Below are 57,671 nucleotides of genomic sequence, written 5' to 3'. Positions count from 1 at the left end.
TACGCTGGTGGGCACGGATCCTGAACTGGCGCTCAGCCTGCAGGCGGATCAAGCCGTGCCTTACCGCTCGGTGGCGCAAGTCATTGCGCATATCCAGCGCTCCGGTGTCAGCAAGCTGTCGGTGCTGACCGAGCCGGCCAGCTAGCGGAGCCACGGCATGACCATGATCAGGGAGCGCGCCCGGGCGACAGGCGGGCGCAAGGTGCTGGCGGCAGCGTCGCTGGCGGCTGCTGTCGGCGCCGCTGGCTGGTTCGCGGCAGGCGGCAGCCAGCCGCGGGGCATGTCCGGCGCGGGCGAAAACAGCCGCGCCGGAGCTGCATTACAAGATACCGCGCAAAAGGGGAATAAAGCCCGGGGAGCGGAAGAGGGAGGGCGCAAGGGTGGTCCCGGTGCGGGCGGGCCGCCGCTGGTGCGGCTGGCTGCCGCGCAGCAGCAGGACGTGGCAGTGGAAATCCAGGCCAACGGCACGGTGGTGCCGCTGTCCACCGTGGAAATCCGCCCGCAAGTGAGCCGGGTGGTGCGCCAGGTACATGTACAGGAAGGACAGAACGTGGCTGCCGGCGCGTTATTGTTTACGCTCGATAACCGCGCCGAACAGGCGGCACTGGACCAGGCGCAGGCGCGTCTGGTGCGCAGTGAAGCCGCGCTGGCCGATGCCGAACGCCAGGCCGCCCGTTCGCGCGAACTGGCGGCGCAAAAATTCATTTCAGTCAGTGCGGCGGACAGCTCGCAGGCGCAAGCGGAAACCGCGCGCGCCCAGGTCCAGGCGGACCGCGCGTCCTTGCGCTCCGCGCAGGTGGATTTGGCGCATACGGTATTGCGGGCGCCGTCGTCCGGCCGCATCGGCGCCATCAATGTTTATCCGGGCAGCATGGCGCAATTGTCCGCGCCGCTGGCCACCATCACGCAAATGCATCCGATTGCGGTCAGTTTCGCCGTGCCGGAAAGCGGCTTGCCGGGTTTGCTCGACGGGCAAAAAGCCGGCGGCGCGCGCGTAAACGCCACGGTGCCGCCTACCGGGCCGGGGCAGGATGCGCACAGCTATGCGGGACGGCTGAGCTTTATCGACAGCGCGGTGGATGCCCAGGCGGGCACGATCCGCGTGAAAGCGCAATTTGCCAACCATGGTTCGCAATTGTGGCCGGGACAGTTCGTGCAGGCGAAAGTCACGCTCGATACGTTAAAGGCTGCCGTGGTGGTGCCGCTGGCGGCCATCATCACCAGCGGCAACGGCGCGCGCGTGTTCACGGTCGATGGCGACCAGCAGGCGCAGCCGCGTCCCGTCAAAGTACTGCATGCATTTGGCGGCAATGCTGCCGTCGCGGGCATCGCGGCGGGCGAGCAAGTGATTGTCGAGGGCAAGCAGAACTTGCGGCCGGGGGCGAAGGTCCGTATCGACAAGGGGAGCGCGCCGGCGCTGGCCGCGCTGGGAGGTCCGGTATGAATTTGCCGGAATTGTGTATCCGCCGCCCGGCCATGGTGATTGTGCTGGCGTTGGCGCTGGCGGCGGCCGGCATCCTCGCCATCCTGAAATTGCCGGTGGCTGCGCTGCCCAGCTATAACACGCCTGTCATCAACGTCAACGCGGACCTGGCAGGCGCCAGTCCGGAAACCATGGCGTCATCCGTGGCGCTGCCGCTGGAAAAGCAGTTTTCCACGATTGCGAGCCTGAACCTGATCACGTCGTCCAGCGGCTCTGGCGCCACGTCGCTGACGCTGGAATTCGATCCATCGGTCGACATCAATGTGGCGGCGCTTGACGTGCAGGCGGCGCTGCTGCGGGCGCAGCGTGCGCTGCCGCCGGAAGTGACGGAATTGCCTTCCTACCGCAAGAGCAACCCGGCCGATGGCCCCACGTTGTTCATCGTGCTGAATGCGCCTTCGCTGAGCCTTGCTGAACTCAACGATTACGCGGAAAACCTGATTGCGCCGTCGATTGCCACATTGGACGGCGTCGCGCAAGTGAACGTGAACGGCCAGAAGCGCTTTGCCGTGCGGGTCAGGGCGCAGCTGGACAAGCTCAATGCGCGCAACATGACGCTCGATGAACTGGCGGCCGCCATTCGTGCAGCCAACGCGAATTCACCGCTGGGCGTGATCGAGGGGCCGCAGCAATTGCTGACCATCCAGGCCGACAGCAAGTTGATGCGGGCGGCGCAATTCGGCGAATTGATTGTCGCCACGCGCAATGGCTTGCCGGTGCGGCTGAAGGAAGTGGCGAGCGTCGAAGACAGTTACCTGTCCGTGCGCAGCACCGCCAGCTACAACGGCGCACAATCGGTCGTGCTGCAAGTGCAGCGGCAGCCCAACGCGAATACGGTGGCCGTGGTGGATGCCGTGCGCAAGCTCCTGCCTCGCTTGCAGGCGCAATTGCCTTCGTCGATTTCCGTCACCTTGTCGGGCGACAGTTCGCTGTCGATCCGCGAAGCGATCCATGATGTCAACGTGACGCTGGCATTGACGGTGGCGCTGGTCGTAATGGTGATCTTCCTGTTCCTGCGGCGTGTGGCCGCTACGGTGATTCCCGCAGTGACGTTGCCGCTGTCGCTGCTGGGCGCAATGATCCTGTTTCAGTGGTGCGGCTATAGCTTGAACAATGTATCGCTGCTGGGGATCACGCTGGCGGTGGGGCTGGTGGTCGATGACGCCATCGTGGTACTGGAAAATATCGTGCACCACACGGAGCAGGGTGCGTCGCCCATGAAGGCGGCGCTGGTGGGCGCGCGTGAAATGGGCTTTACCATTGTGTCGATTTCCATTTCGCTGGTGGCGGTATTCATCCCGATTTTCTTCATGCCGGGTGTGATTGGCTTGCTGTTCCGGGAGTTTGCCGTCGTCGTGTCGCTGGCGGTGCTGGTGTCGGCGGCCGTGTCGCTGACCGTGGTGCCGATGCTGGCCAGCCGTTTGCTGCCCCGGCATGCGGAGGCGGGCGTGGTTTCCGGCGGCTGGCCTGGACGCGTGTTCGAAGCGGGATTTGCGTGGCTGACTGAATTCTACCGTGTGTCACTGGACTGGAGTTTGCGGCACCGGGTGGCGGTGCTGGGCGGGGCGCTGGCCAGCGTGGCGCTGACGGTGGTGCTGTACCAGGATATGCCCAAGGGCTTTTTCCCGGATGAAGACTTGGGGCGCATTCGTGTGACGACGGAAGCGGCGGAAGATGTGTCGCCGGCGGCGTTGCTGGCATTGCAGTCGCAGGTGGCGGAGCGCTTCCGCAACCATCCTGCCGTGCAGGGCGTGCTGTCGTTCACGGGGCCGGGCGGTCCGGGGGGCGGCAATACGGCGTCCAGTGGCCGCATGATTTTGACGTTGAAGCCGCGCGGCGAGCGGGGACCGATGCAGGAAGTGGTGGCGGCGCTGCGCAGGGAAGCGCGCGCAGTGCCGGGTATTGCTGTGTATTTGAACCCGATGCAGAACTTGCAGATTGGCGGCCGCAGCAGCAAGAGCCGCTACCAGTACACGCTGCAAAGCGTGAGTCCTGACGGGCTGGAAGCGTGGGCGGAGAAAATCCAGCAGGCCATGCGTGGCGATCCGATGTTCCGCGACGTGGCCAGCGACAGCCAGAGCCGGGGTTTGCAAGCGAGTCTGCGCATTGACCGCGACAAGGCGGAGGGGCTGGGTGTCCGCATGTCGGACGTGCGCAGCGCGCTGTACCTGGCGTTCGGCGAGCGGCAGGTATCGACCATTTATGCGCCCAGCGCCAGCTATGCGGTGTTGATGGAGGCACTGGACAAGGAATACCAGGATGCGCTGGGCAAGGTCTCCGTGCGGGGCGCCAATGGCGCGCTGGTGCAGCTGTCGTCGATCGCCACGGTGGAGCGGACGGCCGGCCTGCTGGCGGTGAATCACCAGGGACAGCTGCAGGCGATCACGCTGTCGTTCAACCTGGCGCCGGGTGTGGCGCTGGGGGATGCGACGGCGAGAATTTCCGCGATTGGGCAGCAAGTGCAATTGCCGCCATCGGTCATCACTCGCTATGGCGGCGAGGCGGCGACGTTCCAGGAAACGCAGGGCAGCCAGCTGGTGCTGGTGTTTGTCGCGCTGGCCGTGATTTATGTATTGCTGGTGGTGCTGTATGAAAGCTGGATCCACCCGGTGACGATTTTGGCGGGGTTGCCGTCGGCGGTGGTGGGGGCGTTCATTTCGTTGAAACTGTGCGGGATGGAGCTGACCCTGATTGCCACGATCGGCATTTTGATGCTGATCGGGATCGTCAAGAAAAACGCCATCATGATGATCGACTTTGCCCTGCATGCACAGCGCGCGCAGCGGGCGCCACCGGCGCAAGCGATACGGCAGGCATGCCTGCAGCGCTTCCGGCCCATCATGATGACGACGCTGGCGGCGTTGATGGGCGCAGTACCGCTGGCGTTCGGCCTGGGGGCGGGCGCGGAATTGCGGCAGCCGCTGGGTGTGGCCGTGGCAGGAGGGCTGCTGTTTTCGCAGGTGGTAACGCTGTACATCACGCCGGTGATATACCTGGCGCTGGACCGCTACAGTGGCACGGGCCCGCTGACGGATGCGGATGTGGCGGCGCAAACGGGAGCCGCCTTGCCAGCGCTGCCCGTGCTGGTCGCCGAACGCGACGCCGCCTGAACTTCAATGGGGTCAGACGCTTCAATGGGGTCAGACGTGCATTGATGCACGCTTCAATGGGGTCAGACGTGCATTGATGCATATTCCAGCCAGGGTCAGACGTGCATTCGTGCAGACTTTTCACTCTGTGAACGGCTGCAGGAGCCGTCTGAAAAATTACGGCAGGCGAACTCATGGGTAAATGCCGCCAGCAGCGACGCCGGATATGGCCTGATGGTACGGGCATATGACGAGAATTCACCAGCAATGAATGCACGAACGCACGTCTGACCCCAGCCTGGATATGCACGAATGCACGTCTGACCCCATGGGGGGTTACGGTTTCTGGCTGCGCTTGTGCTGGCTCTGGTATTTTTGGTAGTACGTCTCCAGTTCCGCTTCAATCAACGCCTGGCCGGAATTGACCATGAAGTCGCGGAAGGCGGCGGCAATGCGAGGCAGTGGCTGGTCGGCCAGGTGCATCACGTGCCAGTCGCCTTCCAGCGGGCTTTCCTTCATCGGCAAGATGTCGATCAGGCCCGCCTTGAATTCCAGCGCGCACGCGTGCACGGACACGAAGCCCACACCGAGTCCCGCCGCCACCATGCTCTTGATTGCCTCGTTACTGGACACTTCAGAACTGATGTGCAGCGTATGCCCGTGTTCCTTGAACAGCCGTTCCACGGCAGTGCGCGTACCCGATCCCCGTTCCCGCACCAGCAGGTTCGATTTCACGATGTCTTCCAATGTCACGCGCTTTTTTTTCATCAGCGGATGCCTGGGATTTGCCACAAACGCCATCGGGTGGTGCGCAAAGCGGGACGCGTTGATGCGCAGTTCGCGCGGCGGCGTGCCCATGATGGCCAGGTCCACTTCCTTGCGCGACAGCAGACCGATAATTTCACTGCGGTTGCCCGCCCGTAAATTCATGCGCACGTTGGGACGCTCCAGCGTGAATTTCACCAGCATCGATGGCAGCAAGTGCTCTGCAGTAAACACAGCGCCGATGCGCAGCGTACCAGTGCTGACACCCTGCAATTCACCCAGTTCATCGCCTGCCTGATCCCACAGCTGCAAAATGCGTTCGGCAAAATTGCGCATGACTTCACCCGCGGCAGTCAGCTGGATATTGCGCCCCACCTTGCGCGTCAGCGCGGTCCCGGCCAGCTCATCGAGCGCCCGCAACTGCGCGGAAATCGCCGGCTGCGTGACGTGCATTTCTTCTGCCGCGCGTGAAACACTTTCATGGCGGGCCACTAAAACCAGCGCTTCGAGCTGGCGGAAACTTGCGTGATACATAAATAAAACCTTATCAATCGCTGAAAATAAGTAATTTCTCTTTTCCTTTTGCGGCCACTATATTAACACCCAGAAGCACTGCCAAAGTAAGCAGAAACATGCACCCGGCAGAAGTAATCAGGGCAGTAAACAAGCGGAGGAAACATCATGCAAACCATCGTAATCGTAGGCGGAGGCGCAGGCGGCCTCGAATTGGCAACCCGGCTCGGGGACACCATGGGCCGCAAGGGCCGCGCGAAGATCATCCTGGTCGATCGTTCCCCAACCCACTTCTGGAAACCACTGCTGCACACGGTGGCGTCGGGCAAGCGCGATCCGCAAGTGTTCCAGATCGAATACTCGGCGCAGGCCGCCGAACATGGCTTCCAGTTCATCCATGCGGAAATGCGCTCGGTGGACCGCGCAAGCCGCACCCTGGAGCTGGCCCCGTGCATGCGTGATGACGGCATCGCGCCGCCAGCGCGCACGCTGGAATACAGCACGCTGGTGCTGGCGCTGGGCGCCGTGACGAATTTCTATGGCGTGCCTGGCGCCGCCGGCCACGTCTGCACCTTGGACCACGTGGGCGATGCGAAAGGTTTCTACCGCCGCTTCCTGGGGGCCTGCGTACGGGCCAGCCAGGGCGGCGGCGAAAAAGTCAACGTGATGATCGTCGGCGGCGGCGCCACCGGCGTGGAACTGGCGGCGGAACTGGCGCACAGTGCCCGCGCGCTGGCCAGGTACAAAGTGCACACGCTGGATCCGGCGCGCGACGTGCGCATCAGCATCCTGGAGCGGGGCAGCCGCATCTTGCCGCACCTGCCGCCAGAAATGTCGGCCCGCGCCGAGAAATACCTGGCGTCGCGCGGCATCGAAGTGTGCACCGGGGCGGCTGTCACCAGCGTGGAAGCGGACACCATACACGTGGACGGCGTGCCGCGTCCCGCAACGATGACGTTGTGGGCGGCCGGTGTCGAAGGCCCGGCCATCAGCAAGACGTTCGGCCTGTCGCTGGGCCGCATGCGCCAGATCATGGTCAATGCATCGCTGCAATCGGTCGACGACCCCAACGTATTTGCCATCGGCGACTGCGCCAGCTTCGTATGCCCGGTCAAAGGCGCCGCGCCGCCACGGGCACAAGTGGCGCACCAGCAAGCCGTGTTCCTGGCAGGTGCGCTGGCCCGGCGCGAAGGCGCGCCATTGCCGGAATTCCGCTACCGCGATTATGGTTCGCTGGTATCGCTGGGTCCTGTCGCTGCCGTCGGCGTGCTGTTTGGCGGTTCCGTGGCGCGCCAGCTGCCCGTCAGCGGCGCGACGGCGAATCTGCTGTACGGCATGATGTACCAGAAGCACTTGATGGCGCTGCATGGCGTGGTCAGGGCGGCTGCCGTCATGCTGGTGGACTGGCTGCGCAAGCGCATCACGCCATCGGTAAAGTTGCACTAAAAGGTAAAGGGGCGGCCAGCCGCAAGGTTGGCCGCCCTTTAAAAATAATTCATCCAAACCGGTTTAAATGGCGGTTGTAGCGCTATCATTGCGCCTATGACTTCCACTATTGCTTCCCGTCCCCGCGTTTTTACCCTGGCCTGGCCCCTGTTGATCGAATTGTCGCTGGCAGTGGCGATCGGCGTGGCCGGCACCGCCATGGCGGCGCGCGTGTCCGATACGGCCGGCGCCGCATTTGCCGTGACGATCCAGATATCGCAAACACTGTTCCTGCTGTTCCGCATCATCGGTTCCGGCATCGGCGTGGTGATCACGCAAAACCTGGGCGGCGGGCGGCGCGACGTGGCCGACAAGGTGGCGCTGGCCATGGTGGGCGCCAGCACGTGGCTGGGCGTGGCGGCGGCCGGGCTGGCGTTTGCCGGGGCCGGGCCATTGCTGCGGGCGCTGAATGCGCCGGACGCCGTGCTGCCGCTGGCCGTGCCCATGCTGCAAGTGCTGGCGCCCGCGCTGCTGTTCGACGCGTGGAATGCGGCGATGGCCGGCGTCATGCGCGCCCACTTGCGCATGCGCGATTCGCTGCTGGTGCTGGCCGCCATGCATGGCACGCACCTGCTGCTGGCGTTCCCGCTGATGTATGGCTGGGGACCGTTGCCGGAACTGGGCTTGCCCGGCTATGCGCTGGCGCTGCTGCTGAGCCGCGCACTGGGCCTGGCGCTGCATATGGCCTTATGGCAGCGCAGACTGGGCATCCGCCCCCGGTGGGACGACTGGTGGCGCTTGCAGCGCGGCCCGCTGGCGGACGTGCTGCACATCGGTATTCCCGCCGCTGCGGAAAATATCGCGTGGCGGCTGTCCTTCATGGCCAGCATGGCCGTGGCGGGCAGCATGGGCGAGCGGGCGCTGGCCACGATGGCGTATGTGCAGCAAATTGGCGGGGTTGTCATTATGTGCAGCATGGCGGTGGCGCTGGCCGTGGAAATCCTTGTCGGCCACTTGATCGGCGCAGGCCAGCTGCGCGACGCGCATGGCCTGGTGCGGGCATCGCTGGCGCGCGGGCTGGTCACCAGCGGCGCCGTGTCGGCCGGCATGGCGCTGGCAGGCCCGTGGCTGCTGGGCCGCTTCACGCAAGATGTGGACATCATCCGGCAAGGCTCGCTGCTGCTGTGGCTGACCGTGGCGCTGGAAGTGGGGCGCACGTTCAACCTGGTGGTCATCAATGCACTGCGCGCGGCAGGCGACGTGCGCTACCCCGTGATGGCGGGCGCCGCGTCGATGGCGGTGGTCTTGGCGGGCGGCAGCTGGCTGCTGGGCATGCATTTCGGCCTGGGATTGACGGGGCTGTGGCTGGCGTATGCGGCGGACGAATGGATCCGCGGCTTGCTGATGTGGCGGCGCTGGGCCATGCAGGCGTGGGTGCCCCATGCGCGGGCGGCGCGGCGGCGCTTGCGCATGCAATGAGGATGTAATGACAATTTGATGAACTTTTCGTGATTTTCCGTGACATTTTTTAGCCGAAAACAAGGCACAATAGCGGTTTTGCCCCATGGGGCGGCGTCAGGGGTGGTCATGGCACAGAAATGGATGAGTTGGACGGTGAAAGGCGGCGCGCTGCTGGCGGCGCTGGCGTTTGCCGCCGCCGGCGCATCGCTGAGCGGCTGCTCGCGCGCCGAACGGTGGCAGGAACAGGTACGCCTGCAGTCGGGCCAGGTCATCGTGGTTGACCGCCGCAGCACGGATGAGGGTACGGCGATCCGCTTTGCGCTGCCGTCGCAGCCCGGCAAAACCTATGAATGGCGCACCGCCCATGACCGTGGCCAGGGCCGGCATGAAAACCCGCTGGTGCTGGATGTGGAAAATGGCGTGCCGGTGGTCTATACGGTGGTTGCCACGTCGCCGGGCTGCCGCCTGTTCACCCGCTATGCGTTTCGCGATGGCGGCTGGTCCGAGCAAGTGTTGCCCGACAAGTTCAAGGGCAAGGACATGAACTTGTTCGTGCTGAGCGGCCTCGATATCGGCGACATGGTGACGTTGGAGCAAAAGCGCCGCGAAAATGCCGCCGTATCTTATTCCCGTTCGTTCCGTTTCATCGGCCCCGGCAACCAGGCTTGCGGTTTGTGAGACCCGGCATAGCCTGACTATACAATTTCGCGCAGCCATCGTGCATAATCTGTCCGGATAGCATGTAAACTTTCCGGAGAACGCGCGTGGGCAGACTCAACAACAAAACAACCACCATTCCGGCAGCTGCGGTGTCGTTGGCAACGGCTTTCTTGCTGACTGCATGCGGCGGCGGGGGAGGCGGCGGCGGCACGGCGGCGGCGACGCCTCCTGTTGTGACGCCACCGGTGTCCGGCGACGGTGCGCTGAACGACCCGGTGGTCTATTCCGGCAATCCTGCGGCATCGCTGGCCAGCGCCACGGAAAGCGCGGCCATCGTGAAAAGTTCGATGGTGCTGAATGGCCAGACCATTGCATACACGGCCACCACGGGCCACCTGACGGCAACGGATGCGCGCACGGGCAGGGCGGCGTCATTCTTTTATGTGGCCTATACGGCCGACGGCAAGGCGCCCGGTTCGCGCCCCGTCACGTTCTTCTATAACGGCGGCCCCGGTTCCGCGTCGATGTGGCTGCACCTGGGTTCCTTCGCGCCCAAGCGCATTCCCACGCAAATTCCATCGAACACCATCCTTAGCGCCAATACAGCGCTGGTGGACAATGCGGAAAGCTTGCTGGACGTGTCCGACCTGGTGTTTGTCGATGCCGTGGGCACCGGCTATTCGCAGGCGATTTCTCCGGCCCGCAACCGCGACTTCTGGGGCGTCGATGCCGATGCGGCGGGCTTCCGCGATTTCGTGCAGCGCTATGTGGCGGCGAATAACCGCCAGCAATCGCCGACAGTGCTGTTTGGCGAATCGTATGGCGCGCCGCGCACCGGCATCCTGGCCAACCTGCTGGAAACAGCCGGCACCCGCGTCAGCGGCGTCGTGCTGCATTCGGCCATCATGGATTACAACAGCAATTGCAGCGTCATCAACATCCGCAGCTGCGAAGGTTATATCCCGACGTATGCGGCGACCGGCAATTACTACAAGCTGGCCAGTCCGGCGCCTGCCGACGTGCCCAGCTTCCTGCAGGAAGTGCGGGGCTACAGCTCGACCACGTACCGCGATGCGGTTGGCCGCTGGCTGTCGTCCAATACGCTGCCGCCGGCGACCGTCTCCCAGCAATTGTTCAAGTACACGGGCGTGCCGGCGTCGCGCTGGCAAGCCAATTTGAATTACGGGCCGGATTTGTTTGCCAAGGAACTGCTGCCGGGCCAGCTGCTGGGGCGCTACGATGCGCGCGTGTCGGGCCCGAATGGTTCCGCATTGACGGCCGATGGCGATCCGTCGCTGACAGTAGTGAACAATGCGGTTACCACGGCGATCCGCACGTACATGAGCGGCACGCTGAAATACAGTGCGGCCAGTACCTACGGCACATTCATCGACATCATCGATACGTGGAATTTCAAGCATGATGGCAAGGAAGTGCCGGATACGATTCCGGACCTGGCAGCCGCCATCAACCTGAACCCGGCCATGAAAGTGCTGGCGCAAAGCGGCTACCATGACCTGGCGACGCCGTTTTACCAGACTGAACTTGATCTGGCGCGGCTGGGCGCCAATCCGAATATTTCGATCCGCAATTACGCGAGCGGCCATATGATTTACCTGGACGATGCCGCGCGCCGCGCGCAGAAAGCGGACCTGGTGCAGTTCTACAGCAGCCTGGCGGGGAAATAATGAACAAACTGATTTTTACGATCATGCTGGCGTTTTCCGCGGCTTCCGCAGCCGCGCAGGCCCCGGCGCCGAAGTGCGCCGACCCGTGCGTCCCGCAGCATTTGCGCCACGCGCCAGCCACGCCGGCGCCGTCGGGCGCAGCACTGCAGCAGCAAGCCGTGGCCAAGCTGCGCCAGCGGTTCAATGAAGCGGACCTCGATGCCAGCGGCGCGCTGACAGAGGAAGAGGCGCGCAAGGCGGGCCTGGGCTGGGTCGCCAACCATTTCGCGGATATCGATACGGCCCACCGCGGCAAAGTCACGTTCGACGATGTGCGCAGCTACATAGGCAAACGCAGAAGGCAGGCGCTGGGACCATCGGCGCCCGAATAAAACCGCGCACGCAACGGGGCATTGCTGCGCCGCAGAGATATCGCCGCTACAATGAAGCCGACACTGTTGTCGTTTGTAGAGGAGTGAATATCGTGCAGCCCCGTCCATTCATCACCCCACGGCATTTCGATGATCCCGCCGCCGCGCTGGCCCACGTCCAGCATTTGTATGAAGATTCCATCGGGTATTTGCGCGAGTCGCTGCAGCGCTTTGTTGCAGGTGAAAATCCGCCGGAACACGTGCGGGCTTGCTATCCCTATGTGCGCATCAATACGGAAACCGTGGCGCGTGCGCCGTCGCGCCTGTCGTTTGGCTTCGTCGCGGGTCCCGGCGCCTTTGAAACCACGCTGACGCGCCCTGATTTATTTTCACGCTACTACCACGAACAATTCCGCCTGCTGTTGAAGAACCATGGCCAGCAGCTGGAAGTGGGCATGAGTTCGCAGCCGATACCGATCCACTTTTCATTTGCTGAACACGACCACATCGAAGGCAGCATGGGGCCCGAGCGGCGCTTGCTGATGCGCGACGTGTTCGATTTGCCGAACCTGGCGGCCATGGATGACGGCATTGCCAATGGCACGCATGAAGTGCCGTTTGGCGAAGCGCAGCCGCTGTCGCTGTTCACGGCGCCCCGCGTCGACTATTCGCTGCAGCGCTTGCGCCATTACACGGGCACGTCGCCGTCGCACTTCCAGAAGTTTGTGCTGTTCACCAATTACCAGTTCTATGTCGATGAATTCATCCGCACGGGACAGGCGCTGATGCAGACGCCGGCGTCGGGCGCAGACGACTACATCGCGTTTATTGAGCCGGGCAATATCGTCACGCGCCGTGCGGGCACGCCAGCGCATCCGGATGACCTGCTCGGCGTGGCGCCGCCACGCTTGCCGCAAATGCCCGCTTACCACCTGGTGCGCAGCGATGGCACCGGCATCACGATGGTCAATATCGGCGTGGGCCCGGCCAATGCGAAAACCATCACCGACCATATCGCCGTGCTGCGTCCCCACGCGTGGCTGATGCTGGGCCATTGCGCCGGCTTGCGCAATTCGCAGCAGCTGGGCGACTACGTGCTGGCCCACGGCTACGTGCGGGAAGACCATGTGCTCGATGAAGACTTGCCCTTGTGGGTGCCGATCCCGCCGCTGGCGGAAGTGCAGGTGGCCATTGAAAAGGCCGTGGCCGACGTGACGCAATTGTCTGGCCTGGAATTGAAGCGCGTGATGCGTACGGGGACCGTGGCCAGCACGGATAACCGCAACTGGGAATTGCTGCCGCAGCGCACGCCGGAGCGCCGCTTCAGCCAGAGCCGCGCCGTGGCGCTGGACATGGAAAGCGCGACCATTGCCGCCAATGGCTTCCGCTTCCGCGTGCCGTACGGAACCCTGCTGTGCGTCAGCGACAAGCCCATGCATGGTGAATTGAAGTTGCCGGGCATGGCTAACCAGTTTTACCGCGACCGGGTCGACCAGCATTTGCAGATCGGCATACGGACGGTGGAGCTGCTCAGGGGGCTCGGCGTGGACCGCCTGCACAGCCGCAAGCTACGCAGCTTTGCCGAGGTGGCGTTCCAGTAAATGGCGCGGCGCAAGGTGCAAGACCTTTAGAAAATCTTCATGGAGCGCGGGTTATATTGATAGCACCGCACAACAAGGAGATTTTCATGCGCTACATTGCCCTGGCTGCCGCCCTGTTCACGTTATCGGCCGGCGCCGCTACCGGCCGGCCCGGCTTTGGCGAATTGCCTGGTGAAAGCAGCCAGGCGTATGACGCCAACCGTTCCGGCCAGGTGGTCGGCATGATAGAAAGCGAAGATGGGCGCCGCCGCGCCGTGCTGTTTGAGTACGGCAAGGTGACGGAGCTGGGAACCCTGGGCGGCTCCGACAGCGAAGCGCGCGCCATCAACGCGGCCGGCATGATCACGGGCGCCGCGCAAAACAGGGAAGGCCGCTGGCGCGCGTTCGTCTATGAAACCAGGAAAGGCATGACGGATTTGGGCACGCTGGGCGGCGGTGGCGCGTCCGCCGTTGCCATCAATGCGTCGGGCCAGGTGGTGGGCCATTCGGATTTGCCGAACGGCGACTTCCACGCGTTCGTCACGGAAGACGGCGTCATGAAAGACCTGGGCACCCTGGGCGGCAAGACCAGCTTCGCAGCCGGCATCAATACAGCCGGCGCCGTGGTGGGGACGGCGCAAAACCCCGAAGGCTTCCGCCGCGCATTTGTCGCCCCGGCAGGCAAAGCCATGCAGGAAGTGCCGGGCCTGGGAGGCCGCATCAGCATGGCCACGGCCATCAACGATGCGGGACTGGTGGCCGGCGCCGCGGAAACGCCGGAAAAACGCTGGCATGCGTTCATCTGGGATGGCACGCGCACCATCGACATCGGCGCGCTGCTGCCGAAAGGCGTCAACAGTTTTGCCACCAGCATCAATGCGGCCGGCCACGTGGCAGGGACCGTGACGTCGGAAGGCTTCCAGCCGCTGACGTTCGTATACAAGGATGGCAAACTGTCCGTGCATCCCCGTGAAGCGGGCCTGTATTTGACCAATAAGATCAATGACAGCGGTCTCGTAGTCGGTTCCAGGTTCACCGGCAAGCGGCTGGCCGCTTATGCGGTCGATGAAACGGCGCCTGTAAAGACGACCAGCCTGGTGGATTGGGCGATACGCGTCGGCATTGCCATTGGCGTAGTGGTCACGGCGTGGCGCATACGGCGCCGCACCAATGGGCCGATGTTCCCGTTGTCGCAAGTGAAAGTCATTGCCATCCGGTTCACGCGCTAGTACCGGTAGCGCGCCGTCGATTGATTGAGCGCCTTGGCCAGCCACAGGTGGCAAGTGATTGCCGAAGATAATGGACCGGTGACTGCGGGCAGGTTGATCAGTGCTGCGCCGTGCACGGCGGCACGGCGATGTCCGTCTTGTGCGCCATGGCTTGCCAGTCACGGTTGCAAGGCAGGGTGGCCAGCGCTTCGTTGATGGCGGCCAGTAATTCCGGCCGGTCGCGGGCGACAAAAATGTGGCGCGAAAAACGGTTCGGCCCCGGTGTGCGCACATACGACAGCTTGCCGGCAAATTCCGCCTGCGATGACATGTTCTGGAACATGAAGCGGTTCACTTGCGTGAAATCGATCCGCCCCGCCAGCAGTTTGCGCATGTTCGAATATTCGTCATTGGCCAGGTCGAGCTGGATCACGCCATCCGCCACCATGGTTTCCAGCCCCATATAGCGGTAGCCGCGCACCGTGCCATAGCGCTTGCCTTTTAAGTCCGACAGCAGGTGGATGGGCGGCGGTTTGGCGCCGGCAAACACCAGCACGTTGTAATCGTCAAAAACCGGCGTGCTCCACAGGTAGCGCGAGCGGCCATCGTCATCGATGAAGCTGGGCGCCAGCAGCAAGCCGACGGCGTCGAAATGCGGCGGCGCATCGAGGTGCGCGCGCAGCAGGCGCATGCGGGGCAAATGCTGCAGCTCGAACCGGTAGCGGCCCTTTAATTGCTGGTTCAAGTGCTTGACCAGCACGTCGCACAAGCCGCTGCCGTCAGGATAGACGAACGGCGCGTAGCGGTACGTGTTGATAGCCGTCAGTGCAATTTCTTCCGCGCGGACGCTGGCCAGCAGCAGGGCAGGCAGGAGGTACAGGGCGGCAAACAAATGTTTCAGGCGCGGAGTCATGGAAAAGGCTGGTTGGAATTTCCTCGCATCAGTATATGCCAGGAAATTTTTTACGTGCGACCTCACGCACGGATCGCCAGCAGGTAGCACGCCAGCGATGCCAGCGCGGCAGCCAGCAGCACCAGCAGTAAATTCGCCGGCGAACTTGCTTGCGCCAGCGCCACCACGGCCAGCGGTCCCGCTGCGCGCGACAGCAGCGATGGTCCCGCCAGCGCGCCGGAAATGGCGCCATAGTGGCGGCGCCCAAACAGCGTTTGCGGGATCGTACCCCGGACAATGGTGAGGATGCCGTTGCTCATGCCATACAACAGGCAAAATGCCGCGGCCGCCCAGCCATGGCGGCCAAACAGCAGCAGCGCCACCAGTGCGGCAGGCAGGGCGCCAAACGTGATCTTGCCAACGGTTTGCGGTTTTGCACGGCGGCCCACGGTCATTTCCCCGATCCGGCCCGCCACTTGCATGGGACCCACCAGCGCGGCCAGTGCGACCGCTACGCCGGCCGCATGGCCATATGTTTGCAGCAGTGGAATCAAGTGCACGGACAGCGCGGCAAAAATAAAGCTGTTGGCTGAAAACGCAAAACCCAGTTTCCAGAACGCGGGATGGCGCACGGCTTCGGCCAGCGTGTGATCGCGCGGGCCGTCCTGCGCCGCGGCAGCGCCGGTAGCGGGCGCCGCGGCCGGCAAGCGTTCGCCCTTTTGCAGCAGCAAATGCAGCGGCAGGCACACGAGCCAGTGCGCGACGCCATAAATGAGCCACGTGTCGCGCCAGCCGGACGCGCCCAGCAAATGCTGTGTCAGCGGCCACGATACGGTACTGGCAAAACCACCGAATAATGTCAAAGTTGAAATCGCTTGCCGGCTTTGCATACCGAATTCGCGATTAATAGTGGCAAACGCCGCTTCGTACATGGTCATCGCCATGGCCAGGCCCAGCACGGTCCACGCGGCGTAATAAGCGGCAACCGTGTGCACCTGGCTGAGCGCGGCAAACCCGGCGCCGCACAGCAGCGACCCTGCACCCATGACCCACCGCCCGCCGTGCTTGTCGATCAGCATGCCGACCGGCGTTGCGGCGGCGCCGGACACCAGCAAGCTCCACGAAAAGGCGCCAATCACGGTTTCACTGCGCCAACCCAGGTCGCGGGCCATGGCAGGCGCAAGGATGGCGATGGCGTAATACAGCGCCCCCCACGACATAATTTGAGTACAAGCAAGGATCGCGAGGTTGATGCGGCGGAAATGCATGACTTGTTGTGAAATGACAAAGCGTGAAGTGTATATTGTTATTGCTTTCCCGCTGTTATGGCATAGCATGGAACTGCATTAAATTTCCACGCGGAATGAGGGCGGCTATGCTGAAAAAGATTCCTGTCACAGACTTAAAGCTTGGCATGTATATCGAGAAGGTCGTTGGTTCCTGGCTGGCTTCCCCCTTTTGGCAAAAGCACATCTTGCTGGAGCGGCTGGAAGATTTGCAGCGCGTACAGGCCAGTTCGGTCAAGGAAGTGTGGATCGATGTCAGCAAGTCCCGCATTATCGCGCACCAGGGTGTGGCGGCCGGACAGGACGAGGACGAGGATGAGGATGACGGCGCGGAGGAAGAGGCCGTAGGCGCCGTGCCGGACAGCACCGCCTCTGCCGCCGCGCCCGCGCCTGCAGTTGCGCAGCGCGCTCCACGCATTCCGCGTGCACCGTTGAGCTCGATTGCGCCCGTCAGCTTGGACCGTGAACTCAAGCAAGCGAGTGTGCTGATAAAAAAATCGCGCGACGCCGTGCATTCGATGTTCACGGAAGCACGCATGGGCAAGGCGGTGGCGGTGGAAGACGCTATGCCGCTGGTGGAAGAAATTTCCGAATCCGTCATGCGCAATGCGGGCGCCATGATAGGCTTGGCTCGCCTGAAAACCGCCGACGATTACACCTATATGCATTCTGTGGCCGTGTGCGCGCTGATGATCGCACTGGGCAAGCAGCTGAAATTGGATGATGAACAAATCCGCCAGGCAGGGCTGGCGGGCTTGCTGCACGATATAGGCAAAATGGCTGTGCCGCCGCCTATCCTCAACAAGCCCGGCAAGCTGACGGATGAAGAGTTTAATGCTGTAAAGCAACACCCGTCCCAAGGCCACCAAATGCTGCTGGAGACGCCCGGCATGCCGGACGCCGCGCTCGACGTGTGCCTGCACCACCACGAAAAAATCGATGGCACCGGCTATCCGGAAGGGTTGAAAGGCGGGCAGATCAGTGTATTTGCGCGCATGGGGGCAATTTGCGACGTGTATGACGCTATCACGTCGAACCGGCCATATAAACAGGGCTGGTGTCCGGCGGAATCGCTGCGCCGCATGGCGGAGTGGAGCAAAGGACATTTCGATGAGCACATGTTTGCTGCGTTCATCAAATGCATCGGCATTTATCCGGTCGGCACGCTGGTGCGGCTGAAATCCGAACGGCTGGGCGTGGTGGTGGAGCAGGCAAGCGGCCAGTCGCTGATCAAGCCGAAAGTGCGCGTGTTTTACTCGGCGCGGGCGCGCAGCTACGTGCGGCCGGAATTGGTTGACCTGGCGTCGGCTGCCGTCACCGACAGCATTGTCGCGCGCGAGGATGCGGCCGCGTGGGACTTGAAAGACATCGACAGGTATTGGTCTGGCGCAACAGAATTTGCATAATTTGTTGCCATTGTTGTGATTGGGTCACAGTTGCATGGCTGCAGCGCTCGCTCGCCTGCCATCCGCATTGCCGCCATTTTCCCTTGCTCCACCGATACCCATACGGTAAGGTTCGCGGTTGTCGTACAACCGTGTCCATATATGAAGCCCCTCCGTGATATCAAAAACGATATCAAAAAGCGTGAAAAATTGATTGGATTGAATTCGTTCCCGACAATTAATATGGTTTCCACGCAGACGGGTCAGGCAAGGCCCGGGATTGATAACTAAAAAGGTATTGGAGACTAAATGGAACGGATACAAGGCCAAATTGCGGCTGCGCATCAGCCTTTCATGTTGAAAGTGGCGGTCGCATCGCTGCTGGCGGCTGGCGTCATGAGCAGTGCGTCGGTGTGGGCGCAGGACGCCGGCACGGTGGTGGTAACGGGCGTGCGCAAGGCCGCCCAGAGCGCGCAAACCATCAAGCAAAATTCCGAGCAAGTGATGGATTCCATTGTTGCCGACGACATTGGTAAATTCCCTGACAAAAATGTGGCGGAAATCCTGGGCCGCGTACCGGGCACGCAAATCATCCGCGACAACGGTGAAGCCGGCCAGGTCATCATCCGTGGCCTGGGCGGCATCGTGACCACCTTGAACGGCCGTGAAATGTTCACGGCCGCCGGCCGCAGCCTGTTCCTGGCCGACGTACCGGTCGCCATGCTGCAGCGCGTGGACGTCTATAAATCGCAGGCTGCCGACATGAATGAAGGCGGCGTGGCCGGTGTCATCGACGTGCGCACCAACCGTCCATTTGATTTCAAAGGCGAGCAGGTGGCGCTGACCGCCCGTGCCGAGCACCGCGGCCTGGCCGGCCATACGGACCCGAACCTGTCCGGCATGTGGTCGAACCGCTGGAAAAGCGCGGAATATGGCGACTTCGGCATCCTGGGCGGCATTTCGTACCAGCGCGGCCGTTATCACGACGAAACCGCGTGGGTCGCGCCGCCGATCAAGTGGCCGCTGTATAACAATATGCAAGGCGCCGATTCCATGGGCCGGGTGATGACGCAGGGCGACCGCAAACGCTGGGCCGGCAATTTCTCCGCACAATGGCGTCCGAATTCGGACCTGGAACTGTATGCGGAAGGCTTCAGCACCAAGATCAACCACGATTCGTCCAGCGTGTTCTTCGTCGGCGTGCTGCCATGGTTCCAGGCTGGTTCCACCGTCACCACGCAGCAGGGCAGCAATTACCTGGATTCGATCAGCAAGAATGGCGCGGACGGCCTGTTTACCTTAAGTTCGACCCAGGCCCGCCGCGATGAATCGATCGGCCACCAGGGTGCGATCGGCGGCCGCTACAACATTACGCCGACCGTGCGCTTTACAACGGAACTGGCCCGCACCCTGAGCCGCTACACGCAGGAAAACCCGATCCTCGATACTGTGCTGCCAGGCCCGCTGAATATCAAAGGCGCCATCCGCGATGGCGGCGGCTACCTGGAATACCCGGGCACCGACATGACCAGCCCGAACAAATGGGTGACCGACGTGTTCTGGGATAACCACAATGCATCGTCCGGCCGTTCGACCGACTGGCGCGGCGACGTGATCTGGGAACCGGAAAGCGATGGCATCCTGAAGGAACTGTCCAGTGGCGTGCGCCTGGCCAAGCGGTTTGCCACGTACGTGCATGAAAAGGACAACTTCAACAAGGTGGCTGCCATTCCGGTCACCTCGCTGCCCAGCGGTTTGAATTGCGTGACTGAAGCGACGGGCGGCAATTACGGCATGAACCAGTTTTACGCGCCATGCCGCGACTACCTGTTGGACAACACGGCGGCGCTGCGCACGGCGCTGGGCCTGAAAGGCCGAACGGCGGATGACCCGCTGTCGTACTATTCGGACGTGGAAACCACGACGGCCCTGTACTTGAAGGCGAAGTTTGGCGTGGACGTGGGCCCGGTACCGGTCGATGGCGCGGTGGGTGTGCGCTGGGTACAAACCAAGCAGGAAGTCGATGGCTACAGCCAGGTCACGTCGGCCACGGGCGCTTCCACCATCATCCCGGCGCACAGCGACAGCACCACCAGCGATGTCTTGCCAAGCGCTTCCCTGCGCGCCAAATGGATGCCCAACCTGCAATCGCGCCTGGTGGCCGGTAAAGCCATCCAGCGCGCCAACTTCGGCGACTACAATCCGGGCCTGATCCTGCACGATTCGACGGCCACGACTTTGGCGACGGGCAGCGCGGGCAACCCGAACTTGCGCCCGACGCAGAGCAAGAACGTGGACTTGTCGCTGGAATGGTACTTTGCGCCCGCCAGCTCGCTGACTGCGACCTTGTTTGAGCACCGCTTCACCGACTATGAAATGTGGCGCCAGCGTAACGAGACCATCAATGGCAAGACTTACCTGGTCAACCGTCCATACAACGTGGGCAAGGCGAACCTGAAAGGCTCCGAGTTCTCGTACCAGCAATTCTTCACGATGCTGCCGGGCTGGATGAGCGGCTTGGGTGTGCAAGCCAACGTGACGTTCATGCATGGCGGCGTGCAAAACGAAGACGGCGCCAGCACCACGCCGGACTTCCCCGGCATGTCGAAGAAGGCGTACAACGTTGTCGGCCTGTATGAATACGACAAGCTGTCGGCCCGCCTGGCGTACAGCTGGCGCGACAAGTTCGTGGCCGAGTACAACTACCGCGGCTGCTGCGATTTGATCGTTGACCCGATCAAGTTCCTCGATGCGTCGGTATCGTACAAGCTGACCAAGGACGTGACGGTCAGCGTGGATGCGAATAACCTGCTGAACTTCGCATACCACGATTACCATGGCACTGCCGCCGCGCCGCGCGACGTGCGCCGCTATGACCGTACGGTCGGGGTGTCGCTGCGCTGGAAGATGTAAGTTGTAACCTGTAGTAAGGCCATGCCGCCGGTGTCAGAGGCGGCGGCATGGCTGGCAGCACAGCCGGCGCCGCATCGGGGTGGCGCCGGCCGTTTCACGTATTGGGAACCGCACAATGCATACGCAAAAATTAAGCACGCTGGAAAAGATCGGCTTCGGTGCAGGCGACATGGCGCTGAACGTGGTGATTTCGTCGATGATGTTGATCATCACGTTTTATTACACCGATATTTTCGGCCTGAAGCCATTGGACATGGCCACGCTGTTCCTGGTGGTGAAATTCGTCGGCGCGATGGCCGACCTGGTCATGGGCCAGATCACGGACCGCGTGACGACGCGCTGGGGCCGTTACCGCCCGTATTTCCTGCTGCTGGCCGTCCCTTACGGCATCAGCGTCTTCTTTGTTTTTACGACGCCATCGTGGGGTTACGACGCCAAGCTGCTGTGGGCGTATTCGACGTACATCCTGATGACCTTGATGACGGCCGGCGTCGGCATTCCGTATATTTCACTGCCCAGCAGCCTGACGTCCGATCCGCAAGAACGCTTGTCGGCCAATGGCTACCGCCTGTTCTTTGCCAAGATTGCCGGCTTCCTCGTCACCATCGTGGTGCCGATCCTGGCCAACCAGTGGGGCGGCAGCGACAAGTCCGCCGGCTACCAGATGGCGATGGCCGTGATGGCCGTCATCGGCATTGCGCTGTTCCTGTTCTGCTTTGCCACCACCACCGAGCGCGTGCCGCACGTGGTGCAAAAACAGTCGCTGTGGCAGCAATTGCAAGTGTTGCTGCGCAATGACCAGTGGCTGATCCTGTGCGGCGTGTGCGTGACGGGCACCATCGGCTACGTGCTGCGCGGTTCGGTCGCCATGTATTACGCCAAGTATTACCTGGGCGGCAATACCGCCGCTGTTTCTGCCTTCATGTCGCTGGGCGTGGCGGCTGCCATCCTGTCGATGATCGCGTCGACGTGGATCACCAAGTTCTATTGCAAGGTCAAATTGTTCCGCTACTCGCAAATCGTGGTGGCGGCGCTGTCGGTGGCGATTTATGTGTTCGTCAAGCCGGGCGACATGGTACTGGCTTCCGTGCTGTACTTTACGTTGTCGTTCGTCGTGGATTTGCACGCGCCCGTGTTCTGGTCCGCTATTGCTGAGACCATTGATTATGGCCAGTTGAAAACCGGTAAGCGCGTCTCCGGCTTTGCGTTTGGCGGCATTTCCGTGTGCCAAAAAGCAGGCATGGGCATTGCGGGCTGGCTGGTGGGCGTGCTGTTTGCGTATTTTGATTACCAGCCGAACCAGGAGCAGACTGCGGCCGCGCTCAACGGTATCGCGCTGATGCTGTCTGTGTTACCCGGCTTCTTCCACTTCCTGATGGGCGCATTGATGTTCCGTTACCGCATCAGCGATGACTATTACACGGAAGTGAAGACGCAAATGCAAAGCCATGGCTTAGTTGGCAATCATGTGGCAGGTTGAATTTTTGGAAATGGAGAACCTTGTGGCTGAGATTTTGAAGCCCTTGATCGAGCAGCGCGCCGATCCCTATATCATCAAGCACGCGGACGGCTACTACTACTTCACGGCATCCGTGCCGCAGTATGACCGCATTGAATTGCGCCGTTCGAAAACCATCGCCGGCCTGGCCGGCGCGGACAAGGTCAGCGTGTGGCGCAAGCCGGACGTGGGTCCTTACAGTGAACTGGTGTGGGCGCCGGAACTGCATTACAACCAGGGTGCGTGGTATGTGTACTTCGCCGCCGCGCCGAGCCGCGAAATCAAACACAAGCTGTTCCAGCACCGCATGTATGCGATCCGCAATGTGCATCCCAATCCGCTGGAAGGCGAGTGGGAATTCATGGGCCAGGTCGATACCGGCATCGACACGTTTTGCCTGGACGCCACCACGTTTACGCACCATGGCCAGCTGTATTACCTGTGGGCGCAAAAGGATGTGGCAATCGAAGGCAATTCGAACCTGTACATCGCGCCGATGAAAACGCCGTGGGAAATCGGAGGCAAGCCGGTCATGCTGTCGAAGCCGGAGTTCGACTGGGAAATCCGCGGCTTCTGGGTCAACGAAGGCCCGTCCGTCCTGAAGCGCAACGGCAAGATTTTCATCAGCTACTCTGCTAGCGCTACCGACGAGAATTACGCGATGGGTTTGCTGTGGGCCGATGAAAACGCGGACTTGCTGGACCCGGCGTCGTGGAACAAATCAGCGACGCCGGTATTGCAGACTTGCTTTGAACACGGGGTCTATGGCCCGGGCCACAACAGCTTTACTTATGGCGACGATGACGAAGTGCTGCTGGTGTACCACGCCCGCACGTATACGGAAATCATCGGCGACCCGTTGTGGAATCCGGACCGCCATACGTATGTGAAACCGCTGCGCTGGGATGCGCAGGGTATGCCGGTGTTTGGCCGGCCATCGGTGGCGTAATGAAGCCGCTCCATATTTCTGAAGCCCCGTTCGGCACGACGCTGACGGGCATCCCCGTCCATCTGTTCACGATGGTGAATGGCAATGGCATGACCGTGAAAGTCACCAATTACGGCGGCATCATCACGGAACTGCACGTGCCGGACCGCGACGGCAAATTGGCCGATGTCACGCACGGCTTTGACAGCGTGACGCCGTATGAAGGCGACGTGCCGTATTTCGGCGCGCTGATCGGCCGCTATGGCAACCGCATTGCGCACGGCAAGTTTTCCATCGATGGCCAGCAATACCAGCTGGACATCAACAATGGCGTCAACCATTTGCACGGCGGCTCGCAAGGCTTCCACAAGCAGGTGTGGAAAGCCAAGCCCTTTATGCGCGCCGATGAAGTGGGCGTGACCTTGCAATACACCAGCCTGGATGGCGAAATGGGGTATCCGGGCAAGCTGCAGGTGGAAGTCGAATACCAGCTGAACAACGCCAATGAACTCAGGGTGCTGTACCGCGCGGTCACGGACAAGCCGACGGTGGTGAACTTGACGCAGCACGCGTATTTCAATTTGTCCGGCGAAGGCGACATCCTTGACCACCAGCTGCAAATTTGCGCCGACCGCTATACGCCGGTTGATACGGGTTTGATTCCTGCCGGGCAGCCCGCAACGGTGGCGGGTACGCCATTTGACTTCCGCAAGCCGCAAGCCATCGGCTCGCGCATTCACGCCGATGACGAGCAGTTGCGCCGCGGCTTGGGCTATGACCATAACCTCGTGTTGAATAAGCCGGTGGCCGGCTTGCTGGCGCTGGCCGCCACGTTGCGCGATCCAAAGTCCGGCCGCGTGCTGGAACTGTACACGCGCGAGCCGGGCTTGCAGTTCTACAGCGGGAACTTCCTCGACGGTTCGCTGCAAGGCAAGGGGCGTACGTATGCATACCGCAGTGGCCTGTGCCTGGAGCCGCAGCATTTCCCCGATTCTCCGAACCGGGCTGATTTCCCCTCGACTGTTCTGCGGCCGGGGGAAACTTACACAACGGAGTCGCTCTACCGGTTCTCGGCAGTGTGACCATTGTGTTTGAGTTGTAGTAGTACGTTCTTCTGTGTGATGTCTTTGGGGCCGGGACGGGCGACTATCCCGGCCGTTTTTTATGCGGGCGCGGTGAACAGCATGTCGTAAGCGTCGTCGGTTTCGCCGATGACGACAAACCCCAGCCGTTCATACAGGTGCAGCGCCGGATTGACTTTGAAGACGCTGAGTTTGATGGAAGCGCCGTATGCCATGGCTTGCGCCATCAATGCGTGCAGCAACAGGCTACCCAGTCCTTTGCCTTGTTCGCGCGGCGCCACTTGAATTTGAATCAGATCCCACACTGGCGGGCTGCGCACCACCTTCAGCAACCCGACTGGTTCGCCTGCCAGTTCAACAATTTCCGCCCACTCGAACTGGTAGAGAATGCGCTGCCTATGCAATTCATCGGAAGGCGTTTTACCTGCTGCAAGCATGGGTGTATCCATGCATTGATGGCGTAGCTCCATCAAAAACGGCAAGTCGGCGTCATTGGCCTTGCGTAGTACCGGAGTGGGTTTTTTGCCGATCAAGCCAAAACTCTCGTCGGGAAATCCCACCCGGACTGCCTGGTAGATGAGCCTGCCGACTGTTTCGTAACCCGCCCCTTCGTCCGGGACGAATTTCAGTAATGGCGGCGGCGTCCGTTTTGCCATGCTTTCCAATAACGGTGTCGCATCAACGGCGGCAAGCGTGACGCCTTCAATCGTCACGGTCTGGTCGGCATGGAAGTGGATCGTGAGCGTATCCCGGACTGGCATGGACATGTAGCAGTATCTCCTGCAGGAAAGAATATGCTGATTGTATGCTGTTATCACCTTTACAATCAATGGGTGAGTTTCTTGAGACGCCATCCGGCGGCTGCGGTAATCCTCTGGTGCCACAGGCCCGCACTCGCGCCAACTTCGTGCCATATAATCGCGGCATGCTGATTGATCACTTTTTCATTTGCGTGCAGCCCGGTGCACCCGAAGCGGCCGCGCTGGCCGATTTTGGCCTGGTGGAAGGCTCCGCCAACCGCCATCCGGGCCAGGGCACGGCCAACCGGCGCTTTTTCTTTGCCAACGCATTCCTGGAATTGCTGTGGCTGGACGATGCGGCCGAAGCGCAAAGCGAAGCCACCCGTCCCACCAAGCTGTTTGAGCGGCTGTCAGGGGAGGGCGCGTCGCCGTTCGGTATATGCTTCCGCCCGGCGCCTGGCGATGACAGCCCGCTGCCCTTTGCCAGCTGGCGCTACCAGCCGGCGTACTTCCCGCCCGGTATCGCGTGCGACATCGCGCTGGCGCCGCTGTCGGAACCCATGTGGTTTCACCTCACGCCGGGCGGCAGGCCGGATGCATTGCCGCCGGAACGCGCGCAGCCGCTGGCGCACCGCGTACCGCTGCGGGAAGTCACGGCCGTGACAGTGATCCAGCCCCGCAGCCTGCCATCGCTGGCGTTGCCCGTCCGCTTTGCGCAAGGCGATACCGACTTGCTGGAAATCGAATTCGACGGCGGGATGCTAGGCAAGGTGCATGACTTCCGTCCCACGCTGCCGCTTGTCTTCAAATATTGAAACTATGATGAAAAACCGTTCCCAGGGTGGCCTGGTCTATTCCACGGAAACCGGCCGCATGTGCCCTGAATGCGGCAAGCCTGCCGCCGCCTGCGTGTGCAAAGCCAATGCGAAAGCCGTGCCGCGCGGCGATGGCAATGTGCGGGTTTCGCTGCAAACCAAGGGCCGGGGCGGCAAGGCTGTCACGCTGGTCAAAGGCGTGGCGCTTGACGACGCGGCGCTGGCGGCATTGGGCAAGCAGTTGCGCTCGGCCTGCGGCGCGGGCGGCACCGTCAAGGACGGCGTCATTGAAGTGCAAGGGGATCACCGGGAATTATTGATCGCGGCGCTGGTGAAACTGGGACATAAAGCGAAAGCGGGGTAACGGATGCGCGCCATGTGGTGCAGGTTGGGATGGGGGCTACTCGGCAGTGTGTTGCATGTGGCGGCCCAGGCGGCGTTTGAGCTGCCCGATCATTTGACGGGAACCTGGGGGACGGGCGCGTCGCTGTACGACGGGACCGGACCGCAAGGCGACCTGTATTTGATGGCGGACGGGCAAGGTGTGATGGCGGGTTCCGGTCCGGCTCCCGTACGCGTGGATGGCAAAGACGATGGCAAGCTTGCGGTGCGCGCCGTGATTGGTTTCGCGGTCCGCAGCACGTGGCAAGACGATGTGCTGACTATCAAGCCGTATACGGACGACCCGGTGCAGGCGGCAAAGTTGGAGCGCGTTCAGGCGCACTTTACCTGCACCTATGATCCGGCCGTGCCGTCGCTGGCATGTACCACGTATCCTACCCATGAATTATTCGTGTTCAAGCGCCGCAGCGCCGACGTGCCCGCTGAGATAGTGCGGATGCTGGGCGCTCCGCGTTAATCGGCAACCTACTTGGTGTGTTGCGTTCGCGACAGTTGGTATTTGTCGTGGGCGCCAAGGCGTGGGAGGATAGCGATATCAAAGTCATCCGGGAGAAACCATGAAACGCCACCGTGCCGCCGTGTTCCTGCTTGCCGGTGTCTTGCTCAGCCTGCCTGTGGCTGCCGCCGTCAGCACGCTGAAATTCAGGATTGCCGCGGAGCCGGATGAGATGGCCAGTATCACGTGCGTGGAAGCCACGGGCGGCGCCTGTACGGTGGCGACGGGGATGCAGGAAGACCCGCATCCCGCCATGCACCGGATCGCCATCGGCGGCACCATTGAATTGAAAAACCCGGGCGGACGGCTGCATTACTGCGTGACTGTCAAGGAACAGCTTGAATGGCCGTCCTGCCTCAGTGGCACGAATACGGGGCCGCTGAACATCCCCCGCACCGTCAATAAGATCCTGTGGGACTGATAGCACTATTGCGTGGCCCTGAAAGAGCGCACTGAATGGCCGTCGTGCCTGGACGGCGCCAATGCCGGCGTGCCGGGTACGCCGCGCACAGTCAATAAACTGCTGCTGGTTTAACCAGCCGCCATCAACCATGCCATGGCGCCCTTGCGGCGCCTTGTCTTTTTCCTGTAGCGATACTGTTTTTAATATCGATTTCGATTTTTAATTCATTGGAAACATATCGATAGCCCCTTTAGTATGCCTACATCGCAACCGCCAGAGCGGGACAATTACAGGAGAATTTTGCATGTCGGAGACTAAGAAAAAAGTAGCCCTGCGCTCTGCCGAGTGGTTCGGCACGCAGGACAAAAACGGTTTCATGTACCGCAGCTGGATGAAAAACCAGGGCATCCCTGACCATGAATTTCAGGGCAAGCCTATCATCGGCATTTGCAATACGTGGTCCGAACTGACTCCGTGCAATGCGCATTTCCGCAAGCTGGCCGAGCACGTCAAGCGCGGCATCCTGGAGGCGGGCGGCTTCCCCGTTGAATTCCCCGTGTTTTCGAATGGCGAATCGAATTTGCGTCCCACCGCCATGCTGACCCGTAACCTGGCGTCGATGGACGTGGAAGAGTCGATCCGCGGCAATCCGATGGACGCCGTCGTGCTGCTGGTCGGCTGCGACAAGACCACACCGGCCCTGCTGATGGGCGCTGCCAGCTGCGATATCCCTGCCATCGTCGTATCGGGCGGCCCTATGCTGAACGGCAAACTCAATGGCAAGAGCATTGGCTCCGGCACCGCTGTCTGGCAGCTGCACGAGCAAGTCAAAGCCGGTGAAATCTCCATGCATGATTTCCTTGCAGCCGAAGCAGGCCACTCGCGTTCCGCCGGCACCTGCAACACGATGGGCACCGCGTCCACCATGGCGTGCATGGCGGAAGCGCTGGGTACGGCGCTGCCGCACAATGCCGCGATTCCCGCTGTCGATGCGCGCCGCTATGTGCTGGCCCACATGTCCGGCATGCGCATCGTGGACATGGTGTGGGAAGACTTGCGCCTGTCGAAGATCCTGACCAAGGAAGCATTTGAAAACGCGATCCGCGTGAATGCCGCGATCGGCGGCTCGACCAACGCAGTGATCCACTTGAAAGCCATCGCCGGCCGCATCGGCGTGCCTTTGGCCCTGGAAGACTGGACCCGCATTGGCAAAGGGACGCCGACCGTGGTGGACTTGCTGCCGTCGGGCCGCTTCCTGATGGAAGAGTTTTACTATGCGGGCGGCTTGCCGGCCGTGATCCGCCGCCTCGGCGAAGCGGATCTGGTCAAGCACAAAAATGCGCTGACCGTGAACGGCAAATCGCTGTGGGAAAACTGCAAGGACGCGCCGATCTACGATGAGGAAGTGATCCGTCCGATCGACAAGCCGCTGCTGGCCGATGGCGGCATCTGTATCTTGCGCGGCAACCTGGCTCCGCGCGGCGCCGTGCTGAAGCCTTCGGCCGCCACGCCGGAATTGATGCAGCACCGCGGCAAGGCTGTCGTGTTTGAAAACTTCGAGCACTACAAGGAACGCATCCTCGATCCAGACCTGGACGTCACCAAGGATTCCGTGCTGGTCATGAAAAATTGCGGCCCGAAAGGCTATCCGGGCATGGCGGAAGTAGGCAACATGGGCCTGCCGCCGAAACTGCTGGCGCAGGGCGTCAAGGACATGGTGCGTATTTCCGATGCGCGCATGAGCGGCACGGCATATGGCACGGTGGTGCTGCACGTGGCGCCGGAAGCCATGGCAGGCGGCCCGCTGGGCATCGTGCGCGACGGCGATATCGTGGAACTCGATTGCGCCAACGGCAAACTGAACCTGGAAATCTCCGACGAAGAAATGGCGCAGCGCCTGGCTGCCCGCGCTCAGCAGCCAGATGACAGCGCCAAGTCCGGCTACCAGCAACTGTACATCAACCACGTGCTGCAAGCCGATGAAGGCTGCGACTTCGACTTCCTGGTCGGCATGCGCGGCTCCAAGGTTCCGAAACATTCGCACTAATTAAGGACACATTCATGTTGCTCGTACAGTTCAAGAATCAACACGGAGAACGCCGCGTGGGCCTGCTGGAGCAGGACACCATCCGCGAACTCGAAGGCTTTACCACGACGTATGCACTGGCGCAGGCAGCCATCCGCGGCAAGACCGGCCTGGCGGAACTGGCCCAGTCCCGCGCCGGCGCGCAAACCCATTCGTATCAGGAAGTGCTGGCAGGCGGCCGTTTGCTGACGCCCCTGGATCATGAAGATAGCGCTCACACCTATGTGTGCGGCACCGGCCTGACCCACCTGGGCAGCGCCGGCACGCGCGACGCCATGCATAAGAAAATCGGCGGCGACGTGGAAACCCTGAGCGATTCCATGAAGATGTTCCGCATGGGCGTGGAAGGCGGCAAGCCTGCTTCGGGCACGCCGGGCGTGCAGCCGGAGTGGTTCTATAAAGGCGATGGCTCCATCGTGGCGGCCAATGGCGAAGCGTTGAAAATGCCGGACTTCGCACTGGATGGCGGCGAAGAGCCTGAAATCGCGGGCTTGTACGTGATTGGCGACGATGGACAGCCTTACCGCGTTGGTTTCGCGATCGGCAATGAATTCTCCGACCATGTGACGGAGCGCCAGAATTACCTGTACCTGGCCCACTCGAAGCTGCGCGTGTGCGGCCTGGGCCCGGCGCTGCTGGTGGGCGAATTGCCGCAGCACGTCTCCGGCACGTCCCGCATCCTGGACAAGGAAGGGAAAGTACGTTGGGAAAAAGCGTTCGTCAGCGGCGAGCAAAACATGTCGCACACCATCGAGAACCTCGAATACCACCATTTCAAATATGGCTTGTTCAACCGTCCGGGCGACGTGCACATTCATTTCTTCGGCACGGCAACGCTGAGCGTGGCGGACAACATCAGCGTGCAGGCGGGCGAGAGCTTTGAGGTGGAGGCGCCGGTCTTTGGCCCGGCGCTGCGTAACAAGCTGGAAGTCGTTGCAACCTCGTATGCGAAAGTGAAAGCACTGTGACCTCAGTTACCACCATTACCGGACAAGCCCTCATCAACGGCAATGCCGTGCAAGGCAACGGCGGTTCGTTCCAGGCGTTCGACCCATCGCTGCGCCAGCATATCGAGCCATCGTTCCACATGGTCGACCTGGAACAAATCAATGAAGCGTGCGCGCTGGCCGGCGCAGCTTTCGATACGTTCCGCGCACTGGCGGACGCCAAGCGTGCGGATTTCCTGGAAACCATCGCCGCGGAAATCATGGCGCTGGGCGACGCGCTGATCGAACGCGCGATGGCGGAATCGGGCTTGCCACGTGTACGCCTGGAAGGGGAACGTGGCCGCACGTGCAACCAGTTGAAACTGTTCGCGGACTTGCTGCGTGAAGGTTCGTGGCGCGATGCCCGCATCGATACGGCGCTGCCGCAGCGCACGCCGCCGCGCCCGGACCTGCGCATGCGCATGATTCCGGTCGGCCCCGTCGCCGTGTTCGCGGCCAGTAACTTCCCGCTGGCGTTTTCCGTGGCGGGCGGCGATACGGCGTCCGCGCTGGCAGCCGGCTGTCCGGTCGTGCTGAAAGCCCACTCGGCGCACCCCGGCACGTCGGAACTGGTGGCGCGCGCCATCGTCAAGGCGGTAGAGCAGTGTGGTTTGCCAGCCGGCGTGTTTGCGCTGCTGACGGGCACGGGCAATGGCATCGGCCAGACCCTGGTCGCGCATCCTGCAATCCAGGCTGTCGGTTTCACGGGTTCCCGTTCCGGCGGTACCGCGCTGATGGCGGTGGCGGCGGCGCGTCCGCAACCGATTCCCGTGTATGCGGAAATGAGCAGTATTAACCCGGTGTACCTGTTGCCGCAAGCGCTGGCCGCCCGTGGCGACGACATTGCCCAAGGCTTCGCCGGTTCGCTGACGATGGGTGTAGGCCAGTTCTGCACGAATCCGGGCCTGGTGCTGGGCATCGATGGTCCGGCATTCGACCGCTTTGCCGCCGTGGCAGCGGAGGCGCTGGCCGACGTCCAGGGCGCCACCATGCTGACGCCAGGGATTGCTGGGTCGTTTCAGCGCGGCGTCGCGTCGCTGGCCGGCCAGTCGTGCGTGACGACGCTGATCAATAGCAACGACGCGCAAGTGCAGGAAGCCGGCAAAGGCGCCCCTGCGCTGTTCAAGACGCAAGCTGCCGAATTCCTTGCCAGGCATGCGCTGCATGAAGAAGTGTTCGGCCCTGCGTCGATGCTGATTGCCTGCAAGGACGTGGCGGAAATGGTGGCGGTGACGGAACGCCTGGAAGGACAGTTGACGGCAACTTTGCAGTTGGATGAGGGCGACTTTGGCGCGGCGGAACAATTGCTGCCGGTGCTGGAGCGTAAAGTTGGCCGTATTCTGGCCAATGGTTTCCCGACCGGCGTGGAAGTGTCGACAGCCATGGTGCATGGCGGGCCATTCCCGGCCACCGCCGATGGCCGCAGCACGTCTGTCGGGACTGGCGCGATCAACCGTTTCCTGCGTCCGGTGTGCTATCAGAACCTGGCGCAGGCGCTGCTGCCAGAGTCGCTGCGCGACGGTAACCCAAGCGGGATCTGGCGCCGCGTGGATGGGGCTTTAGGCAAGGCATGATCCGCTTTGGGGGATGCACCGTACCGAACACCGCAGGCTGAGCTGGCCCAGGTGGCCCGCAGTGACATGCATATCAAAATAAGAACGAGGAGACAACATGACTGAATTGGCCAAATTCGGCAGTTTGCGCGGCAAGCGCGTATTTATCACGGGCGGCGGCACGGGCATAGGCGAATCGCTGGTGGAAGCCTTTGCCGCGCAGGGCGCTTCCGTGGCCTTCGTGGACATCGCCAGGGACGCCAGCCTGGCGCTGGTCGAGCGCGTGCGCGCCGCCGGCCACCAGACACCGCAATTCCGCTATTGCGACATCACGAATATCCCCGCGCTGCAAGCCGCCATGGCCGAATGCGCGGAAGAATTGGGCGACTTCGATGTGCTGGTGAATAACGCCGCCAATGACCAGCGCCACAATATCGAAGACGTCACGCTCGAGTACTGGAACGAGCGCATCGCGATCAACCAGCGTCCCATGTTCTTTACGTGCCAGGCTGTCCTGCCGGGCATGAAGAAAAAAGGCGGCGGCTCCATCATCAATATCAGTTCCATTTCGTGGAAAGCCAAAGGCGCCGGCTATCCTGTCTACGCCACGACGAAATCTGCCGTGATCGGCCTGACGCGCAACCTGGCGCGCGACCTGGGCCCGCACAATATCCGCGTCAATACCGTGACCCCTGGCTGGGTCATGACGCAGCGCCAGATTGACCTGTGGGTCGACGCTGCGGCGGAAGAGGAAATCACGCGCATGCAATGCCTGCCGGGAAAACTGATGCCCGCTCACATTGCGTCGATGGTACTGTTCCTGGCGGCCGATGACAGCGCCATGTGCACGGCGCAGGAATTCATCGTTGACGCTGGCTGGGTGTAAGCACGCTGTCCGGCAAGCCATTCATTCCAAGACGTCGCGGAAGGACGGCGCCATCCAGGCTCGCCGTACCGCGTCCGCGCGTCCATGCCTCACCCGGCGGCGCTTCCGCCGTGGTGTCAAATAACAAGGAGACTCACATGCGTTTCATGAACAAAACCATTTTCGCTGCAGCAGCAAGCCTGTTGGCCTGCGCATCATTCGCGGCATGGGCGGAAACCGTCGTCACCATCGACGCCGCCAAGCCGGGCGCCGTCATCAACAAGAACGTGTACGGCCAATTCGCCGAACACCTGGGCACGGGCATTTATGAAGGCATGTGGGTCGGTCCGGACTCGCCCATCCCGAATACGAAAGGATGGCGCAACGACGTGCTGGCGGCGCTGAAGGACTTGCACGTGCCGCTGGTGCGCTGGCCGGGCGGCTGCTTTGCCGACGAATACCACTGGCGCGAAGGCATCGGCCCGCGCAAGGACCGGCCTGTCAAAGTCAACACCATGTGGGGCGGCGTGGAAGAACCGAACTGGGTTGGCACGCACGAATTCTTCGACCTGGTGGAGTTGCTGGGCGCGGATGCCTATGTCAATGGCAACCTGGGCACGGGCTCGAACCAGGAAATGGCGGAATGGCTGGAATACATGACGTCCAACACCAAGTCCGGCCTGGCGGAACTGCGCCGCAAGAATGGCCGCGACAAGCCGTTCAAGGTCGCGTATTTCGCGGTCGGCAATGAAGCGTGGGGCTGCGGCGGCAACATGACGCCGGGCCACTATGCGAACCTGTACAAGACCGCCACCACGTTCCTGAAAGCGCCGCACGACAGCCGTCCGAAATTCATCGCCAGCGGCGGCAATGACAATGACGTGACGTGGACCACGACGCTGTCGAAAGAAGTCAAAGACAATATCGACGCCATCAGCTTCCACTATTACACGATCCCGACCGGCAAGTGGGAAGTGAAGGGCGCTGCGACCGGCTTTGGCGAAGGCGAGTGGATCTCCACCATGAAAAATACGCTGGCGATGGACAAGCTGATCGCCAACAACGTCAAGGTGCTGGACCAGAACGACCCGCAAAAGAAAATCGGTTTCTATGTGGATGAATGGGGCACCTGGTATGACGTGGAAAAGGGCACCAATTCCGGTTTCCTGTACCAGCAAAACAGCTTGCGCGACGCCGTCGTGGCAGCGCTGAACTTCAACATCTTCCACAATTATGCGGACCGCGTGCGCATGACCAACATCGCGCAAATGGTCAACGTGCTGCAGGCGATGATCCTGACCGACAAGGACAAGATGCTGAAGACGCCGACTTACCACGCGTACCACATGTACGTGCCATTCCAGGACGCCACCACGCTGCCGGTCGCCATCAAGGATAACGGCGCTTACAAGCTGGGTGAAACCGCCGTGCCGCAAGTGAGCGCTTCGGCGGCGCGCGGCAAGGACGGCAAACTGTACCTGGCGCTGGTCAACACTAATCCGAACAAGGAAACGGAAGTCACCGTCAACGTCGCGGGCGGCAAGGCTGGTGCGGTACAAGGCCGCATGCTGACCGCCGGCGCGATGGATGCGCACAATACGTTTGCCCAGCCGGACGCTGTCAAACCTGTCCCATTCACTGCGCAAGCGAAGGGCGGCAAGCTGTCCATGAAACTGCCGGCCAAGTCCGTCGTTGTGGTAAACGTGGAGTAAGCGGTGGCAAAGACTGCATTCGTTCCGGCGCTGGCGCTTGCCGCTTCGCTGGCTGCGTGCGGCGGGGGAGGCGGCGGTTCGCCTGCCGTCGCCACGGCGGCGGCGACACCGGCGATACCGGCTACGCCAACCGATCCGGTGACGCCTGCCACGCCGTCGCAAGCGGCGCTGACGTTTGCCAACGTGTCCGTGCACGACCCATCCGTCATCAATGCGAACGGCACGTTCTACGTGTTCGGCTCGCATCTTGCAGCGGCCAAGACGACGGACTGGATGAACTGGACCAGGATCGCGGATGGCGCCAACGCTGCCAATCCGCTGTTCAACGACGTCACCAGGGAATTGGCGGAAACCTTCGCGTGGGCGCAAACCACGACCTTGTGGGCGCCCGATGTGGTGCAGCTGGCAGACGGCAAGTTCTACATGTACTACAACGCGTGCAAAGGCGACTCGCCCCGTTCCGCGCTAGGCGTCGCGGTGGCGGACAAGATTGAAGGGCCGTACATCAACAAGGGCATCTTGCTGAAGTCCGGCATGTGGGGCGAGATCAGCGAAGATGGCAAGACCATCTACGACGCCGCCAGACAGCCGAACGTCGTGGACCCGCAAGTATTCAAGGACAAGGCGGGCAAGCTATGGATGATATACGGCTCGTATTCGGGCGGTATCTTTATCCTGGAAATGGATGAAGCGACGGGCAAGCAAAAGCCGGGGCAGGGCTACGGCAAGCACCTGTTGGGCGGCAACCATGCGCGCATCGAAGGCGCGTACGTGCTGTACCACCCGCAGGCGGATTACTACTATATGTTCACGTCGTGGGGCGGCCTCGATGCCAACGGCGCCTATAATATCCGCGTATCCCGTTCGCGCAATGCCGATGGTCCGTATGTGGACGCCAAAGGTGTCGATATGGATACGGTGAAAGCCAATCCTGCGTTGCCGCTGTTTGACGATGCATCGATTGCACCGTATGGCCAGAAACTGATGGGCAACTACCGCTTTGAGCTGGCGGCTGGCGAAACCGGAACGCCGCTGGGCTATGTGTCGCCGGGCCACAACTCGGCTTACTACGACAAGGCCAGCAAGCAAACGTTCCTGATCTTCCATACCCGTTTCCCGGGGCTGGGCGAGCAGCATGAAGTGCGCGTGCATGAGCTGTTCGTCAATGAAGATGGCTGGCTGGTCGCGTCGCCATTCCGCTATGCGCCGCTGTCGAAGTCAATGCCACTGCAGCCGGCCACGGTTACGGCAGCCGATGCGGCGGGCAGCTACAAGGTCATCAACCATGGCAAGGATATTTCCGCCACGATTAAATCGTCGCAAAATATCAAGCTCAATGCGGATGGCACAGTGACGGGGGCGATGACCGGCAAGTGGGGACACAAAGGCGGCAACAACGTTACCATGACGCTGGATGGGGGCGGCGCGTACAGCGGAGTGCTGTCGCGCCAGTGGAATACCAACGCCAATGCATTTGTCGTGACATTCACGGCGCAGTCGGCGGATGGCGTATCGCTGTGGGGCGCCCGTACCGGCGGCCAGTAATGGAGGAATCGGCATGAAATACATCGCAACCCTTGTAGCAGCGTTGCTCACGACGATGGCTCACGCCGTCCAGGTTGACGTGCACGATCCCGTCATGGCCAGGGACGGCAACAAATACTATGTGTTCAGCACCGGCCCCGGCATCACGTTCTACAGTTCCACCAACATGGTGGACTGGAAGCCGGAAGGCCGCGTGTTCGCGGGCCAGCCTGCATGGGCAAAAGCCGTCGCGCCTGGGTTTGACGGCCATATCTGGGCGCCCGACATCCATCGCCACAACGGCAAATATTACTTGTATTACTCGGTGTCGGCGTTCGGCAAAAACACGTCGGGCATCGGCGTGACCGTCAATAAGACGCTGGATCCGAAGTCGCCCGATTACAAATGGGAAGACCAGGGCATGGTGCTGCAGTCGATTCCCGGCCGCGACCAGTGGAATGCGATCGACCCGAACGTGGTGGTGGATGACAACGGCGTCGCGTGGATGAGTTTTGGCTCGTTCTGGTCCGGCCTCAAGCTGGTCAAGCTCGATGCCAGCCACACGAAACTCGCGCAGCCGGAAGAATGGAAAGCCATCGCGGCCCGTCCGGGCGCCACCACGGCGCAAGGCGGGTCCGCCGGCCCGGAAGAAATCGAAGCGCCATTCATCTTCAGGAAGAATGGCTATTACTACCTGTTCGCGTCATGGGGCCTGTGCTGCCAGAAGGAGAAAAGCACGTACCACGTGGTGGTCGGCCGCTCGCGCGATGTCACCGGCCCGTATCTTGACAAGGATGGCAAGGACATGGCGAAGGGGGGCGGTTCGCTGGTCATTGCAGGCGACAAGGACTGGAAAGGCTTGGGCCACAACAGCGCCTACACGTTTGACGGCAGGGATTACATGGTGCTGCACGCGTATGAAACTGCCGACCACTATCTGCAAAAGCTGAAAGTGCTGGAAATGAAGTGGGACAAAGACGCTTGGCCAGTAGTTGACCAAAAGGATTTGAACCGTTACCACAGCACCGTAGTCCGCCAATAACCAGCCCCGGTACGCCAAACAGGATGCTGCCATAACTGCGTAGGGCGGGTTCCACCAACCCGCCATTGCATGCAGCGCACAAACGCGCTCCCCGCCCAGAGCCAAAATGAATCTCAAACCCGCTGCACTAGCCGCCGCGCTATTGATGAACGCGGCCCAAGCCGCATCGCTCTTCCCCCTGCAAGACGTCCGCCTGCTCCCCAGCCCCTTCCTGGAAGCCCAGCAAACCGACTTGCAATATCTGCTGGCGCTGGACCCGGACAAGCTGCTGGCCCCTTACTTGCGCGAAGCGGGCATCGCGCCGGTAAAAGACAGCTACGGCAACTGGGAATCGAGCGGGCTCGATGGCCACCTGGGCGGCCACTACCTGTCGGCCCTGGCGCTGATGTACGCATCGACAGGCGATGTGGAAGTGCTGCGCCGCCTGAATTATTTTGTGGCGCAACTGAAGCAGGCGCAGGATAAGCAGGCAGACGGCTACCTGGGCGGCATCCCCGGCGGCAAAGCCGCGTGGGAGCAAATCGCGCAAGGCAAACTGCAAGCCGATAACTTCTCCGTCAACGGCAAATGGGTCCCGTGGTACAACTTGCACAAGACGTATGCGGGCTTGTACGACGCGTGGCGCCTGGCCGGCAATGCCGATGCCCGCGCCATGCTGGTCAAGCTGGCTGATTGGGCGCTGGCGTTGTCGCAGCACCTGTCGCCGCAGCAAATGGAAGCGATGCTGCGCAGCGAACATGGCGGCATGAATGACGTGCTGGCGCAAGTGGCGCAAATGACGGGCGACCAGAAATACCTGGAACTGGCCAAGCGCTTTTCGCACCAGGCGATCTTGCAGCCGCTGGAACAGGGCCGCGACGCATTGACCGGCCTGCACGCGAATACGCAAATCCCGAAAGTCATCGGCTTCCACCGCATCGGCAGCCTGTCCGGCGACAAGCAGTGGAAAGACGCCGCGCAATTCTTTTGGCAAACCGTGGTGGATCACCGGACGGTGGCCATCGGCGGCAACAGCGTCAAGGAACACTTCCATGACGACAAAGACTTTCATCCGATGGTGCAGGAAGTGGAAGGACCGGAAACCTGCAACACGTACAACATGCTGAAGTTGACGGAACTGCTGTACGAAGACGACCAGCAGGGCAAGTACACGGATTATTACGAACGCGCGCTTTACAACCATATCCTGTCGTCGCAGCGCCCCGGCACGGGCGGCTTTGTGTACTTTACGCCGATGCGCCCCAACCACTACCGCGTGTATTCGCAAGTGGACAAGGGCATGTGGTGCTGCGTGGGTTCCGGCATCGAGAGCCATGCGAAGTACGGGGAATTCATTTATGCGCATGATGGCGATGCGCTGCTGGTTAACCTGTACATCCCGTCCACACTGGGCTGGAAAGAAAAAGGCGTGCGCCTGCGCCAGGAAACCCGTTTCCCGGACGAAGACCGTTCCACCATCACAGTGGAGCAGGGCGGGGCGTTCACATTGAAGCTGCGCTATCCGGGCTGGGTGGCAAAGGGCGCGTTGAAATTGCACGTGAATGGCAAGCCAGTGAAAGCCGATGCACTGCCGGGCGGTTATGTATCGCTCAAGCGGGAGTGGCGCGCTGGCGACAGGGTGCAAATCCTGTTGCCCATGACGACGCGCCTGGAACAAATGCCGGACAAGTCGAATTACTATGCGGTGCTGCATGGTCCCGTCGTACTGGCTGCGAAGACGCAGCCCTTCGCCAATGAGAAGCTGAACTTCCTGGCCGATGATACGCGCATGGGGCACGTCGCGCAGGGACAAGTGTGCCCGCTGGAAGCCGCGCCATTGTTTGTCAGCGATACCAAGGCATACATGGACCGCTTCAAGCCCGTGAAAGGCGAGCCGCTGACGTTTACGGCGCCGGGGCTGGTACAGGGCAAGGATGCAGCCTCCATCCGCTTCATCCCATTCTTCCGCCTGCACGATGCGCGCTACATGGTGTACTGGCAGCACACGACGCCAGCAAACCTGGCGCTGATGCGCGAAGCCACGGCGAAAGCAGAAGCGGACCGGCTGGCATTGGATGCCCGTACTATCGACCAGGTGGCGCCAGGTGAGCAGCAGCCGGAGTCCGACCATTTCTTCAAAGGGGAGGGTGCCGATGCGGGCGTCAGCAACGGCCGCCACTGGCGCCATGCGACGGGGTGGTTCAGTTACGAGTTGAATGACCGCGAGCAGCAGGCGAAGGTGTTGCGGCTGGCATTTTCGCCGGTTGATGCCGGACGCAGGTTCGATATCGTGGTGAATGGGCAGTTGCTGCAGACGGTGGAACTGGCAAAGGAGCCGGGCGATGCGATGTACACCCGTGACTTTGCGTTGCCGGCAGGGCTTGGGCCGAAGATCAGCGTGAAGTTTGTTGCGCAGGCGGGGTCCGTTGCGGGCGGGCTGTATGGGTTGCGGTTGTTGAAGGATTGACGCGTGGCGGTGATGGCCCTGCCGGGCGCTCATTACGTATTTTCAGGGGACGTGAGCACGACGTAAAGAAGCGCGCGGCCTTGTGAGGCGCAAACGAATCCATGTGCACTGTTGCCGGTCTTCGTCAGGCGCGTCTGGTATGGGCGGCAATGGGGCAGTGCGCCAATATCGACGACGGTGTTCGCTTTTTCAGCCAGGAAGGTTTGGAATACTGCGCTGGTCCACGGACGCGCTGCATTGGGTACGATGTAGGCAGTTGTGGCAGCGCTGCTGCCGGGTGCTTGCGCACCAACTGATGCGCCATTGAACTCTGCCACAAGCGTGACGAAGTCGGTGGGGCCTGGAACGCCGCCCTGGTATTCCGGCGTTCCAACGATCTCCCATTGCACCGATTGCGCCTGGATGTTCAAGTCGATCAGGCCGGTCAGCTTTGTCATGTCTGGCGATACGTGCGATCTACTGCTGCTTGTGTCGCAGCCTGCCAACATCAGCACGCCTGCAGTAACGAGCGCGGCAACGAAGTTACGGGAGTGGTGCTTCATGTTAGTAAGCCTGAACATGGGGTACTGGTTATTATGAGCCTCCCTCTCATCGCATTTTCTTAATGTAAATCCGGTCCCAAACAGACTCCAGATGTTTTCTGTATAAACCGTTGCTTGGTTTTAGCAATTCTTTGTCTAGTGTGCGTTCACCGCCAAAAGGCTCATGTCCAACTGGAATAACCAGGGACTCGCCGCGAATGGCAAATTTTGTTTTCCCGTCACGGAGGATGGTTTTTATTTTTGATGGTTCAATTGCTCCAGTGCAGTTAAGTTGATATGAAACTGTTACCTCTATTGCGCCGTCGGAGTTCAGATCTGTAAATGTGATTCCGTTTTTTATAAAATCCCCACTTACATCCAAATATGGACAATCCACGAAATCTCGGACAGTCCACTCGGTAATCCATTTGAAGAAACCGGTTTGTAATAGGATGCCAGTAATTCAATATACTCCATTCGATCCAGGTTTGGATTGGATGGGGATGGCGTAGAGCGTCGGCTAAGGACGAGTATATGGTCTCCGTCTCGATCGCGAAGTTTATAGGCGCTGACGAAGCCTTTGATGTGAGAAATACTGAATTCCTCAATTGTTTCTTGATTTAGCTGAGTGGACTTTATAATTTCTGAAGAAAAACAGTCTCCCGAAGTCGATAGTGTAACTATAAGAGCGGCTTTGGATAAGTTCGACATGTTATTAACGCACCGAGTTGCCTTGGTTTCTTGTCCGTACGTTCTTCCGTGCGACTATGTTTTCGTTATTTAAGTAAGATGCCATCCAGATTCCCAGGGGATGTGTCAGGTAAGTCAATAATAAATTCAGACTTTGCCTCAGGTTTTCCCATAACTCCTCCCCATCCACCTTTGCATGTCATCTCGGCAATGGTTTTCTCACTGTTTTTAACCACAAGTACCGGCTTCCCGCGCAGAGGAAAATCTAAAATATATTGATATCGATTTATTTGGAACCAAATTATTTGGGAGGAGTTACCGGCATATAAAACATTAGTTCGCTTAAACTTGGTTTTTTCATCGCTGATAGCCTTGTAAGTCATTTCAATCTTGTTCTTTGTTCCGAAGCGATAATCAAGATAGGTAGATTCTTGGGCTCCTTCGCACAGGGAAACAACCTTCCTCTGGATCTCACAAGAGAAAAATGTCTTTTCCCCAATGCCGCAGAGACTGTTTTGGGGCAGCGAGATTGATGGGATAATGCCGAATGCAGTGAGGGAAAAGATTTTATGTTTTATGTTTCTAATTGATCGCAATTATAAAATCCCGGGATTTTTTATTTTATTTATGAAGTGTAAGGCGATTTAAGGAGGTGTTAATATTGGTAAATGAACCATGGCTTTGCACATGGCTGAATTTACGGTGAGTTCGTCACTAGTTTTATTAAGTGGAATTTCGGACAAGTATATATCGCTGAAGTCGGCTGCGGAAATGCCGTGGATCTTAAGGCGATCTTCCTTGACTTCGTAATACACAACACCATCAAAGCCATTTTTGTTTTGATTGTCCCTGTAGCTCTGAAGTAATCGAGATAACTTTTTGTGAGCGGAAATCTTTTTTGTTGCCTGAGCTGCCTGTGCGGGATCGAATCCCATTGGCGGCTTTTTTTGATAAGCGGCTGCGATATTGAGTTGCGCGTCGTCACAGCCAAATCCTTTACGGCCAGGAGCATAGCGGTCGAAGTAGCTTTTAATGACTGTTGCATATGAGTTGGCGTTTTCTTCGCCCATTACTAACAAGTGCAATCCATCTGGTGACCCACTATGTGAAAAAGGCGATGCCATTGAAAGAATTAAATATAGTAGTATTTTTTTCATCGCGTACCCTCATTTTCTGAGGCTGTATAATTTGTAATTTTTAATAATTCTTGATTGACTTTGGTGATGTCTACAGTCGATAACGGAGGTTCTTTTTTTGCAAAGTCAAGATATGTCGCAGGAATGTAAAAACCATGAAACTTCTGCTGCATTTTTACGCCTTTCAACATGAATTCGGATGAAACTCCCGTGCGCTGGTATTCTGAAATCTTGATGGAGTTTCCTTGATTTCCTCCTAAGCCAGCAATGCTTCCATTTTCCGACTGACCGTAAACGAAAGTGACGTGACCAGTTCCGTTGGACTGTCCAGTTTTCTTGACGTAGTTCCGCATGACCATCAATGCACCGTAAACAGGTTCGTCAATTTTGATGAATTTCTTGGACCATACAGGGAACTGCGATGAAGCACTGCGTTCAAACGGGGCATGCGCAGACATCAAACAGTAATTAACAAAGGATGCGCACCATGGAGCAGTCACCAAGTTCTTTCCAACCCCAATGTCCTTGTGATAGTTTTCATCTTTAGTGATGACGTCCTCTTCTTTTCCAGCAAACCGCCTGGCTTCGACGATGGCTATAGCCATCCAAGGAGCTCGTGCCTGGTCGACAGGGACAATAGCGAGCGGTGCGTCAGTTCCTTTTTTACTGCGGGCGGCCGCTGTTGGTTGTGGTGGAAGGCGGGCACCAGCCGTCACCGAAGGAGAGGGCGGTAATAACGGAGGCGGTTTGCCATAAATACCCAACACCTGACCTTCATAAATTCTTGAAATGTCCTTAATTTCCGGGTTGTTTCTGCGGATGGCTTCCGGAGTCGTGTCAAATAACTTTGCCAGTTTTCCAAGTGTGTCGCCCTGCTGTACCACGTATCGTATCGGCGATTTTCCGTCAACCGAACCTGAGTCACGCGGACGTTTTTTTTCCGCTCGTCCTTCAAAAGTCTGTAAATCATGGAATAAGACAAAGGATTGGCACTCTTCTCCAGTTTTGAACTCCAATTGCTTTTCCCATTCGCCATTGATCGAAGGAAAAAAGATTTCGACTTTGTTGCCAAGAGCCAGATGGGAGATCACAGGCAGTTGTCCAGAGGCATCGGTTTTCAACGTTTTCGTTGTTTCGCCAACCTTGATCTGAGCAGGGACGTTCGGCTTCGGACGACTTCCATCGGAAACGGTGACACTGGTCGTCGCTATACACTTTTCCTGGCGGCTGCTCTTTTCATTATTGAATCCTTCTTTCACTTCCATGGCATCGAGGAGCTGATCCATTTTAGCGTCACTGATATCGCGCAGCCGTGTAGTGACCGGCAATCCGGTGTGCTTACTGATCGCAGCCGCATAAGCTACCGGATCGTTATTGTCGTTCGCGGGCGCATACCCCATAACGATCTTCCCATTCTTATCAGGAACGCCTGCCAGCATGGTATAGATTGTCCGGTCGTTGTAGACGCGCCGAAGCAATGACTTCTTTTGTGCCCGGCCTTCTTCGTATGAAGCGAAGATCAGGAATCGTCCATTGCGTTTGGTCGTGCCTATCCCGATGGCGCCCATGATTAGCTTGTCGTCGGCAGGCCGAATATTTCCGGGATTATTGAAGCGCCATGCAATGGTGCCCCCAGTCCTTAGCAGATGAGAGCCATCGTGCCCAACATAATCCACAGTTCTGGTATCTGCGTCATATTTGGCGCTGATAAATCTTGTTGCCATTAATTATTCAATTACTTCGTCAGTTTCGTGCTGGTTTCCGTCTTGAGCGCGTCTTCCACAGTTGCGCAGAGCTTCTTCGGACAGACTCGGTCACCAAATTTCTTGAATACATACGCCGGCCCGTCAGGGAGTTCGTTTGCATTTTCGGTGAACTTATAGCTTGATATCACGATCCCGTTCTGATCCTTCGCTACGGTGGCTATTGCCAAATAAACGCCGTCTTGCCGAGCGATAATTTTTGCATCTGCTACTGTTGTTTCGCCCTTCGATATAGAAAACCATGTAAAAGTGCGATCAACCTTGCTCTCGATGATGGGAACGTGGTTCCATTCCTCGCCATTTTTGTTCGTAAAATAGAACGTCAAACTCCGCTTATAAGTCAGTACATCCTGGTATGTTCCGGCAACTGCTATCAGCTTTCCACCTAGGACAGGCCATTGGTGCAGTCCTTGCTGCTCCGTGACCACAGCTGCGTCTGCCGTGGCCACTTGGCTTGACATGGCAAGTACAGTTAGAGAAATGCATATGGTGTTTTTCAATATCTTGAACAACGTTATTCCTCTCCACCAGGGGTGTCTATCAGATCTTTTAGCTCGGCCGCAGTGAAATGCAAATGCCCATCGCTGCGTGCTAAGCGTGAGAAGTAGGGGTCGTGTGGCTCTGGGAACTCTGCAATAAATGGATCGCCATCGTCGAGCATATTTTCATCCTCGACAGCTATCGATGACCACTTGTCCTCGCCTATATGGAGCGTCAGATTCTTGGCCGCCGCACTGTCAACCCGGGGCAATCGGCCATCAGGTCCAATAGTGCCGCTGGCAATTTTAGTATTTTTGTCATCTGCTACAAGGAATTTTTTACCCGCGATTTTGAAAATATCGGCGACTGCATCCGCACCGGCAAAGGCAAATCGCAAACTGTAGGGGCCTAACGGGGAATCAAACAAGTTATGCGATGGCGCACAACTGCCCGTCGGTAACGAGGCAAGCTCGGCTGAATTTGATGCTCCACCCGCAAACTCATGCTTCCCCCCTTTCACCGTAAAATTCCCTGGACAAGCAAACGCAATATCCCCCCCATCCAGCGTCACAGACGATTGCCCTGCCTGCAGCACGATCTTCTTGCTAGCCTTGATATCGATGCAGTCATTGACGGAAATAACCGTGATGTCCTGATCGGCCAGGATTTCCAGCTTGTCCGTGTGCGCCTGCAGGGAAACCGGCCCGTTGCCCGCAATGGCCTTGATGCCGCCTGCCAGTGTGAACAACCCGGCAGCCTTGCCCGCCACGGTGGATACCGTGTGCGCGGCAGCCATGTGCACATCGCCCTGTGCCGACCACTGCACCTGCTTGCCCGCAAACAGCACGGTGGACGCGGGCGTCGCCCAGTTGACGGAAGCGGCGGCATCCATCAGCACCAGCGGCGCCCCGAATTTTTCCACCGGCTGCGCACTGTCCGGTTCACGCGATCCCGCTTGCGCCTTGAACGCAGGCTGGCCATTGACCGGCCCATCGAATTTCCCTTTTTGCCTGGGATCGATGAAAGCAATGAATTCCTCTTGCGCTTTGGCCGCATCCTTGCTGGACAAGGCTTGCTGCGCTGCGGCAGCGTCGAACAATTGCTTGCCCGCGGTTTGCGCTGCCTGCAAACGGCGCAGCGCATCCGCCGCGTCCATTTGCGTGGACGTCACGCTGCTGCCCTGTGCATTGCGTGCGCTGGTCGTCAGCAGCACGCCTTCGCCGCCGCGCACGACTGCCCACGCATCCGTGCGCAATTCAAAACCGCTGCCGCGATAGCTGCCGCGCTGCGCGGAGCCGGGCGACTGCTCGACCAGATAGCCGAGATTAAGCTGCGTTGCCGCGCAACTGGTGGCCAGCCGCATGCGCAGCTGGCCTTGCGTATCGTCCAACTGCCACTGGTTAAAGCCGCTGCCGTCGAAATTGCGGCTTTGGATGCCGGACAGCGTGCCCGCATGGTTGGCGCTGGAATCCTCTCCGGCGGAAAAAGGCGGAACGTCATTGCCCGTATACAGCTGCGCCACAATGACGGGGCGGTCGATATCGCCTTCAATAAAATCCACCAGCACTTCGGTGCCGACGCGCGGCGTGAACTGGCTACCCCAGTTGGGACCAGCCAGCGCTTCGGCCACGCGCACCCATGTGCCGCTGCGTTCGTCGCCTGGCGCGCACCCGCCATCTTCCGTGTTGTGCGGCATGCCGCCGGCGTTGGCGTTGGCGCCGCGCTGCCATGCAAACTGGATGCGGACCTGATGGTCGCGGTCCGTCGTCGATACCGCGCCGGCCAGCCCCACGACCAGCGCGGTTTGCGGACCCAATGCGGTGGCGGTGTGGGGCAGGGCGGTGGCATCGGGCACGATGGCCACCGTATCGCGCACGCAGGTAAAACAGTTGCGGTAGGTACCCGGCTCGATGCCAAATGCAGGGCCGCCGGCGATCGCTGATTCGACATTGTTGCGTGCCTCATGCTGCACCGACAGGACAGTGAAGCCATCCGCGCCGTCGCCGTAACGCTCGTGCTGCGTCAGCTGGAAACTGTATCCGGGGGCGAGACGGCGCACGGCGCCGGCGCCATCAAATTGCTTGTTGCGCAATTCCAGCGCCTGCAGCATCAGCGTACTGTGGCTGCCAGCATCGCCATCGCTGTTTTCGGCGCCGCTCTTGATACGCTCGCCGCTGCCGTCATAGATGGCAATCTCGGGCAACTCGCCCGCATCGAGCGCCGATGCGGTTTCCTTTGACGGCGCCAGCAATTGTTGCGGATCCCAGCTGGCGATCGAGACGGCATTGGCTTGCACGCTGCGGCGCGCGGCAAAGGTATCGATGGCGTCATCGGTATCCGTGGCGCGCACGCCGTGGAAGCGCAGCACGCTGCCGCCGGGCATGGCAGGGGCTTGCGCACCGCTGTCGAAAATCACCAGTGCGTGCCGCGCTTGGCCATCTGCCGCCAGCACGTCCGGAGGATCATGTTCGAAACGCCAGCTCAAGCCTTCGGAAGCCAGCAAGCGCTGGAAGAATTCGAAATCGCTTTCGCGGTATTGCGTACAGATGGCGCGCGGCGCCAGCGGCTGCGTCAAGTCGAATGAAAAGCGCAATTGCGGGTAATCGGACAGCAGTTCCGTCACGACGTCTTGCACCGTGCGGTCCTGGAAAATATAGCTGTCGCGCCGCAGTTTCAACAGCGCCAGTGCGGGTTCCAGCCGCAGGCAATAGCGCGCCACGCCGCCATCGGCGCCCAGCCACGACGCTTCCGTGCACAGTCCGTGCCATGCGCGCCGGCTGCCATCGGGCTGCAGCAGCGTGACAGTCAATTCCTCGCCGATGAATTGCGCGAGGTCGAGGCTGGCCGACGTGCTCAATGCGTGCACGTCGAACGCGAACAATTCATTGACTGCTTCGCGCCCCGATATGTGTTCCGCCATCAGCGATTCGGGCAAGGCGCCATCCTGCGCACTGGCCAGCGTAATGAGGCGTGCATGCTGGCTCAAGCCAGTACCGAATTGTCCGGCTCCTAAGGCACTCTGGCAGGAGTGCCGGTCGTACGATGGGGCCCAAGGGCGGATTAGACGGCCCTGGCCGGCTAATCCGGCCAGCACGGCTGCCGGAGATAACGATGCCGCCAGGTCCATCAGGGCAGCGTAATGGTCAGGTTGGCAGCGCGCGGCGCCATTTTCACCACGTCGTGATATGCCTGCATGCGCTGTTCCGTATGGCGGCCCAGCGACGTGCGCAAGCCGGCGTAGCCCAGCACGCACACCAGCGCAAAGACAGAGCCCAATACCCACAGCGGCAAATCGCTGCGCAGCTTGTGGGCAATCTGGTCGGGCCGCTCCGCATGCGGTGCAAAGCCGCCGCGGCGGCCTTTCATCTGCGCGATTTCCTCACCGAGGCGGCCCGTCAGGTAAGCCAGTTTTTCCGAGCCTTCCAGCAGGTAGCGGCCTTGAAAGCCCAGCAGCAGGCACATATGGAACACTTCCAGAGATTGCAAATGGGCCGCGCCCCGCGCACGCAGCGCTTCCAGCCGCACGAAGAAATTCTCGCCGGCCAGCTGGTCGCCAAACAGTTGCAGCTGCAGCGGGCGCACTTCCCACGCTTCGCGGATCGCGTACGATGAGCGCAAGATGATTTCATCGACGGTGGCGCAGAATGCATATTTGGCCGCGTCGATGTCATCGCTGGACGCGCCCTGCTTGCGGGCGTTGCGGCCGAATTCATCGAGGAATTGCGTCATCCGCGTGGCAAAGGCCGTGTCATCATGCGGACTGCTGCCGTTCTTCAGCATGAACAGGGCGTAAAAGCCGTCATACATCAAATCCTGCAGCGATTGCGGACGGTTCGACGCCGGTGCGGGCGCGGGACCGGACATGAGGGAGGGCGCCAAGGATGGCGCGAGTACGGGAGTAGCCATGTCGCTCATGGGAATTTTCTCTATCTGATTCAGGCCGCAATGGCCAGCAATTCCAGCTTCAGGCCGCGCAGGCCGGAAGGTGCATAAATGCAGGCCGACTGCGCCTGCAGCATGCGTTCATACATTTGCCCTTTGCCTTCAATGAGGAAGTAGCTGGCGTCCGGCCGCACGGGAATCGCGCTGGGTACCTGCGGCGCATGCTGCAAGCGCACGCCAGGCATGGCGGACAGCACGAATTTTTCCACGTCGTCCGGAGCCCCCACTTTCAGGCGCAGTGGCACCACGTCCACCAGTTCCACAGCCGGCATGTCGGCGGAAACCGCCAGGTAGAACACGGTTTTGTCGTCGATCTTTTGCGAATCCAGCATGCCGTGGTGGTACGAAGGTTTCACTTCGCGCAGCGCGATGGCGAAGTATTTCGACGAAATCACCGTGTCCAGCAATTCGCGGATGATCAGGTGCAGTTTGGCGAACGCGGGGCCGGCGTCAATGTGCTGGTAAGGCGGCAAGTCCGCCAGCGTCCAGCTGGTGGAAAACGTCATCAGGCTGCCCGCCAGCGACAGCATTTGTTCATACAGGCGTTCCGGGTGCAGCGCCGGATGGTGGAAGTAATGCGTCAGCGCCGCCAGCGCGGTATTGGCCGTGTGCAGCAGCCAGAACGACGACATATCGCCGGAGCGGAATTCGATCACGTGCCGGCTCGGTTCGCGGTGATGCCCCTGCAATGCCGCTGCTTTGGCTTGCAGCGCATCGACCAGGCGGCGCAATTGCAGGAACAGTTGCGGCGCGCTGCGGATCGACAGGCTGGGCGCAATGAATGCGGGATCGATTTCAAAACCGCCGCCGGCAGCGCGGCGCAGGCGCAGCAGCGGGAAATGCGTGTACGAGTCGCGCGGCTCGTGGTCGGCAATCAGCCGCACGGCTTTCTTCAGGTAGCTGAGCCGGGCCTGCGCCGCCTGCGTGTACAAGTCAGGCGTATCGTCATCGCTCTGCACGTAGCGCACGCCATTGCCTGCCTGTCCCGGCATGGCGAAGTTGCCGCCAAACGGCTTAAAGGCGGGCAGGGCGGCGTAATACGTGACGGTTTGCTGGCTGTGCGGCAGCTGGCCCAGGTCGACGGGATCGGGCAAGGCATCCAGGCCCGGTGCATCGATGCATTCGCCGTCCGGGAAGCGCAGCGACAAATCCAGCACGCGCAAGGCATTGTTGGCCAGCGCTTCCTGGTCGATGTCGAGGCGCGCCACGCCCCACGCATAAGGATGCAGCGCTTTCACGCTCTCATGCAGGCGGTGCTCGTGGTACCGGTCTTGCTGCTGGAAATGCTGGGGACGGAGGAACAAACCCTCTCCCCACAATACTTTGCTGGCCATCTTATCAAAATAGAAATTTTCTAACGGGCGGAACACTAACATTTCCTCAGGAAATTTGTCGCCCCCATGCGTTTCAATCGTGCGTCAAGCATTGCATTAAGAAAGTTTCCTGACGGATTTCAATTGAACGCGGCAAAAAATAAATTTCTGATAACGTTGCGTCCCGTTGAAAGTTATCAATAAAACATTGGTAAGAAAACATCAATAACGAACAGGCATGCAGCCTGAATACGTACGCATGATTGAGGGAGCCATGAAAACAATTTACCAATTCGGCCGTCTGGCAGCGGCTGCCGCCACCACGGCGATCCTGACCGCCTGCAACACTGCGCCAAAGGTGACGGAAATTCCAAAGCCATCGATGAGCGATTTGATGGCGCAAGCGACGCAAGCTGCGGCCACTGGCGCCAAGGAGCAGGCCGTGACGTTGTGGAAGCAGACCGCCGAGGCGTTCCCGGCTGAGAAAACGCCATGGGTCAGCATTGCGCAGGCCCGCTATGACGCCGGCCAATACGGAGAAGCCATCGTCAATGCGCAGGAAGCGCTGGTGCGCGACCCGAACGACCAGGTGGCCAACAGCATCATCGCGGTGGCGGGCCTGCGCCTGTCGACCCGTGCGTTGGCAGACCTGAGCCGCCAAAACAATTTGACGGGCCCACTGCGCACGGAATCGCAAGACCTGGCCAAGCTGCTGCGAGAAAGCCTTGGCGAGACCGTGCTGGTGCCGCCTCAGCCAACGGCGGCCGCCGCGCCGGCCCGTACGCCCGCACGCACGGCCAAGAAAGCCGCTGTGAAGCGTGAAGCATCGAGCGCTGACCCGTTCAGCGCATTGAAGTAATCCAACCAGCAGAGGAATGCCATGTCCAGGAATGAAAGTGTCCAGAAGCGGCTGCAAAAAGTCCGCGCACCGCGCGTGCAAATGAGCTACGACGTTGAAATTGGCGATGCCGTTGAAAGCAAGGAATTGCCCTTCGTGATGGGCGTGGTCGGCGACTTCGCCGGCGCGTCGCAAGTCGAGCAAAAGAAACTCAAGGAACGTAAATTCGTCGGCGTCGACAGCGACAGCTTTGACGACGTGATGAAAGGCATCGCGCCCCGCGCGGCTTACCGCGTGGCCAATGAGTTGACGCCGGAAGGCGGCGAATTCGCGGTCGACCTGACGTTCGAGTCGATGAATGACTTCCGCCCGGAATCCGTGGTGCAGCAAGTGGAACCGCTGCGCAAGCTGCTGGAAGCCCGTACCCGCCTGGCCGACTTGCGCAACAAGCTGGCCGGCAACGACAAGCTGGAAGACATCCTCAGCGATGTGCTGACCAACACTGAAAAACTGGCGGAACTGAGCCGCGCCAGCCAACCTGCGAAGGAGTAAGCATGTCTGCTGTATTGAGCCCGGACGCGGTTCCCCTGCAAACCGCCGATGAACCAGCGCTGCTGGACCAGATCGTTGAACAAAGCCGCGTGGCCCGGTCCAGCACCGAGCATGCGCGCGCCAAGGACTTGATTTCCGAACTGGTGCGCGAAGTCATGGAAGGCACGGTGGTCGTATCCGACAACCTGGGCGCCACCATCGATGCCCGCGTGGCGGAACTGGACCGCCTGATTTCCAGCCAGCTGTCGGCCATCATGCATGCGCCGGAATTCCAGAAACTGGAAAGCAGCTGGACCGGCTTGCATTACCTGGTGAAAAACAGCGCGTCCGGCCAGCATTTGAAAATCAAGATGCTGAACGCGACCAAGCGCGAACTGGTCAAGGATTTCCAGGGCGCGCTGGAATTCGACCAGAGCACCATGTTCCGCAAAGTGTATGAAGAAGAATTCGGCACCTTTGGCGGTGCGCCGTTTGGCGCGCTGCTGGGCGACTTCGACATCACGCGCCAGCCTGAAGACATGTATTTCATTGAACAGATGTCGCACGTGGCCGCTGCCGCGCATGCGCCGTTCATCAGCGCCGCATCGCCGGAATTGTTTGGCCTGGAAACCTACGGCGACCTGGGCAAGCCGCGCGACCTGGCAAAAGTGTTCGACACGGTCGAATACATGAAGTGGAAATCGTTCCGTGAATCGGAAGATGCGCGCTACGTGGGCCTGACCCTGCCGCGTTTCCTGGGCCGCCTGCCATACAACCCGGCCGATGGCGCCACCACGGAAGGTTTTAATTTCGTGGAAGACGTGGACGGCGCCGACCACCACAAATACCTGTGGTGCAACGCCGCCTACGCGTTCGGCGCCAAGCTGACGTCCGCGTTTGACGACTTTGGCTGGTGCGCAGCCATCCGCGGCGTGGAAGGCGGCGGCCTGGTGGAAAACCTGCCGACCCACACGTTCAAGACGGATGACGGCGAAGTGGCGCTGAAATGCCCGACTGAAATCGCCATCACGGACCGCCGTGAAAAAGAATTGAGCGACCTGGGATTCATCTCGCTGGTGCACTGCAAGAACACGGACTACGCCGCGTTCTTTGGCGCGCAATCGGTCCAGAAAGCCAAGAAATACAACAGCGAAGCAGCTAACGCGAATGCCGTGCTGTCATCGCAACTGCAGTACATCTTTGCCGTGTCCCGCATCGCACACTACATGAAAGCCATGATGCGCGACAAGATCGGCAGTTTTGCTTCCGCCTCCAGCGTGGAAGAGTACCTGAACCGCTGGCTGACCCAGTACGTGCTGCTGGACGACAACGCCAGCCAGGAACAGAAAGCGCAATTCCCCTTGCGCGAAGCGGCGGTGCAAGTGTCCGAAGTACCGGGCCGCCCTGGCGTGTATCGCGCCGTGTCGTTCCTGCGCCCCCATTTTCAGCTCGATGAGCTGTCCGTATCGCTCCGATTGGTCGCGGAGCTTCCTGCAACGGCCAAAAACTAATCTCAAGTCCATAACTTATTGAAAGGATCAACATGGCAATCGACGTCTACCTGCAAATCGACGGCATCAAAGGCGAATCCACTGACCAGACCCACAAGGACTGGATCGAAGTGAAATCGGTCGACTTCGGCGTGCTGCAGCCTAAATCGGCAACCGCATCCACCGGCGGCGGCCACACTGCCGAGCGTACCGAGCACAAAGACATCGTGGTATCGAAACTGGCCGACCTGGCCACGCCGATCCTGCTGCAGACCTGCTCGCAAGGCAAAACCATCCCGAAAGCCAAGCTGGAATTCCTGCGTGCTGACGGCCAGGGTGAGCGCGTCAAGTACTTTGAAATCGAACTGGAAAACGTACTGATCTCCAGCGTGGCGCCAACCATCCGTCCAGGCGACATCCTGTCGGAAGACGTGGCGCTGAAGTACTCGAAAGTGAAGTGGAAATACACGCAGCAGAAAGTTACCGGCGGCACCGGCGGCAATACGTCGGGCGGCTGGGACCTGTCCGCTAACCGCATTGCTTAATTAGTAGCTTTTAACCTGCCTCGTTAAGCAGACCGCTGCATTTCGTCATCCCCGTGGCAACGGGGATCCATGCTGAGCGAATCCTGGCCGCGGCGTATGGATTCCCGCATGCGCGGGAATGACGATGCATGCAGGGATGACGTTGGTGGCGGGGACATGGAGATTTTGATGCCGATAAAAGGCTATACCCCCGGCTTGTTTGACCGCCTGTTATCCGAGCATGTGCAAGACACAGGCGCCTTGGCGCGCCTGTCGATCGAAGAAATGAAAGACGCCGTTGCCCGCGACCTGGAAGCGCTGCTCAATACGCGCGCCGTGGTCAAGGAAGATGTATTGAAGCGCTACCGGGATTGCGCCCGCTCCATTGCCAGCTATGGCTTGACGGACTTCGCGGGCCTGTCGCTATCCAGCACCGATGACCGTGCCGCCATTTGCCGTGCGCTGGAGCGCGCCATCGTGCGCCACGAGCCGCGCCTGCGCAATGTGCAGGCGTCGCTGGAAGTGCGGGAGGGCGCGATTAACCGCCTTGGTTTCAATATCTCGGCGCTGCTGGTGGCCAGCAGCCAGCAAGAGCCAGTGAATTTTGACGCGGTGCTGCAGCCTTCGAGCCAGCACTACACCATCAGCAAAGGCCGGCGCCCGGCGCTTGCGGGAGCCTGACCTTGGAACAGCTGTTACCGTATTACGAAAGGGAACTCGGCTTCCTGCGCCGCTATTCGCGCGAATTTGCCGAGCGCTACCCGAAAATCGCCGGCCGCCTGCAAGTGAGCGGCGAAGTGTGCGAAGACCCGCACATCGAGCGCATGATTGAATCGTTTGCGCTGATGAATTCGCGCATTGCCAAGCGCCTCGACGACGATTACCCTGAATTCACGGAAGCCATGTTCGAGGCGATGTACCCGCACTATTTGCGGCCATTCCCGTCATGCTCGATCGCCCGCATGGACGTGGGCGCCGCGGCTGCGCAACTCACCAGCGCGACGCACATCCCCCGTGGCACGCAATTGACTTCCCGGCCCGTGAAAGGCGCCGCGTGCACGTTCCGTACCGCTTATCCGGTGACGGTCGCGCCGCTGGCCGTCACCGAGGCTGCCTTTACGCCGATCCTGGCCATGCCGGAAACGGTCCGGGCGCCCAGCGGCGCCACCTCCAGCATCAGCATCACACTGTCCGGCACGTCGGAGCAGGCAGGCCCGCTGCAACTTGGCTTATCCAAACTGCGCCTGTTCATCGATGGCGAACCATCGTTTTGCGCGGCGCTGCGCGATGCGCTGTTCATGCGCACGGTAGCGGCGTACGTGGAAGGCGACCGCGATGGCCGCTGGCGCGCTTTGCCGGCATCGCCACTGGCGCAGGCGGGTTTTGACGACGACGATGCGCTGATTGACTTTTCCGCCCGCTCGCATGGCGCATACCGCCTGCTGACGGAATATTTCTGCTTCCCCGAGAAATTCAATTTCTTTGATATCGATATGGCGCTGCTGGCGTCCGTGCTGCCGCCGGACAGCCGCAAGGTGACGATCCACCTGGCCTTGTCCGGCCTGCGCACGGATTCGAATGTGGCGCGCATACTGGCGCCGCTGTCCGTCAACCACGTGTTGACCGGGTGTACGCCGGTCGTTAACCAGTTCCGCCAGCGGGGCGAACCGATTCGCGTCACGCATACGGCGGCCAGCTATCCGGTGCTGGCCGATGCACGGCGCGCGTTTGCCTATGAAGTGCAGGCCATTGAATCTGTGCGCCTGGTGCGGCAAACGCCGCAAGGCGAATCCGTCACGGCGTTCCGCCCGTTTTATTCGCTGCGCCACGGCCAGACGCCCGAAAAACATGGGCATTACTGGGTATCGCGCCGCAATGATGCGGCGGCGCCCGGCTATGAAACAGAGATATCCATTGTCGATATAGATTTTGATCCGGCCGCAGTGGAAACCGACACCCTGAGCCTGGAACTGAGCTGCACCAACCGCGACTTGCCGCTGCTGCTGTCCTATGGCGCCCGTGGCGGCGATTTGTTCATGGAAGGCGGTTCCGCCGTGCGCGCCATCAGCCTGCTGCGCAAGCCGACGCCGTCGTACCGATTCGAGCGGGGCGGCGGCGCGCAATGGCGGCTGATTTCGCACCTGTCGCTGAACCATTTGTCGCTGGATGAGGATGGCCTCGACGCGTTCCGCGAAATGCTGGCGCTGTATGACTTGCCGCGTTCTCCGTCTACGCAGCGCCTGATTGGCGGCGTGCGCGGCATTACGCACAAGGCAGCCAATGCATGGCTGCCCGGGAACCCGTTTGCATGCCTGGTGCGCGGTGTGGAAGTGCGGCTGGCGATTGACGAAGAAGCGTTTGTCGGCAGCGGCATCCACGCGTTTGCGCATCTGGTGGAACGCTTCCTGGGCTTATATGTGCACGCCAACAGCTTTGCGCAATTGGTCGTGGTATCCCATCAAACCGGAGAGGACTTGCTGCGATGCTTGCCCCGAAGCGGCGATTTGAGCCTGCTGTAATCGAACGCCTGTTCGCCCAGCCGTACCGCTTCCAGTACTTCCAGGCGGTGCGCATGCTGGAACTATGGCTGCGCCGCCATGGCATGGCCCATGAAGATGTGGTGGCGAACTTTGTGCGGTTTCACAATTCCACGTCGCTGTCGTTCCCGGCCAGTGAAATCGAAGCGCTGCAAACGGAACCGGCCGCCGTGCCGCGCGATGCGCAGGCGCTGGGCGCGGCGCTGCAAAGCGCGCAATTGAAATACGTGCGCATGACACCGGCGTTCATGGGGCTGCTGGGTACGAATGGCGCGCTGCCTGCGCATTACACAGAGCGCATTGCCGCCCATGCGCTATACCAGCGTGACGACGGCCCCCGCGCTTTCCTCGATGCGTTTTCCAACCGTTCGCTGGCACTGTTTTATGAAGCGTGGCGCAAGTACCGGCTGGAATTGAAATACCAGAGTTCCGGCAAAGATGGTTTCATGCCGCTGCTGCTGTCGTTGGCGGGGCTGGGGCAGGGCGCGTTGCGCAAGCGCTTGTCAAGCGAGGCGCACGGCGTGCGGGATGAATCGCTGGCGTATTTCGCTTCAATGGTACGGCAAAAGCCTGCGTCCGCATCGCAAGTGGCGCGCGTGCTGGCGGAATACTTCGGCCATCCAATCCGTATCGAGCAATTTATCGGCTGCTGGTATGACGTGCCGGCGATGCAGCAAACATCGCTGGGCGGCGCCAACGCCGTGCTGGGCGCCAGCGCGCTGGCGGGAGAGCGCGTGTGGCAGCGTGACTTGCGCCTGCGCCTCGTGATTGGCCCGCTGGACCATGCCAGCTATGCATCGTTCTTGCCCGGCGGCGCGGCAGCGAACGCATTGAAAAACCTGCTGGCCATGTTCACGGGCGTGACGCTGGAATATGAAGTACAGCTGGTGCTGCGCCACCAGGACGTCCGTGGCGCATGCCTCGATGGCGAAAGCATTCGCCTCGATGGAAGCGGAGTACGCGTGGGCTGGGACAGTTTCCTGCCGCAAGACGGCGTGCCGCGCGACCGCGCCGACTTGCGCTACGAGTTACACACTATTTAAGGAACGTTATGAGCATCAACTTGAAAACCCTGATCGGCAAATTGAACGATACGTGCCGCGATGCCGCCACACGCGCGGCAGGCATTTGCGTATCGCTGGGCCAGTACCAGGTCGACATTGAACATTTGCTGCTGGCGCTGCTGGAACAGCCTGGCAGCGACATCAGCATCATCGCGCGCCGCTGTGGCATTCCAGCCGGCGCGCTGGAAGCGGATTTGCAGGCGGAAATCAATAGCTTCAAGAATGGCAATACCCGCACGCCCGTGTTTTCCGAGCGCTTGCCCAAGCTGCTGGAACATGCATGGCTGATTGCGTCGCTCGATATCGGGCCTGAACGCGCCGCGCATATCCGCAGTGCGCATATTGTGCAGGCGCTGCTGACGGACGCTGAATTGTCGCAGCTGGCGCTGCGCACGTCGAAGCAGTTCGCACGCTTGGAACTGGACCAGATCCGCCACAAGCTCGATACCATTGCAGCGGGATCGCAGGAAGCGGAGGCGCCTGTGCGGGCCGTGGCGCAAGCAGACGATGCGGAGCCGGCGCCGCTGCCGTTGAAAACACCAGCGCTGGACCAGTACACCAGCAACCTGACGCAGCGTGCACTGGACGGCAAGCTCGATCCTGTCATTGGCCGCGACGATGAAATCCGCCAGGCCATCGATATCCTGATGCGCCGCCGCCAGAACAATCCGATCTTGACGGGCGAAGCCGGTGTCGGCAAGACCGCTGTGGTGGAAGGTTTGGCGCTGCGTATTGCTGCCGGCGACGTGCCGGACGTGCTGCAGGGTGTGCAATTGCACGTGCTGGATATGGGCTTGCTGCAGGCCGGCGCCAGTGTCAAAGGCGAATTTGAAAACCGCCTGAAAAACGTCATCGATGAAGTGCGCAAGAGCCCACGCCCGATCGTGCTGTTTATCGATGAAGCGCACACGATGATCGGCGCGGGCGGGCAGGCGGGCCAGAATGATGCGGCCAACTTGCTGAAGCCTGCGCTGGCGCGGGGCGAACTGCGCACGATTGCCGCCACCACGTGGGCGGAATACAAGAAATATTTTGAAAAAGACGCGGCGCTGGCGCGCCGCTTCCAGGTCGTGAAAGTCGAGGAGCCCAGCGAAGAATTGGCGTGCGCAATGCTGCGCGGCATGGCGCCGCTGATGGAAAAGCATTTCAACGTGCGCATTGCCGATGAAGCCATTACGGAAGCCGTGCGCCTGTCGCACCGCTACATTACGGGCCGCCAGCTGCCGGACAAGGCCATCGGCGTGCTCGATACCGCATGCGCCCGCGTTGCGCTGGGCCAAAACGCCACGCCGGCGCAGCTGGAACGGCTGGCGCGCAAGATCGAACGCAATGGCGTGGAAGCCGCTGCACTGGAACGCGAAGTGCAGACCGGCGGCGCCGGCCATGGCGCGCGGCTGGTGCAGTTGAAGGCGGAACGCGAAGCGGCCGCCAATGAACATGAAGCGCTGGCGGCGCGCTGGGAACAGGAAAAGCAGCTGGCAGGCCAGATCACGGCGGCGCGCATGGTGCTGGAAGCGGGCGGCCAGGCGGACGCCAGCCAAGGCAAGGATTTGAAGGCGCTGCAAG

Annotated in this window: 49 protein-coding genes (2 of these 49 cut by a window edge); 35 read left to right on the top strand and 14 right to left on the bottom strand. The window is 60.4% G+C overall.

Features of this window, described 5'->3' with window-relative positions; translation table 11 throughout:
- The 3 genes in view from GM668_RS05475 to GM668_RS05465 are tightly spaced (at most 12 nt apart) and all read left to right on the top strand, a layout consistent with a single transcriptional unit that may run on beyond the window.
- Positions 1–145: the final stretch of an ExbD/TolR family protein gene (locus GM668_RS05475; protein ID WP_155437933.1), read on the top strand. The gene continues 266 nt to the left of window position 1, outside the view; 145 of the gene's 411 nt are visible here — the last part of the coding sequence; its start codon lies off the left edge, out of view; it ends in the stop codon at positions 143–145.
- A gap of 12 nt (positions 146–157) precedes the next feature.
- Positions 158–1,444, top strand: coding sequence for an efflux RND transporter periplasmic adaptor subunit (locus GM668_RS05470; protein ID WP_229498959.1), 1,287 nt, complete (start codon positions 158–160; stop codon positions 1,442–1,444).
- Entirely contained in the window at positions 1,441–4,593 is a 3,153-nt protein-coding gene (locus GM668_RS05465) for an efflux RND transporter permease subunit (protein ID WP_155437932.1), read from the top strand. The genes GM668_RS05470 and GM668_RS05465 overlap by 4 nt, the downstream gene beginning before the upstream one ends.
- A gap of 315 nt (positions 4,594–4,908) precedes the next feature.
- Here GM668_RS05465 and GM668_RS05460 read toward each other — a convergent pair whose 3' ends face one another.
- Entirely contained in the window at positions 4,909–5,871 is a 963-nt protein-coding gene (locus tag GM668_RS05460) for a LysR family transcriptional regulator (RefSeq protein WP_155437931.1), read from the bottom strand.
- 147 nt (positions 5,872–6,018) lie between these two features.
- Here GM668_RS05460 and GM668_RS05455 point away from each other — a divergent pair, with 147 nt between their 5' ends.
- The 7 genes from GM668_RS05455 (at position 6,019) to GM668_RS05425 (ending at position 14,243) form a co-directional block, all read left to right on the top strand.
- On the top strand, positions 6,019–7,296 hold the full coding sequence (locus GM668_RS05455; protein ID WP_155437930.1) for an NAD(P)/FAD-dependent oxidoreductase: 1,278 nt from the start codon (positions 6,019–6,021) through the stop codon (positions 7,294–7,296).
- A gap of 96 nt (positions 7,297–7,392) precedes the next feature.
- Positions 7,393–8,754 (top strand): MATE family efflux transporter, encoded by a 1,362-nt coding sequence (locus GM668_RS05450; RefSeq protein WP_155437929.1) that lies wholly within the window; start codon positions 7,393–7,395, stop codon positions 8,752–8,754.
- Positions 8,755–8,862: 108 nt separating this feature from the next.
- Positions 8,863–9,414, top strand: a complete 552-nt coding sequence (locus tag GM668_RS05445; RefSeq protein ID WP_155437928.1) for a hypothetical protein — start codon at positions 8,863–8,865, stop codon at positions 9,412–9,414.
- A gap of 116 nt (positions 9,415–9,530) precedes the next feature.
- The gene (locus GM668_RS05440) at positions 9,531–11,084 is read left to right on the top strand and encodes a S10 family peptidase (protein WP_170305517.1); all 1,554 of its coding nucleotides are present in this window, start codon (positions 9,531–9,533) and stop codon (positions 11,082–11,084) included.
- A complete protein-coding gene (locus GM668_RS05435; protein WP_155437927.1) occupies positions 11,084–11,455 on the top strand; it encodes an EF-hand domain-containing protein in 372 nt (123 codons plus the stop codon). The genes GM668_RS05440 and GM668_RS05435 overlap by 1 nt, the downstream gene beginning before the upstream one ends.
- Positions 11,456–11,544: 89 nt before the next feature.
- Positions 11,545–13,035, top strand: coding sequence for an AMP nucleosidase (locus GM668_RS05430; protein ID WP_170305516.1), 1,491 nt, complete (start codon positions 11,545–11,547; stop codon positions 13,033–13,035).
- Between the two features lie 86 nt (positions 13,036–13,121).
- Positions 13,122–14,243, top strand: coding sequence for an HAF repeat-containing protein (locus tag GM668_RS05425; protein ID WP_155437926.1), 1,122 nt, complete (start codon positions 13,122–13,124; stop codon positions 14,241–14,243).
- A gap of 97 nt (positions 14,244–14,340) precedes the next feature.
- Here GM668_RS05425 and GM668_RS05420 read toward each other — a convergent pair whose 3' ends face one another.
- Positions 14,341–15,135 carry a substrate-binding periplasmic protein gene (locus GM668_RS05420; RefSeq protein WP_155437925.1) on the bottom strand — a complete coding sequence of 265 codons (795 nt, stop codon included), beginning with the start codon at positions 15,133–15,135 and terminating at the stop codon, positions 14,341–14,343.
- Positions 15,136–15,197: 62 nt separating this feature from the next.
- On the bottom strand, positions 15,198–16,382 hold the full coding sequence (locus GM668_RS05415; protein WP_155437924.1) for an MFS transporter: 1,185 nt from the start codon (positions 16,380–16,382) through the stop codon (positions 15,198–15,200).
- A 107-nt stretch (positions 16,383–16,489) separates the two neighbouring features.
- Here GM668_RS05415 and GM668_RS05410 point away from each other — a divergent pair, with 107 nt between their 5' ends.
- Entirely contained in the window at positions 16,490–17,806 is a 1,317-nt protein-coding gene (locus GM668_RS05410) for a cyclic di-GMP phosphodiesterase (protein ID WP_155437923.1), read from the top strand.
- 24 nt (positions 17,807–17,830) lie between these two features.
- Here GM668_RS05410 and GM668_RS05405 read toward each other — a convergent pair whose 3' ends face one another.
- On the bottom strand, positions 17,831–18,130 hold the full coding sequence (locus GM668_RS05405; protein ID WP_155437922.1) for a hypothetical protein: 300 nt from the start codon (positions 18,128–18,130) through the stop codon (positions 17,831–17,833).
- 9 nt (positions 18,131–18,139) lie between these two features.
- On the opposite strand from GM668_RS05405, the gene GM668_RS05400 reads away from it, so the two are divergent.
- The 4 genes from GM668_RS05400 to GM668_RS05385 all read left to right on the top strand — a co-directional run bounded on the left by GM668_RS05400 (position 18,140) and on the right by GM668_RS05385 (position 24,206).
- Complete coding sequence (locus GM668_RS05400) at positions 18,140–20,698, top strand: TonB-dependent receptor (protein ID WP_229498957.1); 2,559 nt, start codon at positions 18,140–18,142, stop codon at positions 20,696–20,698.
- A 115-nt stretch (positions 20,699–20,813) separates the two neighbouring features.
- The gene (locus GM668_RS05395; RefSeq protein WP_155437920.1) at positions 20,814–22,178 is read left to right on the top strand and encodes an MFS transporter; all 1,365 of its coding nucleotides are present in this window, start codon (positions 20,814–20,816) and stop codon (positions 22,176–22,178) included.
- On the top strand, positions 22,165–23,145 hold the full coding sequence (locus GM668_RS05390) for a glycoside hydrolase family 43 protein (RefSeq protein WP_229498955.1): 981 nt from the start codon (positions 22,165–22,167) through the stop codon (positions 23,143–23,145). Before GM668_RS05395 ends, GM668_RS05390 begins: the two co-directional genes overlap by 14 nt.
- Complete coding sequence (locus tag GM668_RS05385; RefSeq protein WP_155437918.1) at positions 23,145–24,206, top strand: aldose epimerase family protein; 1,062 nt, start codon at positions 23,145–23,147, stop codon at positions 24,204–24,206. Before GM668_RS05390 ends, GM668_RS05385 begins: the two co-directional genes overlap by 1 nt.
- 80 nt (positions 24,207–24,286) lie before the next feature.
- Here GM668_RS05385 and GM668_RS05380 read toward each other — a convergent pair whose 3' ends face one another.
- Positions 24,287–24,973 (bottom strand): GNAT family N-acetyltransferase, encoded by a 687-nt coding sequence (locus tag GM668_RS05380; RefSeq protein WP_170305500.1) that lies wholly within the window; start codon positions 24,971–24,973, stop codon positions 24,287–24,289.
- A 158-nt stretch (positions 24,974–25,131) separates the two neighbouring features.
- Between GM668_RS05380 and GM668_RS05375 the strand changes: the two genes are divergently transcribed.
- From GM668_RS05375 to GM668_RS05320, 12 genes are all read left to right on the top strand, one after another.
- Complete coding sequence (locus GM668_RS05375; protein WP_155437916.1) at positions 25,132–25,761, top strand: VOC family protein; 630 nt, start codon at positions 25,132–25,134, stop codon at positions 25,759–25,761.
- Between the two features lie 7 nt (positions 25,762–25,768).
- Positions 25,769–26,125: a translation initiation factor Sui1 gene (locus tag GM668_RS05370; RefSeq protein WP_155437915.1), complete on the top strand. Its 357-nt coding sequence runs from the start codon at positions 25,769–25,771 to the stop codon at positions 26,123–26,125.
- Between the two features lie 12 nt (positions 26,126–26,137).
- On the top strand, positions 26,138–26,620 hold the full coding sequence (locus GM668_RS05365; RefSeq protein WP_155437914.1) for a hypothetical protein: 483 nt from the start codon (positions 26,138–26,140) through the stop codon (positions 26,618–26,620).
- A 100-nt stretch (positions 26,621–26,720) separates the two neighbouring features.
- The gene (locus tag GM668_RS05360; protein WP_155437913.1) at positions 26,721–27,080 is read left to right on the top strand and encodes a hypothetical protein; all 360 of its coding nucleotides are present in this window, start codon (positions 26,721–26,723) and stop codon (positions 27,078–27,080) included.
- 286 nt (positions 27,081–27,366) lie between these two features.
- Positions 27,367–29,109: an IlvD/Edd family dehydratase gene (locus tag GM668_RS05355; RefSeq protein WP_155437912.1), complete on the top strand. Its 1,743-nt coding sequence runs from the start codon at positions 27,367–27,369 to the stop codon at positions 29,107–29,109.
- A 14-nt stretch (positions 29,110–29,123) separates the two neighbouring features.
- On the top strand, positions 29,124–30,116 hold the full coding sequence (gene araD1, locus GM668_RS05350) for an AraD1 family protein (RefSeq protein WP_155437911.1): 993 nt from the start codon (positions 29,124–29,126) through the stop codon (positions 30,114–30,116).
- On the top strand, positions 30,113–31,708 hold the full coding sequence (locus GM668_RS05345; RefSeq protein ID WP_170305499.1) for an aldehyde dehydrogenase (NADP(+)): 1,596 nt from the start codon (positions 30,113–30,115) through the stop codon (positions 31,706–31,708). The genes araD1 and GM668_RS05345 overlap by 4 nt, the downstream gene beginning before the upstream one ends.
- Before the next feature lie 97 nt (positions 31,709–31,805).
- Positions 31,806–32,573 (top strand): SDR family NAD(P)-dependent oxidoreductase, encoded by a 768-nt coding sequence (locus GM668_RS05340; RefSeq protein ID WP_155437910.1) that lies wholly within the window; start codon positions 31,806–31,808, stop codon positions 32,571–32,573.
- Positions 32,574–32,719: 146 nt separating this feature from the next.
- Complete coding sequence (locus GM668_RS05335; RefSeq protein WP_229498979.1) at positions 32,720–34,264, top strand: alpha-N-arabinofuranosidase; 1,545 nt, start codon at positions 32,720–32,722, stop codon at positions 34,262–34,264.
- Between the two features lie 3 nt (positions 34,265–34,267).
- A complete protein-coding gene (locus tag GM668_RS05330) occupies positions 34,268–35,809 on the top strand; it encodes a glycoside hydrolase family 43 protein (RefSeq protein WP_170305498.1) in 1,542 nt (513 codons plus the stop codon).
- Between the two features lie 13 nt (positions 35,810–35,822).
- A complete protein-coding gene (locus GM668_RS05325) occupies positions 35,823–36,830 on the top strand; it encodes an arabinan endo-1,5-alpha-L-arabinosidase (RefSeq protein WP_155437908.1) in 1,008 nt (335 codons plus the stop codon).
- A 106-nt stretch (positions 36,831–36,936) separates the two neighbouring features.
- Complete coding sequence (locus GM668_RS05320) at positions 36,937–39,276, top strand: glycoside hydrolase family 127 protein (protein WP_155437907.1); 2,340 nt, start codon at positions 36,937–36,939, stop codon at positions 39,274–39,276.
- A 32-nt stretch (positions 39,277–39,308) separates the two neighbouring features.
- Here GM668_RS05320 and GM668_RS05315 read toward each other — a convergent pair whose 3' ends face one another.
- The 9 genes from GM668_RS05315 to tssK form a co-directional block, all read right to left on the bottom strand.
- Positions 39,309–39,818 carry a hypothetical protein gene (locus GM668_RS05315; protein ID WP_155437906.1) on the bottom strand — a complete coding sequence of 170 codons (510 nt, stop codon included), beginning with the start codon at positions 39,816–39,818 and terminating at the stop codon, positions 39,309–39,311.
- Between the two features lie 46 nt (positions 39,819–39,864).
- Positions 39,865–40,221 (bottom strand): M949_RS01915 family surface polysaccharide biosynthesis protein, encoded by a 357-nt coding sequence (locus tag GM668_RS05310; RefSeq protein WP_371868645.1) that lies wholly within the window; start codon positions 40,219–40,221, stop codon positions 39,865–39,867.
- Between the two features lie 352 nt (positions 40,222–40,573).
- Complete coding sequence (locus GM668_RS05305; RefSeq protein WP_155437904.1) at positions 40,574–40,870, bottom strand: hypothetical protein; 297 nt, start codon at positions 40,868–40,870, stop codon at positions 40,574–40,576.
- A gap of 261 nt (positions 40,871–41,131) precedes the next feature.
- Complete coding sequence (locus GM668_RS05300; protein ID WP_155437903.1) at positions 41,132–41,644, bottom strand: hypothetical protein; 513 nt, start codon at positions 41,642–41,644, stop codon at positions 41,132–41,134.
- Positions 41,641–43,347 (bottom strand): TIGR02594 family protein, encoded by a 1,707-nt coding sequence (locus GM668_RS05295; protein WP_155437902.1) that lies wholly within the window; start codon positions 43,345–43,347, stop codon positions 41,641–41,643. Before GM668_RS05295 ends, GM668_RS05300 begins: the two co-directional genes overlap by 4 nt.
- A gap of 11 nt (positions 43,348–43,358) precedes the next feature.
- Positions 43,359–43,898 (bottom strand): hypothetical protein, encoded by a 540-nt coding sequence (locus tag GM668_RS05290; protein ID WP_155437901.1) that lies wholly within the window; start codon positions 43,896–43,898, stop codon positions 43,359–43,361.
- Positions 43,899–43,900: 2 nt separating this feature from the next.
- Positions 43,901–46,852: a type VI secretion system Vgr family protein gene (locus tag GM668_RS05285; RefSeq protein ID WP_229498953.1), complete on the bottom strand. Its 2,952-nt coding sequence runs from the start codon at positions 46,850–46,852 to the stop codon at positions 43,901–43,903.
- 140 nt (positions 46,853–46,992) lie between these two features.
- The gene (icmH, locus tag GM668_RS05280; RefSeq protein ID WP_155437899.1) at positions 46,993–47,781 is read right to left on the bottom strand and encodes a type IVB secretion system protein IcmH/DotU; all 789 of its coding nucleotides are present in this window, start codon (positions 47,779–47,781) and stop codon (positions 46,993–46,995) included.
- 20 nt (positions 47,782–47,801) lie between these two features.
- Positions 47,802–49,142: a type VI secretion system baseplate subunit TssK gene (gene tssK, locus GM668_RS05275; RefSeq protein ID WP_155438130.1), complete on the bottom strand. Its 1,341-nt coding sequence runs from the start codon at positions 49,140–49,142 to the stop codon at positions 47,802–47,804.
- Positions 49,143–49,395: 253 nt separating this feature from the next.
- Between tssK and GM668_RS05270 the strand changes: the two genes are divergently transcribed.
- From GM668_RS05270 to tssH, 8 genes are all read left to right on the top strand, one after another.
- The gene (locus tag GM668_RS05270; protein ID WP_229498951.1) at positions 49,396–49,980 is read left to right on the top strand and encodes a tetratricopeptide repeat protein; all 585 of its coding nucleotides are present in this window, start codon (positions 49,396–49,398) and stop codon (positions 49,978–49,980) included.
- Positions 49,981–50,001: 21 nt separating this feature from the next.
- Positions 50,002–50,511 carry a type VI secretion system contractile sheath small subunit gene (gene tssB / locus GM668_RS05265; protein WP_155437898.1) on the top strand — a complete coding sequence of 170 codons (510 nt, stop codon included), beginning with the start codon at positions 50,002–50,004 and terminating at the stop codon, positions 50,509–50,511.
- A 2-nt stretch (positions 50,512–50,513) separates the two neighbouring features.
- Positions 50,514–52,001, top strand: coding sequence for a type VI secretion system contractile sheath large subunit (gene tssC / locus GM668_RS05260; protein ID WP_155437897.1), 1,488 nt, complete (start codon positions 50,514–50,516; stop codon positions 51,999–52,001).
- A gap of 32 nt (positions 52,002–52,033) precedes the next feature.
- Positions 52,034–52,525, top strand: a complete 492-nt coding sequence (locus GM668_RS05255) for an Hcp family type VI secretion system effector (protein ID WP_155437896.1) — start codon at positions 52,034–52,036, stop codon at positions 52,523–52,525.
- Positions 52,526–52,699: 174 nt separating this feature from the next.
- The gene (gene tssE, locus GM668_RS05250; protein WP_170305515.1) at positions 52,700–53,185 is read left to right on the top strand and encodes a type VI secretion system baseplate subunit TssE; all 486 of its coding nucleotides are present in this window, start codon (positions 52,700–52,702) and stop codon (positions 53,183–53,185) included.
- A 2-nt stretch (positions 53,186–53,187) separates the two neighbouring features.
- Positions 53,188–55,023: a type VI secretion system baseplate subunit TssF gene (gene tssF, locus GM668_RS05245; protein ID WP_155437894.1), complete on the top strand. Its 1,836-nt coding sequence runs from the start codon at positions 53,188–53,190 to the stop codon at positions 55,021–55,023.
- Entirely contained in the window at positions 54,987–56,084 is a 1,098-nt protein-coding gene (gene tssG, locus GM668_RS05240; RefSeq protein WP_155437893.1) for a type VI secretion system baseplate subunit TssG, read from the top strand. Before tssF ends, tssG begins: the two co-directional genes overlap by 37 nt.
- Positions 56,085–56,092: 8 nt before the next feature.
- A protein-coding gene (gene tssH, locus GM668_RS05235; RefSeq protein ID WP_155437892.1) for a type VI secretion system ATPase TssH crosses the window boundary here: on the top strand, positions 56,093–57,671 show its 5' portion. The gene runs 1,061 nt beyond the window's last position; 1,579 of the gene's 2,640 nt are visible here — the first part of the coding sequence; the start codon lies at positions 56,093–56,095; its stop codon lies off the right edge, out of view.

The organism is Pseudoduganella ginsengisoli (assembly GCF_009720865.1).
In the GTDB taxonomy this organism is placed as follows: Bacteria; Pseudomonadota; Gammaproteobacteria; order Burkholderiales; family Burkholderiaceae_D; genus Rugamonas; species Rugamonas ginsengisoli.
Note: the sequence above shows the minus strand (reverse complement) of the source record. Positions and strands in the feature narration are given on the sequence as shown.

Coding starts and splice junctions, on each gene's coding strand:
- GM668_RS05470 (WP_229498959.1), top strand. CDS start 158: ATGACCATGATCAGGGAGCGCGCCCGGGCGACAGGCGGGCGCAAGGTG.
- GM668_RS05465 (WP_155437932.1), top strand. CDS start 1,441: ATGAATTTGCCGGAATTGTGTATCCGCCGCCCGGCCATGGTGATTGTG.
- GM668_RS05460 (WP_155437931.1), bottom strand. CDS start 5,871: ATGTATCACGCAAGTTTCCGCCAGCTCGAAGCGCTGGTTTTAGTGGCC.
- GM668_RS05455 (WP_155437930.1), top strand. CDS start 6,019: ATGCAAACCATCGTAATCGTAGGCGGAGGCGCAGGCGGCCTCGAATTG.
- GM668_RS05450 (WP_155437929.1), top strand. CDS start 7,393: ATGACTTCCACTATTGCTTCCCGTCCCCGCGTTTTTACCCTGGCCTGG.
- GM668_RS05445 (WP_155437928.1), top strand. CDS start 8,863: ATGGCACAGAAATGGATGAGTTGGACGGTGAAAGGCGGCGCGCTGCTG.
- GM668_RS05435 (WP_155437927.1), top strand. CDS start 11,084: ATGAACAAACTGATTTTTACGATCATGCTGGCGTTTTCCGCGGCTTCC.
- GM668_RS05425 (WP_155437926.1), top strand. CDS start 13,122: ATGCGCTACATTGCCCTGGCTGCCGCCCTGTTCACGTTATCGGCCGGC.
- GM668_RS05420 (WP_155437925.1), bottom strand. CDS start 15,135: ATGACTCCGCGCCTGAAACATTTGTTTGCCGCCCTGTACCTCCTGCCT.
- GM668_RS05415 (WP_155437924.1), bottom strand. CDS start 16,382: ATGCATTTCCGCCGCATCAACCTCGCGATCCTTGCTTGTACTCAAATT.
- GM668_RS05410 (WP_155437923.1), top strand. CDS start 16,490: ATGCTGAAAAAGATTCCTGTCACAGACTTAAAGCTTGGCATGTATATC.
- GM668_RS05405 (WP_155437922.1), bottom strand. CDS start 18,130: ATGCGCAGCCGCAATTTGGCCTTGTATCCGTTCCATTTAGTCTCCAAT.
- GM668_RS05400 (WP_229498957.1), top strand. CDS start 18,140: ATGTTGAAAGTGGCGGTCGCATCGCTGCTGGCGGCTGGCGTCATGAGC.
- GM668_RS05395 (WP_155437920.1), top strand. CDS start 20,814: ATGCATACGCAAAAATTAAGCACGCTGGAAAAGATCGGCTTCGGTGCA.
- GM668_RS05390 (WP_229498955.1), top strand. CDS start 22,165: ATGTGGCAGGTTGAATTTTTGGAAATGGAGAACCTTGTGGCTGAGATT.
- GM668_RS05385 (WP_155437918.1), top strand. CDS start 23,145: ATGAAGCCGCTCCATATTTCTGAAGCCCCGTTCGGCACGACGCTGACG.
- GM668_RS05380 (WP_170305500.1), bottom strand. CDS start 24,973: ATGTCCATGCCAGTCCGGGATACGCTCACGATCCACTTCCATGCCGAC.
- GM668_RS05375 (WP_155437916.1), top strand. CDS start 25,132: ATGCTGATTGATCACTTTTTCATTTGCGTGCAGCCCGGTGCACCCGAA.
- GM668_RS05370 (WP_155437915.1), top strand. CDS start 25,769: ATGAAAAACCGTTCCCAGGGTGGCCTGGTCTATTCCACGGAAACCGGC.
- GM668_RS05365 (WP_155437914.1), top strand. CDS start 26,138: ATGTGGTGCAGGTTGGGATGGGGGCTACTCGGCAGTGTGTTGCATGTG.
- GM668_RS05360 (WP_155437913.1), top strand. CDS start 26,721: ATGAAACGCCACCGTGCCGCCGTGTTCCTGCTTGCCGGTGTCTTGCTC.
- GM668_RS05355 (WP_155437912.1), top strand. CDS start 27,367: ATGTCGGAGACTAAGAAAAAAGTAGCCCTGCGCTCTGCCGAGTGGTTC.
- araD1 (WP_155437911.1), top strand. CDS start 29,124: ATGTTGCTCGTACAGTTCAAGAATCAACACGGAGAACGCCGCGTGGGC.
- GM668_RS05340 (WP_155437910.1), top strand. CDS start 31,806: ATGACTGAATTGGCCAAATTCGGCAGTTTGCGCGGCAAGCGCGTATTT.
- GM668_RS05335 (WP_229498979.1), top strand. CDS start 32,720: ATGAACAAAACCATTTTCGCTGCAGCAGCAAGCCTGTTGGCCTGCGCA.
- GM668_RS05325 (WP_155437908.1), top strand. CDS start 35,823: ATGAAATACATCGCAACCCTTGTAGCAGCGTTGCTCACGACGATGGCT.
- GM668_RS05320 (WP_155437907.1), top strand. CDS start 36,937: ATGAATCTCAAACCCGCTGCACTAGCCGCCGCGCTATTGATGAACGCG.
- GM668_RS05315 (WP_155437906.1), bottom strand. CDS start 39,818: ATGAAGCACCACTCCCGTAACTTCGTTGCCGCGCTCGTTACTGCAGGC.
- GM668_RS05305 (WP_155437904.1), bottom strand. CDS start 40,870: ATGACTTACAAGGCTATCAGCGATGAAAAAACCAAGTTTAAGCGAACT.
- GM668_RS05300 (WP_155437903.1), bottom strand. CDS start 41,644: ATGAAAAAAATACTACTATATTTAATTCTTTCAATGGCATCGCCTTTT.
- GM668_RS05295 (WP_155437902.1), bottom strand. CDS start 43,347: ATGGCAACAAGATTTATCAGCGCCAAATATGACGCAGATACCAGAACT.
- icmH (WP_155437899.1), bottom strand. CDS start 47,781: ATGAGCGACATGGCTACTCCCGTACTCGCGCCATCCTTGGCGCCCTCC.
- tssK (WP_155438130.1), bottom strand. CDS start 49,142: ATGGCCAGCAAAGTATTGTGGGGAGAGGGTTTGTTCCTCCGTCCCCAG.
- GM668_RS05270 (WP_229498951.1), top strand. CDS start 49,396: ATGAAAACAATTTACCAATTCGGCCGTCTGGCAGCGGCTGCCGCCACC.
- tssB (WP_155437898.1), top strand. CDS start 50,002: ATGTCCAGGAATGAAAGTGTCCAGAAGCGGCTGCAAAAAGTCCGCGCA.
- tssC (WP_155437897.1), top strand. CDS start 50,514: ATGTCTGCTGTATTGAGCCCGGACGCGGTTCCCCTGCAAACCGCCGAT.
- GM668_RS05255 (WP_155437896.1), top strand. CDS start 52,034: ATGGCAATCGACGTCTACCTGCAAATCGACGGCATCAAAGGCGAATCC.
- tssG (WP_155437893.1), top strand. CDS start 54,987: ATGCTTGCCCCGAAGCGGCGATTTGAGCCTGCTGTAATCGAACGCCTG.